Below are 56465 nucleotides of genomic sequence, written 5' to 3' on the forward strand. Positions count from 1 at the left end.
GAAACGGACGAGACCGTCCTGCCGACCGAACTCACCGCATAACCTCAAAACGAGATCACCGAATGGCCGTCGATACACCACTCCAGCGGACGTGACCATCGTTGCCGGCCTTGCAGATGCCGCGTCCGGCGGGGCGGATCCGCAGGGCGACGAACCGCGAGTACATGCGCTGAAGCCACTTTGGCTCTTGCCCGTCCGGGAGCCTTCCCGCCAGAACACCGGCCGTGTGGCCGGCCGGACGACTTCGATGACCAGGCCAGACGGAAGGCGGCGGCATCGCCGTGTCCGGCGTCCGCGACGACCAGGGGAACGTCGACGCCCCATGACCGGGCATCGTCGATCATGTCCAGGGCCAGCTGCCACTTCTCCACGTGCCCCGCCTGCGCCGGGATGCCGCAGCGGCCGCGGCGGGCAGTCTTGTCCGCATCGGCCTCCGGAGAGGCGGGATCCCAGGATGCGGGCAGGGACAGCCGCCAGTTGACAGCTGCGGAGGCGCGGTCATTGGCCAGGTGCAGTGAGACGCCCACCTGGCATTTGGTGACCTTGCCCGCGGTGCCGGTGTACTGCCGCGACACACACGCCGACGCATCCCCGTCCTTCAAAAAGCCGGTGTCATCCACGATCAATGCCTCCGGCCCGATCGCGTCCTGCATCCTCCAGGCGAGTCGGGCCCGCGCATGCGCGGGATCCGACGGGCTGGAGGTGATGAAGTGCGACTTGCGCCGCCCGTCCAGCAGCAGTCCGCGCACATTGCCCGTCCAGGGCAGCAGGCGCCCGGACGGCTGCCTGCGTCCCCCGCCGCTTATGCGCACCACCGCACGCTCGGTCAGCAGGGGGCTGAGGTCCGCGCCGGATGCCGCGACAGACATCGCGCGTCGAGGCGCCGAATGCCGCTCACGGCCCGTCAAGTAGAGCCGCCGTACCAGCGGGCTTTCCTGTCCTCTTGGGGGACGCGCACCCGTGTGGAGGACGGTCGGCGCCGAGGCGGCGGCGCCTGGGCGGGCACGCGGACGGAGCGGCCGGGCGAAGGAACCGCGGGATCGGCTCGAAGAGCCGGGCGATGAGGTGAGACGTCAGCCTACTTTCTCGCGACTGCGCTGTGTGGTGAGTCCTCGCAGAATGAGGTCGCCGCCGGCTGGGCTGCTAGGGAAACGACGGTTTTCCACCGGCCGGCCGGACCGACGCGCCGTCAGGCGGCCCCTGCGGCCTCCTCCAAAGCGTGCCCGGTGCGACACCACGCCTCTGAATGTGCTGCCATCAGGCATGGACAGCAGCCGACGCGTACTCATCGTCGCCTATGACAACGCCCAGATCCTCGACATCGCCTCGCCCAGCAGTGCGTTGGACATCGCCAACTGGTTCGGTGCGAGCCCGCCGTACTCCATCGAGCTGGGCACCCTCGGCGGTCGGGCCACCCGGAGTTCGGCGGGGATCTGGGTGGGCGGGGGGCAGGACCTGGAAACGGTCGGGGGATTCCTGGACACGCTGCTGGTCGTGGGCGGCCTCGGCTGCGAGGGCGCGGCGGCGGACGAGAGACTGCTGGCCCAGGTGCGGCGGCTGGCCGAAAACAGCCGGCGCGTGGCCTCCGTCTGCACCGGCGCCTATGTGCTGGCCGCCGCGGGGCTGTTGGACGACCGCAGAGCCACGACTCACTGGCGGTGGGGGGAACGGCTGGCCGAGCGGCACCCCTCGGTGGCCGTCGACGTGGACCCGATCCGCATACGCGACGGCAACGTCTACACCTCCGCCGGCGTCACCAGCGCCCTCGATCTGACGCTGGAGCTGATCGAGGACGACCACGGACCGACCCTGGCCCGGGCCGTCGCCCGAGAACTCGTCACCCAGGTGCACCGTCCCGCTGACCAGGCGCAGATCTCTCTGTATCTGTCCGCTCCGCCGCCGGAGGACCGGCTGGTGCGGGACCTGATGGGCTACGTCGTCGGCCATGTGGCCGAGGACCTCTCACCGTCGGCGCTTGCGGCCCGGGCGGGGGTCAGCGTCCGGCACCTGACCCGGCTCTTCGGCGCACACCTCGCGACCACTCCGGCACGGGCCGTGCGCGTGGCGCGCACCGAGGCGGCAGCGCAGCTGGTCAGGAACAGCGGACTGCCGATGGCGGCGATCGCCCGCCGCTGCGGTTTCGGATCGGCGGAGACAATGCGGCAGGCGTTTCTGGACCGCTACGGGGTAACGGGGGACACGCTTCGCAGGATGCCGGACATGCCGGCCCCGCGCGTCGCACCGAGGCACGAGACTCTCGTGCCATGACGCATTCGACGGCACGTAGAAACGTTCTCCGCGGCACGGTGGCTGCCGCCGCCCTCGCTGCAACGGCAGCGGCCCCGACCGGAGCAGCACAGGCGACCCCGGCCGGGACCGCGCCCGCCGACGCGAAGGGCCGCTCGGGACCGACCATCGGCATCCTGATATTCGACGGCTACAGCATGCTGGACCCCACCGGCCCGGCAGAGGTCCTCTCCCGGATACCGGACGCGACCGTGATGATGATCGCCGAGCAGCGCGGCCCGGTCCGTACGGACACTGGCGACGTGGCCCTGATAGCCGAGCGTTCCCTCGCCGAGGTCGGCCATCTCGACGTCCTGCTCGTGTCGGGCGGGGGCTACCGCGGTATGGACGAGGCGTTGGAGAACCGGACCATCCTGAACTTCATCCGCGAAACCCACCGGCACACCCGCTGGACCACCTCCGTGTGCAGCGGCGGCCTCCTTCTCGCCGCCGCCGGCTTGCTGAAGGGCCGCAAGGCCGCCGTCCACTGGCTCGCCGCCGAGCAACTCCAGAAGAGGTTCGGCGTGACCTACTCGCCGCAGCGCTACGTACACTCCGGCAAGATCATCACCTCCGCCGGAGTGTCGGCGGGCGTGGACATGTCCCTGTACCTCGCGTCCCTGATCGCGGGAGAGGACACGGCGAGGGCGATCCAGCTCGCCATCGAGTACGACCCGCAGCCGCCCTTCGACTCGGGCAACGCGGCGGAGGCGAGCGACGAACTGAAGCGACGGGCAGCGGAGTTGCTGTCGGCGTCCGAGGTGTAGGAGGGGGCGTGATTCCGAGTGAGATCCCGGTTGGCCCGCTCGCGTTAGCGAGCGGTGCCTTCCGTGACGGTCCTCTCACTGCTGATTCCGGGCAGACTCGTCTCCGGTGCCACCTTGGCGCTGGTGATGGCGATGGCGATGGCGAGGCAATCGACGTACCGCGACGACCTCGACGGCGACACTGCGCCGGCTGAGGCAGTGAACCGTACAGCCCGTACCTGCGAGGTGGACGAGGGGCACGCCCCCGAGGCGGACTGACACGGACAATCGCGCGGCCTCGCGCCGAAGGCCCGGGGTATGGCGTGACGCGCGCCACACGGGCGTACGGAACTCCACCTTCTCCGGGCCCGACCTCTGTAAAGGGTACGGGCACGGGATCCGGCGTGATCCCGTGCCCGGACCATCTGACAGATGTAAGGAGCCCCGATAATGGAAGAGCCCCAGCAGTCCTCCCCCGAGCACGTTTTCGCGCTGCGGAGACTGGTGCCGCCGCCCGCCCTCTGCGGTTTCCTTCTGCTGCTAGCCCTGGTCTTCACGGTGTCATACGCCGCCGGAGCCGCCGTCGGCCCCGTCGCGCCCGACATGCAGCGCTCCGGAACGAGCGGCGAGGGCACTGGTGGCACGGAGGGCGGCATGGACATGCAGCACGGGAGTGGCGGCTGATGACCACGGAGCCGACCACCTCTCTGGTGACCACCGACCTGACCGTCGGCGGGATGACCTGCGCGGCATGCGTGCGGCGGGTGGAGAAGAAGCTCGCGAAGCTGGAGGGCGTGAACGCGACGGTCAATCTGGCCACTGGGGGCGCCAGGGTGAGCCATCCGCCGCACATCAGCCCCGACGAACTCATGGCGACGGTCGAGCAGGCCGGATACACGGCCGTGCTGCCTGAGCCTCCAAAGCAGCAGCGCGAGGAGGGCCAGGGCGGGGAGTCCGACGGCATCCGGCAGGAGCTTGAACGGCTGGTGATCACGACGCTGCTCGCGGTGCCGGTGCTCGTGCTGTCCATGGTGCCCGACTTGCAGTTCCGTGCCTGGCAGTGGCTGTGTTTCGTGCTGGCCGCGCCGGTCGCGGTGTGGAGCGCGTGGCCGTTCCACGTGCGGGCGCTGCGCGGGCTGCGGCACTCGACGGCGACCATGGACACCCTGGTCTCGCTGGGCGTGGCGGCATCCTTCACCTGGTCGGTGTACGCGCTCTTCTTCGGCGGCGCGGGCGTGCTGGGTATGACGATGCCGTTCAGCCTGCTGCCTGAAGCCTCCGGCGGCATCGCTCACGTCTACCTCGAAGTGGCCGTCGTCGTACCGCTGTTCGTGCTCACCGGGCGGTTCCTGGAAGCGCGGGCCAGGAACGGCACCGGGGCGGCCCTGCGGTCGCTGGCCCAAATCGCCGCGAAAGAAGTGGCGGTACGCGAGGGCGGGGCCGAGCGGCTCATCCCCGTCGAGGAGTTGAGGGTCGGGCAGGTCTTCGTCGTCCGCCCCGGCGAGCGCGTCGCCACCGACGGCGTGGTGACGGAGGGCAACTCCGCCGTGGACCTTTCCCTGGTCACCGGGGAGAGCGAGCCGGTCGAGACCGGGCCGGGTTCGGCCGTGGTCGGCGGGGCGGTCAACGCCGGCGGACGCATGCTCGTACGGGCCACCGCGGTCGGTGCGGACACACAGCTTGCCCGCATCACCCGGCTGGTGACCGAGGCACAGGCGGGCAAGGCGCGGGCGCAGCGGCTGGCGGACGCGGTGGCCGGGGTGTTCGTGCCGGTGGTGCTGGCGCTCGCCGTGACCGTGCTCGGGTTCTGGCTGGGCGCCGGGGCCGATCCGCAGGCCGCCGTCACCGTATGCGTGGCCGTCCTGGTGGTGGCGTGCCCGTGTGCGCTGGGGCTGGCTACGCCGACCGCGCTGATGGCCGCCACCGGACGCGGTGCCCAGCTCGGTGTCCTGGTCCGGGGCCCGCAGGCCCTGGAAGGGTTGCAGCACATCGACACGGTCGTGCTCGACAAGACCGGCACTCTCACCTCCGGCCACATGACCGTCGCCCGGGTCACGGCCGTGCCGGACGGGCTCGGGCGCGAGACGGTGCTGCGGCTGGCCGGTGCGGTGGAGCAGGGCTCGGAGCACCCGCTGGGCCGGGCGATCGTCGCGTGTGCCACGGGGGTGTCCCCGCGCGAGCGTGTCCGAGCGTCGGGGAGTGCACCGCCCGGGCCGGGCACGCTGCCGGAGGTGAGTGACTTCGCCGCGACGGCGGGCGAGGGCGTGCGCGGCCGGGTCGAGGGGCGGCTGGTCGAAGTCCTCGCGCCGGACGACGAGTTGCCCGCCGCCCTCACCGACGCGCTGCGGGCGGCGGAGGCCGGCGTCAACACCCCCGTCCTGGTCCGGGTCGACGGGGTCGCCGAGGCGCTGATCGAGGTCGGAGACGTCGTACGTCCCGGCAGTTACCAGGCCGTGGACGGGCTGCGGCGACTCGGTGTGCGCCCGGTGCTCGCCACCGGCGACCGGGAGGCACCGGCGCAGGCGGTCGCCGCCGCGCTCGGCATCGAGGAGGTGCACGCCCGCTGCACCCCCGAGGACAAGGCCGGCCTCGTACGGGAGTTGAGGGAACAGGGCTGCCGGGTCGCGGTCGTCGGCGACGGCGTCAACGACGCCGCCGCACTCGCCGGTGCCGATCTCGGTATCGCCATGGGAGGCGGCACGGATGCGGCGATCGGGGCCGCCGATGTGACACTCGTACGCGGTGACATCGAGGCCCTCGGCGACGCGGTCCGGCTCGCCCGGCGCACTCTGGGCACGATCCGCGTCAACCTCCTGTGGGCGTTCGGCTACAACGTGGTGACCGTGCCGCTCGCCATGGTCGGACTGCTGAACCCGATGCTCGCCGCTGCGGCCATGTCGGTGAGCTCCCTGCTGGTGGTCGGAAACAGCCTGCGCCTGCGGGCCTGGCAGCCGTCGCGGGTTCGGGGCCGTACGCGATGACCGGACAACCTCTGTGGCGGCCGACCCGCCACCGAGTCACCGACACCCTGATCGCCGCGCTCGCGCCCGTCGCCGCGTGCAGCGTCGCCCTCGGGGGTCTGACCACCTGGGTCACCCAGGGCAACGCGGGCAGCCCCGCACGGATCGCGGTCACCGACGGGCGCGTCTACCTCCCGTTCGGCGACACCCGGGAGACCGCCGCGTTCTTCCGCATCACCAACTCCGGCGGCGCGGACGACCGGCTGCTGAAGGTCACGTCCTCCGTCGGCGGCGACCCCACGCTCAGCCGCCACCGCATGACCGGCGGGCGGGCGGCGTACGGGCAGACGGTGGACTCCGCCGCCGTCCCGGCCGGCGACAGCCTCGCCATGTCCCCGTACGGCACGGATGTGACGCTGCGGGCGCAGGAGACGTGGCGCGAGGGTGACGCCGTGCCGTTCACGCTGCACTTCGCGCGCAGCGGGTCGATCAGGGCCCTTGCGGTGGTCGTCCGCCCGGGCACGGACGGGGAGTGACCGGCGGCCTGCCCGGTGGACTCGGCGCGGATACGGCAGTGTTCGGGGTGCTGTGGCGGGCTGCCCGCACAGGTCGTGGCTGCGCCGGCCGGCGATGAGGCACGCTTCGACCTGCAGTGCCGGCCCGTGGCTGCTGCTGCGGGCCGGGACGCGGTGAGTCGCGGCTGTGATGCCTGCGATGTCGGGGCAGCCCAGGTCGGCGTCCTTTTCAGCGAGCATGCCGACCGTGTACAAGGTGACGGCGTCCTCGCAGAAAGAGCGAAGGGCGGGGCGGTGCCCTGCCGACACGGTGGCTCCGGCGGGAAGACGCGCGACCGAGTGGACGGCGAGGGCCGGGAGAAACCCCGCCTTCACCTGTCGGCCGAAGCGTGCGCCGAGTTCCGGCCCGTTGGCGTGTTCTGCATCACCGGCCCGGGATTGAGTGGAGCACGGGGGCCTGTTCCGTACCCCTCCTTGGCGACGGAATCCCGGATGCGAGGATGAGGGCCGTCATGACAGCTGGGCGGTGTGGGCGCACGATACGGGCCGCGGTGTTCGCGGCCGTCTGTGTGCTGCTCGCTGCTCTCGGGCACGTCCTGATGTCCGGCGCCGCCGTCTCATGGTGGGCACTGACGGCCGGACTTGCCGTCACGGGCGGTGCGGGCTGGTGCCTCGCGGGCCGTGAGCGCGGACTCCCGCTGGTCGTGTCCCTGGTCGTGGTCACCCAGGGCGTGCTCCACTCGGTCTTCGAACGAGCGCAGTCGACGGCCACGAGCGCAGCCGGACCGGACATCACGCCGCCCGGCTCCGGGGGCCAGGGACACGCCATGGAGTCCATGGGCCACGACATGAGCGCCATGCCCATGGACTCCATGGACATGGGGCACATGGCCATGGACCACGCGGCGCACATGGGGCACATGGGCTCCATGGGCCACGACATGGGCGGCATGTCGTCGTTCGGCATGCTGGCCGCCCACACGCTCGCCGCGCTGCTGTGCGGCCTGTGGCTGGCCCATGGGGAGCGTGCCGCATTCCGTGTCCTGCGGGCCGTCGCCGGCTGGCTGGCCGCACCCCTGCGGCTGCTGTTCGCTGTTGTCGCGCCACCACGCCGACTGCGCGTCCGGCGGCACCGCGCCCGCTCGGAACGAGTGCCACGGCGCCTTCTTCTCGTTCACTCGATCACTCCTCGGGGGCCTCCGGCCAGGACCGCTGTCGTCTGAGACAGCCGGTTCCCCGGGGCCCTAAGCGACCCCGGGGAAGTTCAGGCACGCCCCCACGCCGCCCGGCACGCACTCTCGCCGCACCGGCCAAAGGCCCAAGTAGCTCCGCTACAAGGACCTTCGTCCGGCACGCCGAGAGCACGCACCGAACGCCGCGGGAACGCACCCGCACTTCCCCGGACCCGCTTAGCCAGGTGTCGTGTCATCGACGCCCGCGCCTCGGGCAACGGCCGTACGCGTCGTACGGCCGTCTCCCCTTCACTCCCGGACCCATCCGCAAGCGGTGTCACGTGGCCGTCGTGCCTCAGCACGGTCGTGCGCGCCGCCGTGCCGGATGCCGGATGACCCGAGAAGGACATCAGGTGATCACTCCTGTTCTGCCCGCCTCCCGCGACAAACGCAGAGAGGCGGACAAAGACGGTGCACAGGCGTCGTTCGACGAGTCGACGACCGCCTGGGCGCTCGCCGCCCGCGCCGGCGACCCGGCCGCCGTCGACCGTTTCGTACGGGCCCTGCACCCCGACGTCGTCCGTTATGTCGCGCATCTGTCCTCCGATCCCCAGGCCGCCGATGACCTGGCCCAGGACACGTTCCTGAGGGCACTCGGCAGCCTGCACCGGTTCGAGGGGCGCTCCTCGGCGCGGGCGTGGCTGCTGTCCATCGCACGCCGCGCGGTGATCGACAGTTACCGGTACGCCGCCGCCCGGCCACGTCTGTGCGCCACGGACGACTGGAGAGCGACGGTCGAAAGCGCCCAGCCGAGCGGTCTGCCCGGCTTCGAAGACGGCATCGCCCTGCTCGACCTGCTGGACGCGCTGCCCGGCGAGCGCCGTGAGGCGTTCGTTCTCACCCAGTTGATCGGGCTGCCTTACGCGGAGGCGGCCCAGGCCAGTGGCTGCCCCATCGGAACGGTCCGCTCACGCGTGTCCCGTGCCCGGGCAACGCTCATCGAGCTGCTGGCCGAGGCCGAGGCGACGGCCGAGCCGGCCCCGCTGGCCGCGTGATCGAAGGGCGCCGGGCCGTCCGTTCGAAGCGCGGGCCAGGCGCCCTTCCTCTCGCCGAACAGTTCCGAGCACCCCCATGGATGACAGTCGCGCGCAGGATGATGCGCGTAAGAGCGAGGTCGTGATGAACCGCCGAAACCATACGAGCGAGCAGCAGCCCCACCTGGTGCTCATCCTGCTTTTCGACGGGGCCCAGAGCCTCGGCTTCTCAGGGCCCGCCGATGTCTTCGCCGCTGCGGGCGAGATGAGCTCAGGAGCCTGCCGGTACTAGGTGCGGACAGCCTCCTTGGACGGCGGTCCCGTCCGTGTGTCCGGCGGACTCACCGTCCGGCCGGACCACGGCACGATGGACGTGGCCGAGGCCGGCACGCTGATCGTGCCGGGCACGGACGGCATCCCTGCCCTCGATCGGGCGATCGTCGACGCGGTGGGTTCCCTGGCCCGGCGGGCCCGGCGCGTGGCCTCGGTGGACACTGGCGCCTTCCTCCTCGCCGATGCCGGGCTTCTCGACGGCCGCAGGGCAGCCACGCACTGGTAGTTCGCGGACGAACTCACCCGCCGGTACCCGGCGGTCGAGGCCGACGCACGGGACACGGTGGTGCGGGACGGCCGCGTCACGACCTCCGGGGGCGCCGCCTCCGGCCTCGACCTGGCTCTCGCCCTCGTGGAGGACGACCTGGGCGGCGAGGCAGCCCAGAAGGTCGCCCGGTCCCTGGTCACGTACCAACGCAGGCCGGGCGGTCAGCTCCAGTTCGCCGAGCCGCTCGGCCCCGGCGCGCGCAGCCCGGTGCTGCGCGCGGTGCAACGGCGGATCCTCGCCGACCCGGGCAGCGACCTGTCGATCCGCTCCCTGTCCCGTCAGGCCGGCATCTCCGAGCGCCACTTCACCCGCCTGTTCCGCGCCCAGGTCGGCATGTCGGCGCGGGAGTACGTCGAGCGGGCCCGGGTGGCAGCCGCCTCCCGCCTCCTCACCGAGACGCCCCGCAGCCCCGAGTCCATCGCCCGCGAGACGGGGTTCGGGACGCAGGCCACGATGCTCAGGTCGTTCCAACGGGTGCTGCGGATCTCGCCCCTCGACTACCGGGAACGCTTCTCCTGACACGGACGGACAGCCAATCCCGGCGTGGTGGGCACCGGTACAGCCGGGTCATCTCGCGCCGGTGGTCACGGGTACCCGGACACCGACCCTTCCGCTGTACCGGAACCACAGGTTGTAGAGCACTTCCCGGCCCGGCTTCAGCACAGGCGGATCCACGATCAGGACGCCCAGACCATCCGGGGCCATGCGCACGGTGCCGCCCGCCGGAACGTCGACGGACCACACCTGTTCCGTGAGCCCCGCCCGCTCCCGGCCTCCGGCGCGGCGGATGGCGCTGACTCCCAGCTCCGGCGAGTCCGCGTACAGGAGCGTGTCCCGCGAGACGCCGGTGTTGCGGATCTCGAAGTAGGCGGCGGTGGAACTCGCGCCCCTGGGCGGAGCGATGATCCGGGCGTCCACGACCGTGATCCGGGGCGGAGGATCGCCGGCCAGGCCGGTCATGGTGTAGGCGGTCAGCAGGATCAGAGCCGCGCAGCACGCGCCGAGGGGTGCCGCGGCGGACCGCAGCGTGCTCGTGAACAGACTTCTCGGCGTCGAACGCGTCCCACGTGTCCTACTCGTCCCAAGTGCCGGACGCATCGGGCTCTTCAGGCTCCTCCGCTTCACACCTCAGTAGTCGCGGCGCTCCCTCCCGGGGTTCCGGCAGCGGATGAACCGGCACCTCAAATGGCGGGAACCCACACGGAGTCCGCCCCGACTACTGGAACGGGTGGCAGAGGTCCGCCCGTGCCCGAGTGGATCCTGGAGAGTTTCGATGCGTTCTCGCGTGTGGTGGGGTACGACGGCCGTGGTAATCGGCGGCTTGCTGGCGGCGGGCTGCGGCGGCGGGGACGGCGGCGGGGCGAGCCCCGCTGCCGGAAAGGCTGCCTCTGACGACTACCCGGTGACCGTCACCGACTGCACGGGAGCCAAGACCACGTTCTCCGAGGCTCCGCAGAAGATCGTCACCAGCAATGCCTCCAGCCTGGAGTTGCTGCTCCGGCTGGGAGCCGGGGACCAGGTGATCGGCACCGGCTTCCCGCCCGGCAAGGGCACGCTGCCCGGCGAGCTGGACGCTCCGGCGCAGAAGGTCAACGTGCTCAGCCAGACCGTGATCCCCAAGGAGAAACTGCTCGGTTCCGGCGCCGACCTGTACATCGACACCTTCGCCAACATGAACATGGGCGGCGGGATGGGCGACGCGCCGACCGAGGCGGAGTTCAAGGCCGCCGGGATCAAGCACATCTACCTGAAGTCCACCGCCTGCGCGGCGCAGAGCAAGAGCCCCGTCACCGACCTGACGGCCGTCGAGGAGGACATCACCTCCCTCGGTGCCGTCACCGGCACTTCGGCGAAAGCGAAAGAACTCGTCACGAGCATGAAGGAGAAAGCGGACGCCGTACGGAAGGCCGTCGGCGGCACGGCCGAGGCCGAGCGGCCGACGTACTTCTTCTTCGACTACGACGCCGGCACCAAGCAGCCCATGGCCGTCTGCAACCGGCAGATCGCCAACGCGGTGATCACCCAGGCCGGGGCCCGCAACGTCTTCGCCGACTGCGACGGCGACTTCAAACCGGTCGGCTGGGAGGACGTGATCGCCAAGAACCCTGACTGGATCCAGCTGGGCGTGCGCAACCGGGGCGGCGAGGCCGCGAACAAGAAGGCGTTCGACGAGGCCCAGAAGTGGCTGGAGACGAACTCCGCCACCAAGGGGCTGGAGGCGGTCAAGGAGGGGCACTTCCTGCGGATCGGCTCCGAGCAGACCACCATCGCCGGGGTCGAGAACGCCGACACGGTCGAGGCGATCGCCAGCGCTCTGTACCCCGGCAAGGTCGGCTGACCGTGATCGACGCTCTGCTCAGCCGACAGCGCACGGACGCCCGCAGGCAGGCGCGTTCGGTGCCCGCCGGCCCCATGGCCGCGGTCCTCGCCGTGGCACTGCTCGTCGCTCTCACGGCGGCGGTCTCCTGGGGCTCGACGTCCATCGCGCCGGGTGAGGTGTGGGGCGTGGTGGGGCGGCGGCTCTCCGGAGAGGCCCCCCGGCCGGGCACGGACGACCTCATCGTGTGGCAACTGCGCGTCCCCCGAGCCCTGCTCGCCGCCCTCGTCGGTGCCGGGCTCGGTCTCGTCGGTACGGCGATGCAGGCTCTCGTACGCAACCCGCTGGCCGACCCCTACTTCCTGGGCATCTCCAACGGAGCCTCCCTCGGGGCGGTCGCCGCGATCGTGCTCGGCGTCGGGACGGGCGGGGCACTGGGCCTCGGCCTGTCGGGCGCGGCGTTCGCCGGGGCGCTGGCGACGTTCGCGCTGGTGTGGACGGTGGCCCGGCGCCGTGGGGGCTTCGCCCCACTGCGGCTGGTGCTGGCCGGGGTGGCGATCGGCCAGTTCCTGTCCGGCTTCACCAGTTATCTCGTTCTCCAGGCCGGCGACGAGCAGCAGACGCAGAGCGTGCTGTTCTGGCTCATGGGGAGTCTGAGCGGGGCGAGTTGGCAGCTGCTCGCCGTACCCGCCGTCGCCGTACCCGCCACCCTGGTGTGGCTCCAGGCGCGCGCCCGGGCGCTCAACGCCCTGCTCATGGGTGACGAGACGGCTGCTGGGCTCGGCGTCGACGCCGCCCGGCTGCGCCGTGAGCTGTTCACCGCGACCAGCCTGCTGACCGGCGTCCTGGTCGCGGTGTCCGGTGCCATCGCCTTCGTCGCGCTGATGGTGCCGCACGCCTGCCGCCTGGTCGTCGGCGGCGACCACCGCCGACTGCTTCCGGTCTCGGCGCTGTTCGGGGCGCTGCTGCTGGTGGTGGTCGACATCGTGTGCCGTACCGCCATGGACACGCAGGAGCTGCCGGTCGGGGTCGTCACCTCGCTGATCGGCGCACCGGCGCTGCTGTACCTGCTGGACCGGCGCCTGGGAAGCGGCAGTTGAGGATCCGGAGGAGTGGCAGTTGAGGAGCTGGGGGAGCAGAAGTTGAGGATCGACGTCGAGGACCTGCACATCGCCTACGACGGCCGTACGGTCGTGGCCGGGGCGCACCTCATTGCCGCCGAAGGCGAGATCACCGGCCTGGTCGGACCGAACGGCAGCGGAAAGTCCTCGCTCCTGCGGACCGTCTACCGCCACCTGAAACCCGTCGGCGGGCGCGTCCTGCTCGACGGCACCGACCTGCGAGAGCTGAGCCCTGTCCAGGCGGCCCGGCGGGTGGCCGCGCTCCCGCAGGAGCGGGGCGGCGACTTCGAGCTGACCGTGCGCGAGGTCGTCGCCATGGGCCGCACCCCGTACAAGCGGGCCTTCGCCGCGGAGGACGCCACCGACCGGGACGTCGTCTCGAAGGCGCTCGCCGACGTCGGCATGGCGGACCACACCGGGCGCCGCTTCACGGAGCTGTCCGGCGGCGAACGCCAACGCGTCCTGCTGGCCCGTGCCTTCGCCCAGCAGACGGACGTCCTGGTCCTGGACGAGCCCACCAACCACCTGGACATCCGCCACCAGGTGGAACTGCTCGCCCTGCTGCGCGCCCAGCGCCGTACGACGCTGGTGTCGCTGCACGACCTCAACGCCGCCGCGTCCGTGTGCGACCGGCTGCACGTCCTGCACGAGGGAAACGTGGTCGCGTCCGGACCGCCCCGCGAGGTGCTCATCCCTGCCCTGCTGGCCGAGGTGTTCGGCGTACACGCGGCCGTGGTGGAACATCCGCTGACCGGCGATCCCCTGATCGCCTTCGACCACCGGGCCCCGGCGGACGGACCGGTACTCCCGAGAAGCGGCCCCACTACTGCACGAGTCGGCTCGTGAGGCGGCTGAGTTCCCGGGATCCGGCGTGAGATGCCCCATCCGGGCCGTCCGGGGCATGACCGACGTCGATGGCCTGACCCCGATGGCTGCATTCTGCGGCAACTGCGACTGCGGATGCCCGCAGCTGTTCGTCGACCCGGCCGCGCCGACGGAGCGGCGCGTGGTGCTCACGGATGACTTCGGACAGCGGGTGCAGATGAGCGCCGACCAGTTCGCGTCGCTCGTCGCGGACGCCAAGTCCGGCACACTGGACGGCGTGGCCACTGCCTGACCTCCGGCCGCGGCTCTTGCGGCCTCTCCCTCCGGTTGGTGCGGACAGGGCGGGGCCGGTACAGGCGTACTGGCACGAGGGAAGGACTCCTCCCGAGCTCGGGCCGGCGAGGTGGGTCCGGGCCCTTGACCGCCGCCGGCCTGGGCTGCCGGCCGGCGGCTGCGGCCGGCTGGTCGTGGCCCCCCGGCGCCCTGGTCGGCTGTGCCGCCGGGGCGGCACTCGCTGCCGTGCTGTATCTGCTGGTGGAGACGGCGATACGAGGCCCGCGAGCAGTGCGCCGCCAGGGCCGAGGCGCGGCAGACCTGAGGCGCCGCGCCCCTTGAACTTCCTTCCTCCCCACGCCTTTTCGGCCAGATCCGGGAACTGACCCGAGCGCTTCCCCGACCTGTGGGACGAGGCTGCTGTCCGGCAGCCCACCCGCGAGGGAAGGGGCGGAGAGTGACGGACCACGCTTCCGGTTCGGAGCGGCCCGGTCACATACCCGCGGTCGAGGACCGCTGGCTCCTGGTGGCCGTGGCGGGCTTGCTGTCGTTCGTGGCGATGCTCGACATGAACATCGTCAACGTGGCGCTCGCCGACATCTCCGAGGGGCTGCACGTCTCGGCCGCGACGGCCCAATGGGCGGTGCTGGGCTACCAGCTTCCGGTCGTCGCTCTGCTGTTGCCCGTCGGCCGGTGGCTGGACGGTGTGGGCCTGCGTCCCGCGCTGCTGGCCGCGACCGGTGGCTTCACGCTGTGCAGTGCGCTGGCGGCCGCCTCCCCGTGGGCGGCCTGGCTGATCGCCGCCCGGATCGGGCAGGGCGCGTGTGGTGCGGTGCTGTTCGTGCTGATGCCGGTGCTGGCGATGCGCGCCGTACGCCCTCAGGTGCGCGGCCGGGCGATGAGCGTGCCCGCGACGCTCGGCCCGCTGGGCGCGGTGGCCGGTCCGGCGATGGGCGGGCTGCTGCTGGACCAGCTGGGCTGGCGCTCGGTCTTCCTGGTGAAGATCCCGCTCTGCCTGCTGGCGCTGGTCGTGGCCTGGAAGGCGATGCCTCGTGACGGCCGCCTGCGCCGGCCCGACCGGCGGTCTTCGGCCGACACGGCGCTGGCCGCCACCGGCATGACAGTTCTGCTGCTGTCTCTGACCCTGGCCTCCGACGCCTCCGCGTGGCTGTTGCTCACGCTCGCAGCCGTACCGCCGCTGTGGTGGTGGCTGCGCGGACCGGGTGGTCGTCCGGTGGCCGGCGTGCTGCGGGAGGCGCGGCTGCTGCGAGCGCACGGCGCGGTGCTGGCGCTGGCGGCCGGGTTCGCCGCGATGCACTACGTCGTCGCCCTGCACCTTCAGCGCGACGACGGCGTGAGCGCCACCACGACCGGGCTGACCGTGCTCGCCTTCCCGCTCGGTATGGCGCTGGCCGGACCACTCGGCGGACGACTGGCCGACCGGTACCGTCCGCAGCCCGTCGCCGTGGCAGGCGCCATGCTCACCTCCGTCGGACTGCTCCTGCTGATCCCCCTCGGCGACACCTGGTCGCCGCCCGATGTGGCCTGGCGCCTCGCACTGGCCGGGATCGGCATGGGCCTGGGCGGTGGCCCGACCCAGGCCCTGGTGATGGGCGCCGCCCCACCGGACCGGGCCGCCACCGTCGGTTCGGCCGTACAACTCGCCCGCAGCCTCGGCTTCACGCTCGGCCCGGCCCTGGCCACCGCCACGTGGGCGCTGGCCGGGGCGGACGGCGGCGTACGGGCCTCCCTGGTGCTCGCCGCGGTGGCCGCCTGTCTTGCCGTGCCCCTGCTGGCGCTGCCCGGCCGACGGCCGACCGCCATCCCCGAGAAGACGACCGACGCGGCGCCTGCCGCCCCTCACTGACCCAGGAGCCATGGCATGTGCGGAATCACCGGCTGGGCGTCCTTCCACAGCGACGCCCGCACCCAGGCCCCGGTCATCGAAGCGATGACCGCCACCCTCGCCCCGCGCGGCCCCGATGCCGAAGGCGTCTGGCTGGGCGAGCAGGCCGCGATCGGCCACCGCCGCCTGGCCGTCATCGACATCGAGGGCGGCGTCCAGCCGATGGCCGACCGGCCCGACCGGCCGACCCACGTGCTCAGTTACAGCGGCGAGGTCTACAACCACCACGCACTGCGGGCCGAGCTGCGCGCCCGCGGGCACGCATTCCATACGCGCAGCGACACCGAGGTGGTGCTGCGCGCCTACGCCGAGTGGGGCGAGGACGTCGCCGACCACCTGGAGGGCATGTTCGCCTTCGCCGTCTGGGACGAACGAGCCCGGCGGCTGCTGTTGGTCCGCGACCGGCTCGGCGTCAAACCGCTGTTCTGGGCGGCCATCGATGGCGGCCTGGCCTTCGCCTCCGAACCCAAGGCGCTGTTCGCCCACCCGGAGATACGGCCCCGGGTGGACGCGGACGGACTGCGGGAGGCGTACAGCCTGCTGTTCAACACCGGACCGACAGTGTGGTCCGGGATACGGGAGGTCGAGCCCGGCGGCCTGCTCGTCCTCGACCGCTCCGGCATCCGCGAACGCCGCTACTGGCAGCTGGAGGCCGGTGCCCACGCCGATGACCAGGAAGCGACCGTCGAGCGCGTCCGCAGGCTGGTCAGTACGGCCGCCCACAGCCAGCTGGAGGCCGACGTCCCGCTGTGCAGCCTGCTGTCCGGCGGCATCGACTCCACCGTCCTGACCGCCCTGCTGGCCGACGAACTCCGCCTGCGCCAGGGCCCGGACGCCCGCATCCGCTCCTACGCCGTGGACTACAGCGACCAGGCCGAGCAGTTCGCCGGCGACGTCCTGCGCACCGGCCACGACACCCCCTACGCCATTGAGGCCGGCGCCTTCATCGGCACCGACCACAGCACGGTCGTCCTCGACCCGCGTGCCCTGCTCGACCCCGAGCACCGCAAGGCGGTGGTCGCAGCGCGGGACTCGCCGATCGGCGTCGGCGACATGGACACCTCCCTCTACCTGCTGTTCGGGGAGATACGACGGCACTCCACCGTCGCCCTGTCCGGCGAGGCGGCCGACGAGGTGTTCGGCGGCTACCCCTGGTTCCACAACCCCAAGGCGCTGGCCGCGGCCACCTTTCCCTGGCTGCTGGTCACCGGTGACGAGGCCGCCATGCCGCTCAACCCCGAACTCGACCTGCGCATCGCCGAGTTCCGCGCCGACACCTACCACAGCGCCCTGGCCGCCGTACCCCACCTCGACGGCGAAACCCGCACCGAGCACCGGCAGCGCGAGATGCAGCACCTGTCCCTGACCCGCTGGCTCCGCCAGCTCCTCCATCGCAAGGACCGGTTGAGCATGGCCCAGGGCCTGGAGGTCCGCGTGCCCTACTGCGACCACCGCCTCGTCGAATACGCCTTCAACGCCCCCTGGTCCCTGAAGAGCTTCGACGGCCGCGAGAAGAGCCTGCTCCGGGCCGCGGGCGCCGGCCTCGCGCCCGACTCGGTGCTGCACCGGCCCAAGAACCACTACCCGGCCACCCACCACCCCGACTACAACCGCGGCCTGCAGGACATGGCCCGTGACGCGCTGGCCGACGACCGGGTCCGTTCCCTCGCGCAGGAGTCCCTCATCAAGCCCTGCCTCGACACCCCGCCCGACCGGCTGGAGTGGGGCCACCGCCTGCGCCTCGAACGCGTCGTCGACCTCGCCCTGTGGCTGGACCACTACCAGCCCGAACTCGCCCTGTAGACCTGTAGACCTGTAGAGGAGCCTCCCCATGACCATCCAGGAACCCCTGCCGACCGTGGAGCCGGAGACGGCCTTGCCCGACCCGGTCCCGCTGACGGGTTGCCCGTACAAGGCCGACCCCTACCCGTTGTACGAGCGGATGCGTCAGGCCGGCCCGGTCCACCGCGTGCTGTTCCCCAGCGGCGTACAGGCGTGGCTCGTCACTGGTTACGAGGCCGCCCACGCCGCCCTCAACGACGACCGCCTCGGCAAGAGCCACGACCGCGGCAACGACCGCTGGCGCGCCCGCGCCTCGATCATGCCCGAGCCGCAGCACTCGCAGCTCCAGGTCCACCTCCTCCACCAGGACCCGCCCCAGCACACCCACATGCGGCGCTTCGTCACCGACGCATTCACCCCGCGCCGCATCGAGCAACTCCGCCCCCGCTTCCAGGAACTGGCCGACACGCTCGTCGACGCCTTCCCCGAGACCGGCCCCGCCGATCTCGTCACCGGCTTCGCCGCCCACTTCCCCTTCCAGGTCCTCGCCGAGATCATCGGCCTCCCCGCCGAACTGGCGTCCCGTTTCAACCGCGACTGGGGCAAAGTGGTCCAGCCGGTCGGCCCCACCGACCCCGGACGCCCTGTGTACGAGGCCCGGCTGCACGGCCTGCAGAGCTACATCGCCGACATCGTCGCCCACAAGCGCGAGCACGGGGACGACGACCTGCTCAGCCGCCTCGTCGTGGCCCGCGACCATGACGAGCTCTCCCAGGAGGAACTGGACTCGATGATCTTCCAGCTCCTCGTAGCGGGCCAGGAGCCGGTCACCAACCAGATCACCACCGCCCTGATCGCGCTCTTCCGCCACCCCGGCCAACTGGCCCGGCTCCGCGACAACCCGGACCTGCTGCCGCGCGCGGTCGAGGAGTTGCTCCGCTATGACAGTGCCTTCGAGCTGACCACCTGGCGCTTCTTCGACCAGGACAGCGACCTGCACGGCACCGAGGTTCCGTCCGGAGACTCCGTGATCGTCTCCCTGTGCGCCGCCAACCGCGACCCGCGCCGCTTCCCCGACCCCGACACCCTGGACTTCGAGCGATCGCCCAACCCTCACCTGGCCTTCGGCCACGGCATCCACTTCTGCCCCGGCGCCGCCCTCGCCCGCGCCGAACTCCAGATCGCCCTGGGCACGCTGCTCACGCGTCTGCCCGGCCTGCACCTGGCGATCAGGGACGAGGACATCGAGTGGATCCCGGCCGTCCTCGGCCGCGGCACCAACCACCTGCCCGTCGGCTACGACCGACGCCGCTGACACCTGCCATTCGGCCGTCCGGGGCCGGTCCCGCAGCCCGAACCGGCCCCTGTCGCCCGGACTGACCACCCACCTGACCACCGTCGGCGCCCGGCGCCCCTCACTCAAGCTCTCGGCTTAGCTCGAGCAGGGGGACCCCCATCGGCGCCATACGGCCATGCCTGCATGCCCTCACGGAGGACCCACATGCCGCTGACGACCGCGCCGGACCCCCGCTCCACCGGCATCAGCGCCGCGATCCTGCGCCTGCTCCTGCCGTATCACCGCACCACCGACCACGCGCCCGCCACTGCGGAGGCGTTCCGGCACCAGCGGCGCCGTATCGACGGCTTCGTACACGACGGAGAACCCGTCGTGTTCACCCTGCCCGGCTTCCCCTGCAAGTCCCCGAACCCCGCCAAGGTGCTCGGGCACCTCCCCGACCAGGGTGAGCGACTCTCCCTCACCTTTCTCCAGAGCCTGTGCATGGACATCGAACGGATCTACGCACCAGGAGCCCGGGTCGTCATCTGCTCCGACGGCCACGTCTTCGGCGACCTCATAGGTGTCCCGGACGACCACATAGACGCCTATTCGGACGAACTCCGCGCGGTCATACGGGCCTTGGATCTGCACCACCTGTCTGTCTTCGACCTGCGCGACGTCCTCGGCGACCTTCCCCACGACACGCAACGCGCCCGCGTCCACGACCAGTACGCGCCCACGCTGGAGGCCCTGCGCGCCGAGGTCCGGGCCGACGCCCACATGCTCGCCCTGTACCGGGGCATCACCCGCTTCCTCGTCGAGGACACCGCCGACTTCACCGGCACCCGCTCCGCCCTCCAACGCGAGTGCCGCAAGCGCGCGTATGGCGTCATCCAGCGCAGCCGCGCCTGGGGCGCCCTCATCGCCGAGCACCACCCCCGCGCCGTACGCCTGTCCATCCACCCCCAGCCCGTCGGGGCGGCCAAGTTCGGCATCCGCCTCCTCGACGCACCCGATGCCTGGACCACTCCCTGGCACTCGGCGGCCTTGCGCGATCCCGACGGCAGGTGGACGCTCATGCCCCGGGCGAGGGCGGAGCGGCTCGGCCGTCTGGTCCACCGAAACGGCAGACCGAGCCATTTCGAGGGGGCTGAAACACGCGCCGCCGTCAACCGATGGCGTGCGTGAACGCCGCCGCCGGCAGAAAGCGCACGCCATTCCAGCCAGAGGGTGGGCACATCGGCATCCTCAGTGCCGCGACCGTCGGCATTTTCAGGGTCGCCCAACATACCGTGCCGGTTTCTCCAGCACCGCATCGATACGCTCGAAGGGGACGTGCTGCGTCAACTCGCCCAGATACCCCGGAGCGAAGACATATCCGGAGGCCGAGGTGGAGCGAGCGGGCTGGGCGATGGCAGACTGACAACGGCAACAGGACCTTTGGCAGTTGGAAGATCTTGGTCGATCCCAGCCTTACCAGAGGTCCCGTTGCCGCGTTCGACTCTTTCCAGCCCGTGACCTGCTCGAAGATCCGCTGACTTCGCGGCCTTGGGCCCTGGCCCAAGGCCGGTTGGCTAGCGTTTTCGCAGGTCACGCAAGTGAGTTGAAGGATTCTCGACGCAGAGCAACGGAGCTCGTCAGTACAGGCAGTCGACCAAGACAGCTTGTCCCGAAGGAGTTCCGTTGCCCCGTCACATGTGTTCTGCCGTCTCCGCTGACGGCCATCACCCAAACGGTCACCGTGGCCGGGCGCCGGTTCGCTCCTGGGCATCTGGGGGAACTGAGCGCGGTCGTGCCGTTCGAGTTCGTGGACGCGGTCCTTGCGGAGACGAGGGCGGTGCAGCGGCGGTTGAGTGATCTTCCGTCGCGGGTCGGGGGTCTACTTCTTGCTGGCGATGTGCCTGTTCCCTCAGGTCGGCTACCGGCTGGTCTGGGACAAGCTGACCGTGGGTCTGTCCGGGATGCCGGTGGTCTGTCTGTCGGAGAAGGCGTTGCGTGACCTGCGCCGACGGATCGGCAGCGCGCCGGTGCGGGCGTTGCAGCGTGAGGACGCGGGGCTCGGCGACGGCGGCCGTCATCTCGATGGTCATCGCGCCATCTCCCGGCGTCGGGCGTCCGCGCGCTCGACCGCGGTTCGCCGGGAGCCCTCGTCGACGTGGACGTACGGGGCCATGGACGCCTCGGACATGTGCCCGAGCGGTCGGAGACCACCGACCGGTCGGTGCCCTGGCGCATCCATTCGGTGGCGGCGCTGTGACGGATCATGTGAGGCCTGGCGATCAGGTCCGCCCGCCGGGCGAGCCGGTCGAACAGCCCCTTGACGCCGGAGTAAGCCATCGCCTGTTCGAGTGGCTCACGGAAGAGGTTGCCGAGCACCTGCTCGGTGAAGTCGGCCTGCGGGACCGCCGAGCGCTCGTAGAGGTAGTCGGCGTAGCAGACGCCCAGCTCGCTGGTGTCCGGGATGGCCCGCGGCCGCTGCGACTTCGCCCACGCGCCACTGCTGTTCAACCGGCGCCGCACATGCACATGCGGGCCCTTGACCTGGCAACCGAAAGCCTGCGAATCGGCCAGCAGGTGCATGTCCTCGCGGCGCAGCCCGAGAGCCTCGCCGATCCTCATACCGGTGCACCACAGCAGGAGCACCAAGAAGCGATCCCGCGCGTGCCGGGTGACGTCGATCAGCCGGGCGATCTGCTCGACCGTCAGCCGCTCGATCCCCGAGTCGACGCCCCAGAGCTTGAGGATTCGCGAACGGACCGTGCGGTGCTGGTCGTTCTCGCCCAGATTGAACCCCTTCGGTAGATAACGCAGGTAGCGGGGCTCGGTCAGCTGCCCGGCGAGTTCGGGATCGACCCACTTCATGCGTACGCCGAAGACGAGGAACTCGCAGACCGTACCCACGATCGCGTTCGCGGTGTTCTCGTCGCGGAATCGTTCCGGCCCGCCCTCACCACGGGCTCGTGACGGCAGCGGCTCCTCCACCAGCCAGTGCAGGAAGCGGGCGAGCTGCCACACGGTGATCTGCGCCCATTCCAGGCGGTGGAACGTGCAGTACGACAGGTACAGCGCCGATCGCCCGGCGTAGGTCCTCTCGGTGTTGTAGGCCCGGTCGGCGTCTCGCAGTCCTTGCGAGGAAGAGCGAGCCCTCGCGGTGAAGGGCGTAGTCGTCAGCTCCGACGATCACCCAGCCTGTCCTGTCTTGGGTCAACGTCGCCCGTTCTGCGCTGAATGACGTGACAAACGTGCCTGTGATGCCGAACACCCCTTGAATTCCGATGATTCAGCCAGGTCAGCATGCATGTGGCTGACGTGGCTGATGGAAAGATCATCATGAAGATAAAGACCGCGGCCAGGCGATTCTTCCGTCGTCTGGTGAAGAGGACCCGTACGGTGCCGCGAGTGGTCGTCACGGACAAGCTCCACTCCTACGGCACCGCTCACCGAGAGGTCATGCCCTCCGTCGAGCACCGCTCGCGCAAGAGCCTGAACAACCGGGCGGAGAACAGCCACCAGCCGACGAGGCAGCGTGAACGTGCGATGAAGGGCTTCCGCTCCGCTGGAGGGGCGCAGCGGTTCCTGTCCGCGTTCAGCGGCATCTCACCGAACTTCCGGCCTCGCCGCCATCTGATGACCGCCCCCGACTACCGAGCCGAAAATGACCATCCGCTTCGCCATCTGGGAGCAGGTCACAGACACCGCCGGTCTGTCCACCACGGACTGAGCGCAGGCCCACTCCCCGACACACCGTCAGACACCCACACAACCAACAACGCGACAGCGCCCCAGCGACGCATCCGCCACGCATCAGCCACCGCGCCAGTCCCCGACCCCACTCAACGCCCCTGCGAGTATGACAAGTCGAGCGCGACCGCCGGTGCCGCGTCCTCCTCAAACGGATGGTTCACGACCCTGTCACGGATGACGCGGGGCGCGACTCCGTACACCTTGCGGAACGCCTTGTTGAAGGTCTGCAGGTCGGTGAACCCCACCATGGGGGCGACGGACTTGACCGACAGCGCCGTACGCGTCAGCAGATGGTGGGCACGGTGCATGCGGCGGTTCCTGATGTGGGCGACGACGGTAGTGCCGAGTTGCGCGCGGAAGAGTCGCGTGAGGTGGTTGTGGGACAGGCCGACCCCCCGGGCGAGCGAAGCGACGCTCATGGGATCGCTGAGGTGCGCCTCGATGTGAGAGAGAACTGCGCGTACCGCGGGGTGAAGGCCGGAGACGTCGTCGTAGCGCGAGGACTGACGGGCCGCCAAGAGGGAGAGCAGGCTCCACACTTCGGCACGTGCAAGGTGAGGCAGACGGGGTCTGGTTTCCAGCGCGGTCTCGAACCGGTCGCGAATGCGGGGCAGGTCGGTGCCGCAGTCGAGCATTACCGGGAGCTCTGGACAGTCCTCGTCGGCTTGGGCAGGCAGCCGGATATGAGCGAAAAGGTGGCGGGACGTCCCCCTGTAGCGGTAGCGCGTGGAGACGCCCGGGGGTACGAGGCTGACGAGCCCCGGAGCGATCGGAATGACCGTGCCGCACACTTCCAGTTCGCCCGTGTATCCGTAGAGGTGGAGTGACCACAGGTCGGGCAGGCACCAGTCGTCGACCTGGCTGTCGACGCCGTGCAGACCGATACCCAGGTCCGCGATGAGCGGTGGCTCAGCGAGCGGCACCCTCCAGGTGATCTTCGAGTTCCGGTCGGGCATGTCCGGACCGTACATCGGGGTGCCGTCGCTCACCAGACCGCGGTCAGCGGCAGATCAAGTGGGTGAGAACGGACCAGCGATATCCACTCCTGACCATTGGTTCCTGTCTCCCGGGAGATCTACGTTCACCCGGAACCGACCAGGACTGCCCAGCCGAGGTGATGTCGCCGTGCCCCAACGACCGGAAACGACGGGCCCTTTCCTGCCCAGCGTGGAATCGCTGTCGACGTTCGAGTGCCCGGAGTGGTTCCGCGATGCCAAGCTCGGAATCTGGTCGCACTGGGGACCGCAGTCCGTGCCGCGCTACGGCGACTGGTACGCCCGCAACATGTACATCGAGGGGTCCGACCAATACCGGTACCACGTACGGACGTACGGCCATCCGTCGACGTTCGGATACAAGGACCTGGGCGCGCTGTGGAAGGCGGAGAGGTTCGATCCGGACGAGCTGATGGACCTGTACGTCCGGGCCGGCGCCCGCTACTTCGTCGCCCTTGCGTCCCACCACGACAACTTCCTCAACTATCCCTCCCAACTGCACCGTTGGAACTCGGCGGCGGTCGGGCCGGGCAAGGACGTCGTCGGACTGTGGCGCCAGGCGGCGCATGCGCGGGGGCTGCGCTTCGGGTTGTCCGAGCACCTCGGGGCCGCGTTCAGCTGGTGGTCGGTGAACAAGGGCGCGGACGCCACGGGACCCTACGCGGGTGTGCCCTACGACGGCACGGACCCGGCCTTCGAGGACCTCTACCTGGCCAACGACGAGCACTTCGTCCCTGGGCGACGTACTGATCTGGTGGCCCCCTGGTACACCGCCAACCCCGGCTGGCACCGGCGGTGGCTGGACCTGGTCACCGAGATGATCGACCTGTACGAGCCCGACCTGCTCTACTCCGACGGTGCACCACCCTTCGGCGTCCACGGCATGCAGGCCGGTCTGCGAGCGGCCGCGCACCTGTACAACACCAGCGCGGCCCGCAACGGTGGCCGCAACCAGGCCGTCTACACCCAGAAGGACCGGTCGTCGGAAGTTCGCCGAATCGGCGTGCTGGACGTGGAACGCAGCCAGGAACCGGCGCTCTCGCCCGTGCCGTGGCAGACCGACACCTGCCTGGGCGGCTGGTTCTACGACGTGCGCGCCGTCTACAAGAGCCCCGCTCACGTGGTCGAACTGCTCGTCGATGTCGTGGCGAAGAACGGCAGGCTCCTGCTGAACGTCCCCCAGCTGCCCGACGGGACCATCGACGAGGAGTGCCGTCACCTCCTGAAGGAGCTGGCCGGCTGGATGGAGGTGTGCGGGGAGGGGATTCACGGTTCCCGGCCTTTCGGACCGGGTGTCGAGGGGCCCAGTGGTGTCGTCGTGGACGGCTTCCGCGAGGACCGCGTCGCCTGGACCGACGCCGACTACCGTCACACCCGGCGTGAGAACACGGTCTACGCCTTCCAGATGGCCTGGCCCCAGGACCGGCGGTCGATCATCCGCAGTCTCGGTCCGCAGACCCGGATCAGCTCCGTCCGGCTCCTGGGTGCGGGACCCGTCGAGCACCACCAGATCTACCCGGGAGGCGAACTGGTGGTCGACCTTCCCGAGCACCCTCCGACGCCCTACGTCAACTGCCTGGCGATAGAGGTGCGATGACCATGCGCCCTCTCACGCGAAGAAGAGTGCTGCGCGCGGGTGCCGCGCTCGGGACGTCGGCGGCGATCGCCGGGAGCACTGCCGCCTGCGGTGCCTCCCGGCGCAAGGACGAGCTGGTCTTCGGCTTCCACGGCGACACCGTCTCCATCGGGATCTACCGGCGGATCGTCGAGCTCTACCGTCGCAGGAACCCGGGCGCACGGATCAGCTATACGTACGCCGATTCCCTCGGGTTCTTCCAGCGGCTGCCGTTGATGTTCCGGGCCGGCACCGCGCCCGACGTGATGATCGTGGCCGAGAGCTGGGTGTCCGGCCTGAGCCAGCTCGGCGGTTACGCCGACCTCTCGTCGTTCGTCCGACGTGACGGCGTCAGGGAGGACCAGTGGCTTCCGGGGTCTCTCAACCCGGCCCGAATCGAGGGCCGCGTGCTCTGCCTGCCCGTGATCGTCTATCCCAAGGGCGTCACCTATAACAAGACGCTGCTGGACAAGCTGGGCATCCCCTTGCCCAGGGGCGGCTGGAGCGAACGTGACTTCCTGGAGACGGCCGCGGCGGCGCCCTCGGGCTCGGGCGTCCGCCGGACGTGGGGCATGCGGAACGCGTTCGGCACCAACCAGCCGTACGACGTCGCCACCGTACATGGCGGTCTTCCTTTCGACCCGCTGACCAGGAGGATGACCGCCACGGACGGTCGCATGGTCTCGGCGCTCCAGCTCATGCACGACCTGGTCCACACGCGTCGCGCGATGCCGGCCGCGGGTCAGACGCAGTACGCGGTGGACTTCACCAGCGGGCTGTTCGCGATGGATCTCTTCTACGGGTACGCGCTCAGCTACCTCAGGCAGCAGATCGCGGAGAGGTTCGAGTGGGGGGTCGTGCCCTACCCCAAGGAATGGATCGGCACTTATCAGAACAACAACGTGGCGGTCTTCGAGGGGTCGAAGCGCAAGGAAGAGGCCTGGCACTTCGCCACCTTCATCGCCACCGACCCCGATGCCCAGCGGCTCCTCGAGCCGGTCGGCACGCCCGCCCTGCGGACGGCTCTGAAGGGCGGGCAGCAGGGCCTGTCGGCCGAGGACCGCGTGCTGCCCTGGGCGCGGATGATCGCGGGCATGGAGCACCAGCTCGTGGCCTACCAGGGCGGCATCTTCAACAAGGTCTGGGACGTGCTGGGGCAACAGGTGCAGGCGGTCGAGAACCGGGGCGCCCCGGTCCGCCAGGCACTGGACGTTGTCCAGGAACGCGGCACACAGATCCTGCGTGCCTGAGACGGCGAAGGGACCGGAGAACATGAACGTGACGATGTACTGGCGCCGACTGAGGCGCTCGGAGTCCGCGGCATTCTGGCTCTTCCTCGCGCCCTGGCTGGCGGGCTTCCTCGGCCTCACGCTCGGGCCGATGCTGTTCTCGCTGTTCGCGGCCTTCACACGGTGGAACGGAGTCGGTACGCCACACTGGATCGGACTGCAGAACTTCCGGGTGATGTTCACCTCGGACCTGGACTTCTGGCCCTCGCTCGGGCATACCTTCCTGTACGCCGGAGCACGGGTGGCATTGGGAACAGTCCTGGCCCTCGCGCTCGCCGCCATGGTCAACACACGCATCGTCGGCCGCACGTTCTTCCGAACCGTGTTCTTCCTGCCCGCCATCGTCACGGGCGTGCCGCTGTTCGTCGTCTGGTCGTGGATGCTCGACCCCAGCGGTGGAGTCCTCAACTACCTCCTGGGCAAAGTGGGCATCCAGGGCCCTGAGTGGCTGGCCAGCAGCACCTGGGCGATTCCGGCGCTGGTCCTGATGAGCCTCACCGCGACCGGCGGCGCGATGATTGTCTTTCTCTCCGGGCTCCAGGACATCCCCCTCGAACTGCGCGACGCGGCCCTCGTGGACGGGGCCGGCTGGTGGCAGAGGTTCCGCAGGATCACGGTGCCCTTGCTGTCGCCGGTCATCCTGTTCAACGTGATCATGGGCCTCATCGGCTCCCTCCAGGTGTTCGCGGAACCGTATGTGATGACCGGCGGCGGCCCCGAGCACACGACGTACTTCCTCGGCCTCTACCTGTACAACGAGGCGTTCTGGTACTCCAACGTCGGCTACGCCTCCGCGCTCGCCTGGGTGCAGTTCCTCGTCGTCGTGGTGCTCACCGTGGTGGTTCTGCGGTTCTCCCGGCGCCACGTCCACCACCTCGGCTCATGAAAGGCGACCGGCCCGTGCCCGACACACACGCATCCTCCACCACCCTCCGGCTGACCGTCACCCGGTCGCGTGGCGCTCATCCCGCTCTACGTCCCCCTGTGCATTGCCGCCTTCTTCTTCGTCCTGCCCTTCCTCTGGATGCTTTCCGGCGCCTTCAAGGGTCCTGGTGGGGTCACCGCGTTCCCGCCCCGGTTCTGGCCGAGCCACATCGACGGCCGCAACTTCTCCACCGCGGCTGCGGGGGTGTCGATGTGGCGCTACTTCGGCAATTCGCTGTTCATCGCCGTCGTCTCCACCGTGGGCACCCTGCTGAGCTCCTCGCTGACCGCCTTCGCCTTCGCTCACCTGCGCTCGCGCGCTCGCGGCCCGCTCTTCGCCGTCCTGCTCGCGACGCTGATGCTGCCCCCGTTCATCACCCTGATCCCGTCCTACGCGATCTACCAGCAGCTCGGCTGGCTCGACACCTACCTGCCCCTCACCGTGCCGAGCTTCCTGGGCGTGGGGTGTGCCTTTTACATCTTCCTGCTGCGCCAGTTCTTCCTCGGGATCCCCAAGGAGCTCTTCGAAGCGGCCCGCATCGACGGCGCGGGTCGTCTGCGTCAGTACGCCTCCATCGCGCTGCCGTTGGCGAAGCCGGCTCTGATCACGGTCGGTCTCTTCCAGTTCGTCGCGTCCTGGAACGACTTTTTCGGCCCGCTGATCTTCCTCACGGACTCCTCGAAGTTCACGCTCCCCGTGGGTATCCGCTTCTTCCAGAGCCTGTACCAGACCGACTACGGCACCCTCATGGCGGCCAGCTGCGTCACCGTGGCCCCGGTGATCCTGCTCTTCCTGGTCGCCCAGAAGTTCTTCGTCCAGGGCATCGCCACGACGGGTGGCAAGACGTGAAGCAGACGCTGGCCGAACGGGATGGTTCGCCGTCAGATCTCGCCCGCTCGGGCCCCGTGGTCACCGGCGCGATGCCGGGCCGGTTGACCGCCCGAGCGGCTGCCGCCCCGTGGCCGCCCGGTCCGCTTGGACTTGTCGCGCGGTGACCTACCGCTGCCCACTGGGCGTCGTGTCATCCGATCACTGACACAACGTCCTTTACTCAACGGCCCATTGACAGCGCATTGCGGCCCACCGGACCATCAGACATCCGATGAATAGGAGCCGCTCGTGAGTACGTATGCAAGACGTCAGGTTCTGGGTGCCGCGGCGGGTGTGACAGCCGTGGCCGCTCTTCCCATCGCCCTGGGTACCCAGGCACAGGCCGCGGAGCCGACCGCCGGGCAGGCGGGGCAGTGGGTTCCCGTCCCCGACCCGATACCCGTCCCGCTCGACGCCCTCTTCGACAATGACGGCATCGACACCGCCACCGCACGCGGCGGCGACTTCGACGGCGCGGGCTACACGTTCCCGGGTGAGGAACTCCCCGCCGGCCGGGTCGAGGTCGACGGCGTCCCCTTCCTCTTCCCGTCGTCCGCCGCGGGCGCCAAGAACAACGTGGTCGCGCTCGGCCAGCGCATCGAGCTGCCCAAGGGCCGCTACCTGTCGGCCCTGTTCCTCACGGCGGGCAGCTACGGCAACGCCTCCGGTACGGCCACCGTGCACTATGCGGACGGTTCGAGCACGACCGCCGGACTCGGCGGTTCCGACTGGTACTCGAAGGGCGGCTCACTGTCGGCCGCGTACCGCTACAAGCCGGACGGCACCAAGGACGAGCACCGCGTCGGGATCGGCACGTCGGAGTTGTGGATGGATCCTCGACGGGAGGCGATCGCGCTCACGCTGCCGAAGACCAACCCGGCGGAGGCCGGCAAGTCGTCCCTGCACGTCTTCGCCCTCTCCCTCCAGCCGGTCGCCCAGGGACGGGCGCTGGCCCTGCGGGACGCACACTCTACGAACTCGCTGCTGGAGTCCACGGGCGCCCAGAGCGTCGAGGCCACCGTCGTCAACGCGGGCACGGTCGCAGTCCTGGCGGCCGACGGTGTGTCCGTGGGCGTCGACGTGCCCGGCGCCCGCACTGTCGAGCCCGCCCGCGTCCGCCGCCTCGACCCCGGTGAGCAGGCCCGCGTCCGCGTCGGCATCCGCAACCGCACCGGCACCGCGCCCGGCACCACGCGGGAGGGCACGGTGACCGTCAGCGCACGGGGCGGACAAGTCACCTCCAGGGAAGGCAAGTTGACCCTCGGCGTCGCCGACTACCAGCCCACCGACGCTTCGCTCACCGGCCATCAGGCGCCGTACTGGTTCCAGGGCGCCAAGTTCGGCATCTTCATCCACTGGGGTGTCTATTCGGTGCCCGCCTGGTCGCCCGTCGGCAAGCAGTACGCCGAGTGGTACTGGAACCACATGCAGGACCCGGCGAACGCCGTCTACGTCTACCACCGGGAGAAGTACGGCGAGGACTTCGCGTACGACGACTTCATTCCGATGTTCAGGGCGGAGAAGTTCGATCCGCGGGCGTGGGTCGAGCTGTTCCGGGACGCGGGCGCGCAGTACCACGTGCTGACATCGAAACACCATGAGGGCTTCGCCCTGTGGAACACGAAGGTCTCCGACCGCAACTCCGTGAAAATGGGGCCGCGGCGGGACCTGATCAAGGAACTCTTCGACGCCTCCAAGCGCTACACACCCGAACTCCACCGCGGCCTGTACTTCTCCATGCCCGAGTGGTTCAACCCCGACAACCCGTGGATGGGACACGCCCCGCGCAACCCGTACACCCTTCAGCCGGAGCCGTACACCGGCTACAGCGCGGGCAAGGATTTTGTGCGAGATTATCAGGCCCCGCAGATGCTGGAACTGATCCACGGCTACGACCCGCAGCTCATCTGGTGCGACATCGGCGGTGCCAACGACAGCCTCCATGTGCTCGCGGAGTACTTCAACCACGCCAAGAACCGCCGCCGGCCCATCGAGGTGACCGTCAACGACCGCTCGGGCATCGGCTTCCACGACTTCACGACCCCCGAATACACGACGTACGAGAACACGGTCGTCGCGAAGTGGGAGTCCAGCCGCGGCCTCGACCCCTTCAGCTACGGCTACAACCAGGCGACGCCCGACGACGCCTACATGACGACCGAAGAGGTCGTGCACGACCTGGTCGACATCGTCTCCAAGAACGGCAACTTTCTCCTCGATATCGGGCCGCGCGCCGACGGCACCATCCCGGAGATCATGCAGACACGGCTGCGCGAGACGGGCCGCTGGCTGCGCGTCAACGGCGAGGCGATATACGACACGACCTACTGGTCGCGCATGGCACAGCTGGGCGAGGACCTGCGGTTCACGGTCCGGCAGAACGAGGCGTTCTACATCCACTCGCTGGCCCGGCCGGGCGCGAAGCTCACCGTCGAGGCTCCGGTGCCGATCCGCAACGGCGACAAGGTGACGATGCTCGGCCACGATCGCCCGCTGACCTGGACCGTCAGCAACGGCTCGCTCGTGATCGACGTACCCGAAGCGGCCCGCAGGGCGGGGCAGTACGTGTGGGTGTTCAAGGTGGAGTGGCAGGGCTGAAGTTCCCCGTGATCGTGGACAGCGGGTGGTTACGCTGCGGGGGCGAGGTCCTGCGTCGGTCAGTGCCCTGGTTTCAAGCGGGGTGACGCACCCCTAGCGGTGGTTTGTTAGACCGGGATGTAGAGGTTCAGGGGTCTGCCCGTGCCGACGGTGTTGATCAGTTCCTGTAGTGCTGTGGGCAGGGGCTTCGTTGTCCAGGCCCCGCCAGCAGCGGTGCAGCGTGGCCCAGGGCATCAGCCAGCCACGGACGTCGCGGATGGCGCGGGGCCAGCAGGCCGGGCGGGGCTGCTGGGGCCCGGGTTCTCCCCCTCTCTGCCGGTCCTGACGGTGCGCCTTGCTCGGGTGGCGGGCTGACCGGGGCGGGCGGGGGTGGGTCCGGGGTGAACCAGGTGTTCCAGCAGAAGCTGAACGCACAGTTCACGAGGGTCTGGTGGCGGCGGATCGCGGTATCGGAGCGGACCTGGAAGTCGGCCCAGCCGAGTTCGTCCTTGACCTGTTTGTAGCTCTGCTCGGCCCAGTGCCGCAGCCCGTAGAGCCGTACCACTTCGGTGAGATCGGCTTCACGCCCGTGCAGGTCGAGCGCATCATGGCCCGCTACATGGAACTCCTCCACCCCGGCGGCACGCTGACCTACTTCGCCTACCTCCGCACCCGCAAGGCCCGCGCCCTGACGGCATCGCGAGCAGAAGCCCGCCGCCACGCCGGGTGGACGAGATCACGGCCACCTACCAGCGCACCTACGCCACGGGCCGCTGGACAGTATGGGCCAACGTACCCCCCGCCTACGTCTGGCATCTGCAACGCCCCCTCGTCTCCGCGGACCAGCCCATGCCGCAGTTCGACGGGACGAGGCGGTGAACGCGCTCTCCGACATCCTCGGCCACCTCCCCCCGGCCGCGGCGTACGCGGTGGTGGCCGCTGCGGTCCGGGGCCGACACGCTGATGAGACGCCACGGCGGCCGAGCGGTCTTTCTGGCCCGCTTCCTGCCGGTGGTGCGCACCTCGCCCCGCACCTCGCGGGCGCCGCCCGCCTGCCCTACCGGCGCATCGCTCCGTACAGTGTCATCGCCGCTTGTGTGGGCCACAGCGGAAGCGGGTGTCGGATACGCCGCCGCGACCTCTCTCTGATGGCGATCGGGGGCTCGCTGCTGTGGCGAAGAAGGCGCCGCCCGTCTCCTCCGACCCAGGTCCGAGATCGGATCGTCGTCGGGACGGTACAGGTGGAGGAGCATCTGCATCCCCCGGCTCCGCAGCTCGTCCTCCACCCCCGACACGACTTCCGCCATGAACCCGTCCTGCGCGGCGGCGGGCGAGAGGGCCTCCATCACCAGGCCCACCACCCGGCCCGGCTCCTTGCCGGCGACGCGGCTACCAGGCGGCGCTGCTGGAGGCGGGTATCACGCCTTCAGCCGAGCTGATGCCCCCTCAGGATCGGGGGGAGCGAGGTGAAGGGCTATCAGCAGATGTGCCGGCTCCTGGAGTTGCCCGAACCGCCCACCGCCGTCTACGCCGTCAGCGACAAGAGCATCTCCGTCGTCGGCACCGACGACGTGCTGCAGAGCGCGCTGCCGCCGCCGCTCACCACGTTCGTCGTACGAAGTTCGAACTCGGGAGAGTTGCCGCCCAGGCCCTGCACGACCTGCTCGACAACCCCTCCGCGGCCGCCTCACGCACCGTGCTTCACGGACGCATCGCTCACCGTGACTCGACCGCCCCGTCGGCGACACCGGAACGCACTTGATAATTCAGTGACGCATGCCCGCGTCGCCCGTCAGAAAGTGAACGTCATTTCCGATCATAGGCCGGAAACGCTGTGATCCGTGAGGTCGGCGTCTCACCGGTGAACGTGTTGGATATCCGGGAGTGAGGCAGCGGAGAATCCCGGATCAAGCGACTCCGCCGAACTGTCGACGCGATGCGAACTGCCCGGCGGAGTCGGTTGAACGGACATTATCTGGTCAGGCGGAAGGCGCTCCGGTGAGCACTTCCACCCGGCCGGTGTCGAGCGAGTAATAGGCGCTGACCACCGCCAGAGATCCCTTCTTCACGAGCGGGCCGAGATCCTTGTTGGACCGCAGCGCGGCAGAGGTCTGCTTCACGTGGATGCGGGTCATCGCGTCCACCGGGTCGCCGTGCTTTTCCTTCACGGTCTCCTCGTACGCCGGCCGCAGCGCGTCGGCGATCGACTGGAGGTTGCCAGGGAGCTTCTTCCCGTCACGCATGGCCTCGTACGACGCCTTGACGGCGCCGCAGCGCTGGTGCCCGAGGACGACGATCAGGGGAGTTCCCGAGGTCATGGGCCCGTACTCGACGGAACCGATGACCACCGGGTCGACCACCTGCCCACCGGTGCGCATCACGAACAGGTCGCCGAGACCGGTGTCGAAGAGCAACTCCGGCGGCACCCGGGAGTCGATGCACGAAAGGATCACGCCGAAGGGGTCCTGTTCCTCGGCCACGAATTCCCGCCGCTCGGGGTCTCGGTCAGGGTGCTGGAGGCTGCCACCCTGCCAGCGCTTGTTGCCGTCCATCAGCCTTGAGAACGCCCCCCACGGCGAGGAAGGGCGGGCATTGGGGGCCGGTGAGGCGGTTGCCGCGGCCGCTGCGTTTGCCGCTTTCCTGGTTTCCTTTCCCTCTGAATTCGAGGAACAGCCGGAGAGCACGGCAGCAGTGGCCGCCAATCCTCCGGTGATAAATGTTCTGCGGAGCGGATTTCCAGCTACAGACATTGCTCGGTCTTTCCTTGGGTTTACGCCGGATTCCCCCCGAGCGCTTTGAGTGCGTGACTGTATCAGGGGTAGGTGATGCGTGGCGAAGGACCGATGGCGGGCTCAATGATGAATTGATGGAGAATGTGTGCGTCATGCGGGCGGCGCTCTGAAAAGGGTTGATTCCCGGTCGCGACGCCGAAGGGCTGGAAGTGTGACGTGCGCCATACCGCCCCATTGGTTACGTTGAGGTGACTGGTTACGGATCACAAGTATGGGTGGCGCCAGAAAGGACTCGACAGAGCAAGGGGATCGGCCATGCGGTCCGCTGAAACGCTCACCGTCGCCCACCGCGGTGCGGTCGCCGTCAATGAGGTGATGGGCAGGACGATGGTCATCAGCGAGGGGACGTTCGAGCTCCGGTGACCGGCGCACGATGGTCAACGGTGCGATGTTCGCGGTGCCGGTGCACTTCGCGGCCAAGCGCCAGGGTGCCGAGCTGTCGATGGACGGCGTAGACGTGCTGAGGGTCGAGGGCGGCAAGATCGCGAAAGTGTGGCTCTTCCCCGGCGTCCAGGAGGACGAGGACGCCTCCTGGAACGGCAGCTGAGCCCAGAGAACTCCGGAGTCCTTGTCCCCGGCGGTCACACCCGGCCGTCGCCCCCCGAACGTCGCCCGGAGTCCTATTCCCCCGAGTGCCCGGGCGACACCAAGGCCCCGGCGGTCATCTGCACCGGCCGCCGGGGCCGTTTCCTGGGCGCGGCGGCGTCGCCCGCGTCGGGTGGCGTCGCCCATCGGTCACCGACCGTGACCAGCCCCTTCTTTTTTGACTTGACCATGTGGAGAGGCGTGAGGCATGACGCAGCAGGCGGACTTCAACGTGCTCACGGAGACCTGCCCCTCCCGGACGTCCCTGTCCCGCATCGCCAACAAGTGGACCGCGATGGTGGTGATCGTGCTCGGCGCCGGCCGGATGCGCTTCGGTGACCTGCGTGCCGCGGTCCAGGGCATCAGCCCAAAGGTCCTCACTGGCACGTTACGGGATCTGGAACGCGACGGCCTCGTAGCGCGGTATGCCTACGCCGAGATACCGCCCAGGGTCGAGTACGAACTGACCGCGCTGGGACACACCCTGCACACGCCGCTGCACGCACTGGGCCGCTGGGCCGAGGAGAACATTCCCGAGGTACTCGCCGCCCGCGAGGCTTACGACACCCTGCGCTGACTTCCTTCCCTGGTATCCCGTCTCACGACGCCGCGTCAGGAACCGGATCCGGGATCGACAGGGCCCAGGTGGCCATGGCTTCGAGAACCTCGCGCAGTCCCTCGCCGAGAGGGGTGAGGCGGTATTCGACGCGCGGCGGGATCTCGGCGTACGCGGTGCGGGTGACGATGCCGTTCTCCTCGAACTGGCGCAGCCGGCTGGTGAGAGTGTGCGGGCTGATGCCGGGCAGGGCGCCGCGCAACTCGGTGAACCGCCTGGGGCCCAGGAGGAGTTCCCGCACGATCAGCGTGGCCCACGGACCGTTGAGCAGGGTGAGGAACCGGGCGACCCCGCACTTGTGATCGCAGAGCTTGTCCATTTTTTGAGCGTATCCCATTAGTGCAGTTGATGTAACCGATGTATTCCGTGCACTAATGGGACTCATGACCTACGTGATTCATGGCGCCACCGGCGCCCAGGGTGCTCCTGTCGTCGCCGCCCTCGCCGCTGCGGACAAGTCCGTCGTGGCCCTGACCCGCAATGTGGAGGCCACCGTCACCGGCGCGCGCGTGGTGGCCGCCGACGCCTCCTCAACCGCGGACCTGACCCGGGCCTACCGTGACGCCGAGGGGGTGTTCGTCCACCTCCCCATAGTCTCGGAGGAGGACCGCCGGGCCTTCGCACGCAACGTCGTCACTGCCGTCCGCGCGGCCCGCCCGGCCCGTGTGGTGTTCTCCACCAGCGGCTTCGTCGTCGATGACCCTGGTAACGGCTATCAGGACGGCACGGCCGAGAGCGCGGTCGCGACGCTGGTCGGCGGGCTGGCGGACAGCGGCGTGTCCTACGCGGTGATCGAGCCCCGGCTGTTCTTCGAGAACCTGCTCATGCCGCACGTGGTCGGCGCGGTCCGCGAGCAGGGCGTGCTGCGCTATCCGCTCCCCGCCGGCTTCCGTGTCTCGTGGGCCTCGCACCTGGACATCGCCGACGTCGCTGCCGCGCTGTTCGAACGCGCGGATGTCACCGGTGTGGTCTCCGTCGGGCAGTACCCGGCCATCACCGGACAGGACCTGGCCGAGGCGTTCAGTGCCCGGCTCGGGCGGGACGTGGTCTACGAGGCGATCACCCCCAACGCCTTCCGCGCATCCGCCGCGCCCCTGATCGGGGAGGGCCCCGCCGCGGACGTCGCGGACAGCTACCAGGCCATGCGAGCGCTGCCGGACCGCTCGATCACGCCCGAGCGATCCGCCCAGAAACTGCTGGGCCTCGCCCCCCGGACCGCGATCCAGTGGCTGACCGACATCGGTGTGGCATAGCACGTGCCCACGGCATCGGGGCCGGGCAGGTGCACACAGGATCGCCCGGCCCCGATGCCGCACCTGACGGTCACGCTGAGGCAGGTGCTCACGGAGGGCAACCTGGTGGCCGTGCGCGCCCACTTCGTGAACGCGCCGGGCGAGCGGGGCCAGGCGATCGTCGACCTCTTCCGCGTGCTGGACGGGAAGATCGTCGAGCACTGGGATGTCATCCAGGACGTGCCGGAGACCTCCGCGAACAGCAACACGATGTTCTGGACACCCAAGGACTGCGGGTCGTCGCCGGCGGCTGCTCCGCCGGTGCGCGATCGCACGGACAGAAAGCGGTATTTCAGGCGGCCGCCACGCGAACGAGCACGAAGCCCGCGACCGCCAGTACGAAGACCGAGAAGGCGCGGCGCAGCGCCTTGGCCGGGAGCCGGCAGCCCACCGGCGCGGCCGCGGCGGCGCCGAGGAGGGCGCACGCCGTGAAACTGCCCGCCAGCAGCGGGTCGAGATCCACGTGGCCGAGCCAGGACATCAGCCCGCTGAACGAGTTCAGCACGATGATCACCAGCGCCGTGCCCGCCGCCGTCGCGATCGGCAGCCCCAGCACCACCGTGAGCGCGGGAACGATGAGGAACCCGCCGCCCACGCCGAACAACCCGGTCAGAAAACCGACCAACGCGCCGACGGCCACCGCGCGCGGCAGACACCGGCGCAGCTCCGTCCCACCGTCCGGCGCGGCGCAACCGTTACGGCGCGCCGGACGGTCGAGGAACATCCGCGCCCCGGTGACGACGAGCAGGATGCCGAATCCGGCGAGCACCAGGCGCGGTTCGAGCCGGCGGTTCACCAGGGCGCCGCCGTACGTCGCTGCTGCACCGGTCACCGCGAAGACGCCCGCGATCCGCCAGTGGACGTGTCCGGCGCGGATCCGGCTCACGGACGCGACGGCCGCTGAACAGCCCACCACCAGCAGCGACATCGGCACCGCCGACGTCGTCGGCAGCCCCGCCACGAAAACCAGGACCGGCAGAGCCAGAATCGAGCCGCCGCCTCCCAGCAGTCCGAGCGCGCCGCCGACGAGCAGCGCGAGCACGAGCGTGGCCATCAGCGTCATGGCGCTGCTTCACCACCCGGTGATCCGGACTCCAGCCAGGCGCGCAGACAGCCGTCGACGAGAACGACGTCGTACCCGTGTGCTGCGAGCAGGGACGCCGCCACCGTCGCCCGGTAACCCGAGGCGCAGTGCACCCAGATCTGCCGATCCGGCGGCAGTTCGCAGCGGCGCGCCAGGAGTTCGTGCAGCGGGATGGGGACCGAGCCGTGGACAACACCGTCGGCGTGTTCCGCGGTCCGGCGTACGTCGAGCACGAGCACGTCGGTCCGCTCTCGGGCCCGCGCCAGTTCCTCGTACGACGCGCGCGGCAGCGACGCCAGTGTCGCTTTCCCGGCGAGCGCCTCGATGGGGCCGCCGGCCGCACCGGCCAGATCGTCGACGCCGATCCGTACCAACTCGCGCTGTGCCTCGGCCACCTGCTCGGGCGTCTCACCGACGAGCGTGAGCGGCATGCCCTCCGGCAGCAGCCAGCCCAGGTGAGTGAGGAAGCTCGCGGACAGCTCGAAGCTGAGGGAGCCGGGCAGATGCCGGCGTGCGTACGCCGCACGGTCCCGCAGGTCGACCACCCACTCTCCGGCGTCGATCCGGGCGCGCAACTCCTGCGGCGCGGCCGTTTCGGGCGGGGTCAGGTCCACGGGCGAGGGGCCCGCCCGGTTGACCGGGGCCATGCGGGCGTACCAGGCCGGGACATCGGACAGCCCGGCGAGCAACTGCGAGACGTAGGCGTCCTCGTCGAGCAGCAGCGCGGGGTTGCGCTCGCGTTCCCGCCCGATGGTCGAATCATCGCCGTCGGCCGGGGTGGCCGCGCAGAAGGAGCCGAACCCGTGCGTCGGCAGCACCCGGGTCGTGGCCGCCGCCTCCGTGGCGAGCCGACGGACCGACGCGTGCTGGGACCGGGCGAGCGGCTCGGTGTGCTCCGAACCCAGCAGGTCGGTGCGCCCGGTGGTGCCGTACAGCATCGAACCGCCGGTGAACACCGCCATCTCGTCAGCGGCGGCGTCGGTCAGCAGGTAGCTCACGTGGTGGTGGGTGTGCCCCGGCGTCGCCACGACCCGCATCCGCATGCTGCCGACGTCGAGCACCTCGCCGTCGACCACACCGAGCCGCCCGAAGCTCACCTTCTCGGCCGCCGGCAGGACGTACGTCGCCTCCAGCGACCGCGCGAGCTCCAGCCCCCCGGTCACATAGTCGTTGTGGACATGGGTCTCGAACACATGGCTGAGGCGGACGCCCGCACGGTCGAGCAGCGTCCGTATCCGGTCGGTGTCGCGCTGCGGGTCCACGACCAGTGCCATGTGGCCGTCGTGGGCGAGGTAGCTCCGGTTGCCCAGTCCTGGCGTCTCGATGATCTCGACGGTCAGGGGACATACGGCCTTGGACCGCTCCAGCAGGCCGCCGTCGCGCTGCCACCGCACGATGCCGCCGGTGAGGGTGCGGGCGTCGTACCCTCTGCCGCCGAGCCAGGAGCTGATGCGGTCGGCGCGGCGACCGGACCGGCAGATCACCAGGACCGGGCGGCCGGGGTCGAGTTCACCGAGCCGGTCCGGGATCTCGTCCATGGGGATGTGCCGTGATCCGGGGATGCGTCCGGTGTTCCACTCGTGGATCTCGCGGATGTCGAGGAGCTGGAGGTCGGTGCGGGCGGTGACCTGGTCCGGGGTCACCGGGCTGCTGCCTTGCGCTCACGGCGGGGCTGCAGCAGCCATCGTGCCTGGGCGTCGATGGCGTATCCGATGAGGCCGATGATGAGGATGAGCGCTGTGATGTCGCTGTAGGCGAGCTGGTCCTTCGCGTTGAGGATCGCGTACCCGAGTCCGGAGGTGACGCCGAGCATCTCGGCGGGCACGAGCACGACCCAGCTGATGCCGATCGCCATCCGGATGCCCGACAACAGGTAGGGCTGTGCGGAGGGCCATGCCACCGAGCGGACGACCTCCCACCGGCCGGCGCCCAGGCCACGAGCCACGCGCAGGTGGTCGGGGTCGATCCGTCGTACGCCGTCGGCTGTGCTCATCAGGATCGGCCAGACCGCGGTCGCCGCGACCAGCGCGATCACCGGGTTGTCGCCGACGCCGAAGAGGCTGATCGCCACCGGTGCCCAGGACAGTGGCGAGATCATGCGCAGGAACATCAGTACCGGCCGGGTGCCGCGCTCCACGATCCGGCGCGATCCGATCGCGGCGCCGGAGAGGATGCCGGCGACCGCGGCCAGGGCGAGGCCGGCCGTCAGCCGCCACATGCTGCTGGTCGCGTCGTCGAACACGGACCCGTTGCGCAGCAGCGCGACCAGGGCGTCCCAGGTCGGCTCGGGCGCGAAGTCGCGCAGCATGGAGCCGGCTGCGGCGAGCACCTCGGTGATGAACCACCACAGCAGCAGCGCCGCGGCGACTCCGATCACCGGCGCCAGGGTGTCCGCGGCGGTGCCCGTACGGGCAGGGGTACGACGGTCACGGCCGCTGCGCGGGCTCCGGGGTGCGGTACCGGCGCTGACGTCTTCCTCGGTTTCCTCAGTGACGAGCGAGGTCATGGTTCGATCAGCTCCTTGCGGTTACGAACCAGCGGGATACCGGCGGCGCTCAGGGCCCGGGTGACGAAACGGTCGTCGACGAGCTCCCGGTGCGCGGCGGCACCGGTCAGGCCGGACAGGAACGAGGTGTCGCCGTCGACCGTCGTCCTGCCCATCAGCTCCACGAGCGAGGCGGTGTAACTGGCCGCCGGGAAAGCGGAGAAGCCGAGCCGCTGACCCTGCCATGCCGGGTGCCGCAGCACATCGCGGTACGCGGCGGCGGTGCGGTTGAAGACCTTGTCGATCGCCTTCACCGGCTGCGGGAGGTAGCCGGTCGGCCCCAGCTCGCGCGCGCCGCCTGTGCGGTGCGCGGAGAGCCACTGCTGGGCCCGGAGGACGGAGGCGACCAGCGCGGTCGCGGCCTCGGGGTGCGCGGTGGCCAGGTCTTCGCGGACCGTGACCGCGCAGCAGGCGTGGTCCTTCCACACGTCGCCGAGGAAGCGGAGCACGTGGCCGGCCCCGCTCGCCTCGGCCAGCGCGGAGAACGGGTCGGCGACGACGAAGCCCGCGATCGAACCGGCCCGCAGCGCGGGCACCATGTCGGCCGGCGACATCACCAGCAACTCGACGGTTCCGGCCGCGGCGGATGCCGTCCCGGTGACCGCCTTCAGACCGGCGGCGTCGAGCATCCGCTGGAGCAGGACGTTGTGCACCGACCACCAGAACGGGATCGCCACTCTCGCGCCGGCCAGCTGAGCGACGTCGGTGATCCGTGGCGCGACGGTGAGCGCGGATCCGTTGGTGTGCCCCCAGGCGACCACCTTGATCGGCGCCTTCTTCGCGATCCGCAGCTGCAGCGCCATCGGCATCAGCATGTGGACGACATCCACCTGACCGGTCGTCAGCGCCTGGGCCAGGCTGTCCCAGGAGCGGAACAGCACGGGGCGTTCGGCGTCGACGCCGGCGTCGGCCAGCAGGCCGCGCTCGTAGGCGACGAGGAGAGCACTGGCGTCGGTGATGGGCAGGTACCCGATGCGCAGCGGCCGGTCCAGGAGGCCGCCGCGGGTCGAGGCGGAGGGGGCGACGGAGCGGACCGCGCCCGTACCGGCCAGTCCGGCCAGCGTGGCCCCGGTCAGCACCCGGCCGCCGAGCCGCAGTGCGCCCCGGCGCGAGTACGGGCGGGAGGGCCGCGGTGTCTCAGACATGGTCCGGCTCTTTCGCCGCGGTGTGGTAGGCCGCCTGGATCTCTGCGCGCAGCTCCGCCCGGCCGGCGGAGCTGCCCGACGGGCCGTCCTGCGACTCGGGCCGGTGGGTCCAGCGGTGCGCGATACGGCCGCCTGCGCCCAGCAGCACGATCTCGTCGGCGAGCACGAGCGCCTCGTCGATGTCGTGGGTGACCATGACCGTGGTCCAGCCCCGCTCCGTCACCTGCCGGCGCAGCCAGGTCTGCAGCTCGGCGCGGGTGAGCGGATCGAGCGCGGAGAACGGCTCGTCGAGCAGCAGTACGTCCGGCGCGATGGCCAACGCCCTGGCGAGCGCGACCCGTTGGGCCTGGCCGCCGGAGATCTCCTCGGCGTAGCTGTTCTCCACGGCCGTCAGTCCCAGGAGCTCCAGCAACTCGTCGACGAGTTCCGGGGGGACGTCCTTGTTGGCGGCGTACGTCTGGCCGAGTCCGGCGTTCTCACGCACCGTCAGCCAGGGGAACAGCAGCGGCGCCTGGTGGACGGTGCCCTTCTTGAGGTCGTGCCCGCCGGAGTCGATCTCGCCTCCGCTCGGCGCCAGTTCGCCCGTGAGGACGTGAAGCAGCGTGGATTTGCCGGCACCCGACTGGCCGAGCAGGGCCAGCACCCGGCCGCAGTTGATGGACAGGGAGATGCCGTCGAGCACCCGCTTGTCGCCGCGGCGTACGGACACGTCGATCAGTTGCGCCACCAGTTGGCCGGTGCGGAGTCTCGGCGTCATGGCGTGCCGTCCTTCCGGCCCGCCCGCCGGTCACCGGTCACCGGCGGTACCACGGTCGGCGTCCAGTCGTGCAGGGCGCCTGCCTGGTAGAGCAGCGGGGTGTGGGCCGACCGGTGCAGGGCGTGTACTCGGGCGAGGAGGATGACGTGGTCACCGCCGTCGTAGATCCGCACGATGTGGGTGGACAGCCAGGCGGCGGTCTCCTCGATGAGGGGGACGCCGTGGGGCCCGGTCCGGTGCTCCACGACGGCGAAGCGGTCTTCCACGGGAGAGGCGAACGTCTTCGCCACGTGCGCCTGGCCGCGGGACAGCACGTTCACGCCCATCGGCGAACCGACGCGGAAGGCCGGCAGGCAGCTCGCCGTCCGCGCGACACACACCAGGATCAACGGCGGGTCGAGGGAGACGCTGGTGAACGAGCTCACCGTCATCCCGACCGGCTTACCGGCCGGAGCCGTGGTGATCACGGTGACTCCGCTGGGGAAGGCGCCGGCCACGGCCTTGAGCGCCTGCGGCTCGATGACTTCCTCGGGCTGCCAGTGCCCCACCGCGTCCTCGTCGACGAGTGTGAAGCGCGGCCGGGAGTCGATTCTGTCGAGCAGCTCCCTGACCCGCGGGTCATCGTTCGGCAGCGTTTCGGTGTCCATGCCGCGCAGGAGGCGGCGTACGTCCTGGAGTTGTTCCAGGTAGACCTCGCAGGGCGGGCAGTCCTTCAGGTGCTGCACCACCTCGGCCTGCCAGGTCTCCTCGTCGGCGTCGAGCAGGTCGTCGACCATGCCGATGAACTCGCGGCAGTCGAGTACGGTCGTCACGGCCGGATTCCCTTCTTGTCCTGGTAGCCCTCCAGTGCGCCGCGGAGCTTCACGCGGCCGCGGTGGAGGAGCGCACGCTGGTTGGTGTCGTCGAGGTCGAGCAGTTCGCGGGTCTCGGCCGCCGACAGCCCCTCGACGTCGCGCAGCAGCACGACCAGGCGCTGGCTGCGCGGCAGTTGGGCCAGTGCGCCGGAGACCACGCCCATCAGCTCGGCGAACATCGCCGACTCCTCGGGCAGGAAGCGGCTGGTCGGCGGTACGGACCAGTGGTGGGCCTTCGGATGGCCTTCCGGGTGCATGCGCTCCGCGAACAGGTCCGTCTCCTCGAATCCGGAGCTCTCCCGCTGGGCACGGCGCAGCTCGCGCTCGGCGAGCTTGAGCGCCTTGTTGCGCAGCACTCCGAACAGCCAGGTGCGGAACCGTGACCGCCCCTCGAAGGTGTCGACCCGGTTGAGAACGGCGATCCAGGTTTCCTGGACGACGTCCTCGGCCAGGGTCCGGTCACCGGGTATCAGCGAGTCGGCGAAGCGCAGCATCGCCGGGTAGTGCGCGGAGATGAGCGCCGCGACTGCGTCGCGGTCCCCGCCCTTGAGCACCGCCGCTTCCGGACAGTACGACCGTGCGTCCTCCTGGGGCACTTGGCCCCGTTCCGCCTCGGTGCTCATGGCCGGCACTGGGCGAGCTCCCACTTCAGCTGGGCCTCGGAGGGGGACTGCACCGGGATGAAGAACGACTCCCTGAAGCGCCGCGAGGCGCCGGAGGTGCGGGCATAGCCGCGCCCACCGGCGGTCTTCGCCTCCAGGGTCGCCGCCTCCGTGGCGACCTCGGCCGCCGCGAGCCGCATGGACAGCATCTCCATGCGGGTGGCCGGGTTGCCGGATCCGACGCGACGCGCGACGTCACGCATCGCGGTACGCGCGACGGACAGGCGCCCGGTGGCCCGGTCCACATCCCCGGCGAACACCGTGTTCACCCCGGTCAAGCTGGCCCTGGCGTTGTCGAGGCAGGTGCCCGCCAGGCCGACGCACAGTGCTGTCTGCAGGGTGAGGAAGGTGCCCCGCACGGAGGTGAGGAAGCCTTCGAAGTCCCGGGTCAGCACCTGCTCGTGCGGCACCTTCACGTCCTTCAGGTTGAGGTAGGACGACGCGGTGCTGCCCAGCGCGAGCAGCGGGAAGGGACGGCCGACGCTGATGCCCTCGCTGTCGAGCGGCAGGACGACGACGATCCGGTCGCCGGTGTCGGTGCGGGCCGCGGTGACCAGCACCGCGTCGTCGTACAGGTTGGACGCCCAGCGGATCGGCCCCGACAGCTCGTACCCGTCCCCGGTGGCGGTCGCCGTGATCTCCAGCGAGCCGCAGCCCGCCAGCTCCCGGAAGGCCGAAGCCATCCCGGTCACGCCGGGCACCGTGCCGGCGCGGAGCCGTTCGGCCTGGGCGAGGGCGTACGGCGTACCGGACATGAGCAGGTACTCCAGGCACATCCGGTGCGCCCATGTAGTGAACGCGGAGCTCACGCAGCGGGCGGCCAGGGCGCTGATCACCTCGGCCATGCCCGGGAGCCCGCCGCCGGCGTTGCCGGGAGCACCCAGGTCGGTGGCATCGGCCTCAGCCAGCCAGGTCAGCACCTGCCGGGCCTGGCCTGCCTCGTCGGCGTCAAGCCGGTCGGCTCCCTCACAGACGCGGGCCAGGAGGGCTTCGAAGGCCGTTCGGTCGAGGTCGGCGACGCTGCCGACGGGGGATGCGTGCACGGTGGTCATCAGTCCTCCAGATGGTCGGGGAGTGGTCCAGTACGCGGCTGTGCCTCGGCGCTACCAGCGGTAGTCGAGGAACTTGCCGTCGAACGTCACCACCACCCGGTCGCCGTCGGGGTGGGCGCGACGCCGGATGTCGACCTTGAAGTTGATCGCCGACATGATTCCGTCGCCGAACTCCTCGTGGATGAGCTCCTTCAGCGCCGGGCCGTAGACCGACAGCGCCTCGAAGAAGCGGTAGACCGTCGGGTCCTTCATCAGCTCCGGGGCGATGTCGCGCGCGGGCTGCAGCTGCAGCGACTCGACGACCTCGTCCCCGAGCCCGAGCAGCGCGGCGACGGCCGCCGCGTCCTCGGCGGTCATGGGGTGCTGTCCCAGCAGCGCCGCCGTCGTCCACACGACGGGCTTGTCGATCTTGGCGGCGATCGCCGACCAGGTCAGGCCCCGGCGGATCCGGGCGGCAGCAACCAGGGCCGCGGCCTCGGACTTGGGCAGGATCGGAGTGCTCATGGCGGGCCTCAGCCGATGGTCAGGGTCGAGGAGATCTCGACGTTGTTCGCGAACGTGTTGACCACCGGCGACCACGTCATCGCGCTGTCCTTGATCTCGCCGAGGACCTCGTCGTCGGCGTCGCCGGCCAGCGTGACGGAGCAGCGCACGGCGGTGAAGCCCAGGACCTTGCCCTCCGGGGTGTCGCCGACGCCCCAGACGGCGGAGATGTCGATGTCGCCCTCCATGGCGACCTCGATCTTGCTCAGGGTCACGCCGCGCTGGGTGGCGTTGGCGAGCAGGCCGACGGAGACGCAGGAGCCGAGGGCCGCGAGCGCCATCTCCGAGGGGTTGGGCGCGGCGTCGTCACCGAGCAGGTGGCAGGGCTCCGAGACCAGCACCGGCTCCAGGGTGCGGATCTGCGTGAGGTTGCGGAAGCCGCCCTCACAGGTGGTCACGGCCTTGAGCGTCTTCCGGCCGGTGCTCGGGTCCGCCTTGGCGCTGCTGGCGAGTGCTTCCAGGCCGTCGGCGTCGATGCTCTCAAGGCCACTGGCCGACACGGTCTGAGTCATGGCTTCGGATCCCTCTCTTCGCGTTCCGCTACCTGCCGGCGGCTGCCGGCAGCGGCTTTCACGAGGTGAGTTCCGGTGGAGGCGCCAACCGTGACACCCGGCGGCCGGAAAACGCCGTCCGAGAGGGGGTATTTACATCCCGCTAACAGCAGGGCCGTGAACGCCGGGGCCGCGTAACCCCCGGGCAACACCGAGGCGGCATGTGACGTGTGTCACGTAATCCCGTTGGTTACGTTGAGGTGACTGGTTGCCGATCGTGAGTATGGCGGTGCAGCAGGACGAACTCACCGAAGGAGAGGGGTCGGCCATGGGGTCCACCACCGCGCTCAGGATCGCCCGGCAGTACGCCGACGGGGTCTCCGCCAAGGACTTCGCCACCGTCACGGGCTTGTTCGCCGACGACATCGTGTGGCACCAGCCGGGTGACAACCGCTTCTCCGGTTCACATCGCGGCACGGCCGCGGTCGGCGAGATGTTCGGCGGCATGATGACGGTCACCGAAGGGACGTTCGCACTGGAGCCGACCATGGAGCCCATGGTGAACGGCTCGCTGGTCGCGGTACCCGTCCACTTCTCGGCCGAGCGGGACGGCGTGGAGATGGGCATGAACGGCGTCGACCTGCTGCGGATCGAGGGCGAGCGCATCGCGGAGGTCTGGCTCTTCGCGGCGGGCCAGCAGAGCGAGGACGCGTTCTGGGGCAGTGCCTGAGGAGCAGGCCCGCCGAAACCTGACCGGGCGTCGTTGATCCATCCCGAGTCGCGCACGTCGCGCCTCGCATCCAACCTGTAACAGTAAGTCGTACTGCCTCTATGCCAGGGGCGTAAGGAGTGTTGTCTTGACCAGCAAGAACGTCGACATCGCGCGTGAGTACTTCCAGGCCGTACAGAAGGGCGACCTGGCCAAGGTCGGGGAGCTTCTGGACGAGGAGATCGTCTGGCATCAGCCGGGCGCCAACCAGTTCTCCGGTGAGCGCAAGGGGCGCGACGCCGTCTTCGCGATGCTCGGCGGGATGATGGAGGCCAGCCAGGGCTCCTTCGCCATCGACGAGATCGACGCTCTCATGGGCAATGGCGACATGGTGGCCGCCTCGATCCACTTCGTCGGGCGGCGCGAGGACGCGTCCATGAGCATGGACGGCGTGGATGTCCTGCGCCTCAAGGACGGCAAGATCGTCGAGATGTGGCTGTTCTCCGGCGACCAGACGGCCGAGGACGCCTTCTGGGGGCAGTAGGCCGCGCGCATCCTTCCCAGACGGAAGCCGTTCGGCACTGCGGTGCAGTGCCGAACGGCTTGTGGCGTGGGTTGCCGGGCGACCGGCGGCAGGATCCCCCGACTCCGGGCGCGCGGGCCGTGGCGGCCGCCACGGCGCCCACCTTCACGACGTTTCGCCAAATACTTGCCTGTGATGGCCGGCCACGGTCACTGGCGGGCGTCGTAGCTCTCGCGCGCCGCGAGTACGTCGGCGAAGTGTTCCTCGGCCCAGAGGCCCAGTGCCTGAAGCGGGGCATGCAGAGTGCGTCCCAGTGCGGTCAACTCGTATTCGACCCTGGGCGGGATCTCGGCGTACACGTGCCGGATGACGATTCCGTCGCGTTCCAGGTCACGGAGCGTCTCGGTGAGGACCTTGGCGCTGATGCCGTCGACGGTGGTGCGCAGGTCGCGGAAGCGCATTCGGTCGGCGCTGAGCGCGATGACCACCATGGCCGTCCATTTGTTGGCGATGCGGGCGAGCGAGGTACGGGACGGGCAGGTCGCTGTCATGACATCAAAGGCCGGAAGCTGTGGCATGCGTCAGACGCCCTCATTGGTTGCGTTGAGATGGCTTGTTACCGATGGTAAGTGTAAGGACTCGGCAGGCAGCATGTTCGCCGACGCCATCGTCTGGCACCAGCCCGGTGCCCACCGCTTCTCCGGCAGCCATCGCGGCGGGGCGGCGGTGGGCGAGTTCCTCGGCGCTCGGATGGCCGTCCTGTGAGGCAGCGAGAGTAGCCCTTGTCTTCGCGACGATGATGTCACGGGTGGCGGCCGGGCGTCGGCTGCCGTCGTGACAGGTCATGCGGGCAATGCGCGGGCCTGCCGTTTTGACGCCGGGGTGTGGGAGCGGCGGTGGAAGGAAGCGGACGCGGCGGTTGTGGAGGCGCTGCGTGCGGAGCGGGCGGGTACGTTACCTCCGAGCGGCTGGTGCGTGCCACCGGGGCGCGGTGCCGTACGAGCCGTCCGGCAGCGGCAAGTCCTCCCTGCCGTGGGCCCGGTTCATCGACCTGCTGCCGGCCGCCCATGACCCCGACTGCCGTCTGCGGGTGCTGGTCAGTCGTACGTGCGGACTTCTGCCACCGTCTCGCCGAACACCGGGACCTGGCGGAGGTGTTGTACGGCGCGGGCCTGCCGCTCGGCCTGATGACGGCGGACGAGCTGCGTGAAGCGGTCGTCAAGCCGCTGCCGTGGCCGGGCCTCTGGTGGAAGCGGGAGCTCACCGCCCGTCTGGTCGACGATGTTCTGGACGAACCCGGCGGGCTGCCGATGCTGTCGCACATCCTGCTGGACGCGGTCACGTGCGAACACATGCGGAGCTGCCAACTGGCAGAGGCGTCACGATGGCGTGCGGCTGATTTGTGAATACCTGACGTGATGTGGCAGATCAGATGGAGTCTCCACGCCGATGAGCGCAGGCAGGCGCGGTTATCAGGGTGTGGCCGTTCCAGGATCGTCCGCAATGCCGTCGCGGTCGCGGCGTCGGCGGACCCTCCACAACAGTGCCGGGAACTACCGGTGGGTCCGGGCCGACCTCTTCTGGAGAGGGCTCTCACTGGGAGGTAATCCTTGGAACGCCGTACTTTCCTGCGCGCGTCTGCGTTGTCGACCGGGCTGGCGGCGACGGGCGTGCCCCTCGCCTCGGCGGCGTCGCCGTTGCGTGTCCAGATTCTGCTCTACGAGGGTGTGGAGGAGTTGGATTCCGTCGCGCCTTTCGACGTGCTGTCCCTTGCTGCCGACATGGGTGGCGCCATCCGAACGGCACTGGTCTCGACCAACAAGCCGACCATGGTCACTGCGTCGAAGGGCCTGCGGATCGAAGTACCGCGCGGCTGGTCACCGCAGGACGCCGACGTGCTGATCGTGCCCGGCGGCGGCCGGCACGACCTGCCAGGGTCGGGCATACACCGGCTGCTCGCGGACAAGGCGTTCATCCAGCGCCTCGCCGGCGTCGAAGCGATCATGGCCGGGGTCTGCACGGGCGTGATGGCCTTGTCGGCGGCCGGATTCACGCGCGGCAGGCCGGCTACCACCCACTCGGGCAGCAAGGCTGCCCTCGCGGCACAGGGCGCGAAGGTGGTCAACGCGCGCGTGGTCGATGACGGCGACCTCGTCACGTGCGGTGGCATCACCTCCGGCCTGGATGCCGCGGTCTGGCTGGTCGAGCGGTTCTTCGGCGCGCAGTTCGCCAACCAGGTCGAGACAGTATTGGAGTACGAGCGCCGCGGCACGGTCTGGCGTAACTCGTAGCGCGGCTTGAAGGGTGGATCACTCCCGGCGACGAACGCGTTCCGGGGGTGGTCCACCGACGTCAACGAGACGATGCCGCCGCGGCCGTAGACACTGCGTCCGGCGTGACGGCGTCGACCACGGTCTCCAGCTCCCGGTGGTCGTTGCGGTTGGCTGCGGAGACGACCACGGTCAGTGGGATACCGCGCCGCTCGCTCATCGCATGGCGGTGCGATGGCGTCCGCGGCGAGCACGGCGTACTCGGCATGGGGGTGCCCAGGGGTGTGCGATGGCCCGTGGCCAGGCCGGTCCGCTCGCCCTCGCCGCGGAAGACGCCGGAACGCATGGCCGCGTCCATCGGATTCAACGCGGTGGCCGCCACCTTGATCCGCGCCTGCCCGGGATCTGGCACGGCACTGGAGGCTCGGTGATTTCGACTGCCCCGGGCCCACCGAATCGGGACACCGTTGCGGCACGCATGAGCGTGTTCTTCTTCCTTCCGAAGGGCTGAGTGCGACGGGTCGTTGGATGGACGGAATCCATCCACTCCGGTCAACCCAGGTGGCCCCAGTCCAGGTGGTCGGCCAGCCCCGCGGCGGTGAAGGCGGCCTGCAGGGCGTCGCGGCCCTCGGTGAAGTGGGCCCAGCTGTCGTAGTGGACGGGAACGACGCGACGCGCCCCAAGTATCTGTGTGGCTTCGGCGGCATGAGCGCTGTCGAGGACGATGGCCGCTCCGTCGAAGAGGCCCGCGAAGCGGGGCGCGCCGGCGAAGAGGATGGCGGTGTCCACCGGCCCGAACCGCTCGGCCGTCTCCCCGACGGCGTCGAGGGAGGCGTTGTCGCCGCTGACGTACACGGTGGGCAGCCCGTCCCCGGTCAGGACGAATCCGACGACCTGTCCGGTGATCGCCTCGGCCTCCTCGCGCGGGCCGGGGCCATGGACGGCGGGGACGCCGGTCACGGTGACCGTGCCGCCGCCGGGGCGGTCCAGCTCGGCGGACTCCCAGTCGGCCAGCCCCGTGGCCTTGTCACCGAGGCGCTGGCCGCCACCTGGGGTGGTAAGGACGAGCGGCACGTCGGCGAGCAGGGCGCGGCCGGAACGGTCGAGGTTGTCGGGGTGCTCGTCGTGCGACAGCAGAACCACGTCTACGGGGCCGAGTTCGGCGGATGCTCGGGCCCGCCGGAGGTCAGCGTGGCCCCCAGATCGCGCCGGCACCGCGCGGCGGGGCCTGGACGGGTGCGGTGAGGGCGAGCGGCACGGGGAAGTCCACCCGCCAAGGGTGACCCGGCACCGTGAGTTGATTGGGGAGGCGCAATGCTCATGCGCGCACGCTGCGAATCGCCGAGGAAGCATGGAAAAGCGGGACGGCACGCTGCGGGCTGATCGTCTTCATGGGAGCGGCCACCTGCGCCGTACTCACCCTCGGTGGTGGCGCCTGGCTCGTGGGTCTGCTGTAGCGGTGCTGAGGCGCGATCCAGATTTTCTCCAGTTCGGCGGTCTGCGGATGTCGAGAATGTGCCACCGGCTCCGTCCCAGGGACAACAGCGGCCACCACCGGCCGCACGAGGAAGAAGGAGAAGCCGGCATGGCGATTCAGCGGATGGACAACGTCGGCATCGTCGTCGAGGACATGGATGCCGCCATCGCGTTCTTCGTGGAACTCGGTATGGAGCTGGAGGGCAGGGCGGAAGTCGAGGGCTTCTTCGCCGACCAGTGCACCGGACTCGACGGCGTCCGCTGTGACATCGCGATGGTCCGGACCCCGGACGGTCACAGCCGGCTCGAGCTGGCGAAGTACCGCAGCCCCGCGGTGATCAGCGCCGGGCCGCGCAACCGGCCGCACAACGTTCTGGGCACGCACCGCGTCATGTTCGCCGTCGACGACATCGAGGACACGGTTGCCCGCCTGCGCCCTCACGGCGCCGAACTCGTCGGCGAGATCGCCCGGTTCGAGGACAGCTATCTGCTCTGCTACGTCCGCGGCCCGGAGGGCATCATCGTCGGACTGGCCGAGCATCTGCGCTGAGAAGGCGAAACCGAACCATGCAGCCGACGAGATCATCGAGGTTGTGAACCGCCCGATCAGCCAGGAGCTGCCGGCCGGTGACGTGACCCGCCTGGCCTACGTCGCCAAGGACGGAACCCCGCGCAACGTACCGATCGCCTTCACCCGGAACGGGTCGCACATCGGCATGTGCACGACGTGGAACGCGCCCCGTGGCCACCCTCGCGCACAGGCTCCTGAAACGACGGCACCAGTAGGTGAGACACATCTGGGTGTCTGGAGAACCATCCCACTGCGGGGTCCACGACACGGGCGTGGCCCAATTCCTCCCCCCCCCCGGCGGACGCCCTGCACCATCAGGCGAGCCGATCCTTGCGGACCGCGGAGGAGGCAGCCGGGACTGGCAGGCCCTGACCGCGGCCCCCGGCATCACACTTTGGGGGCTCGGCAGGCCGGCCCGGACATGACGGTGCTCCGCGTGCCGGTGCGGAGGTCGCACCGGCACGCGGAGCTCGTTTCGGAGATCGTGACCCGAACCGCTTCGTCAGCTGACGGAGAACTGACTGAAGCTCGCGGTGCCGATACTTCCGGCGTGGGCCGTGGAGAACATGCCCGCGTCCTCGGTGCTGTTCGCCCCGGTCAGCGTTGCGGTTCCGACAGTGGTCCAGGTGGTGCCGTCGGCCGAGTAGGAGCCGGTGACCGACGTGCCGCTCCTGACCAGGCGGAGCCAGACCGGGGCGACGGTGGCGCTTCCGGTCTTGATGGTGTTGGTGTCGAGGTAGCCGTCACCGTTGGAGTCCGACGACAGGGCGATTCCGTTGCCGGGGGTGGTGGCGAGGACGAGGTACCCGGTGGACGAGCCGGCGGAGGCGATGTTGTTTCGCAGCATCAGGCCGGCTTTGGCCCAGCTGTTGGTCTTGTCCTGACTGGTGACGCGGACGGTGACGGTCGAGGACGTTCCAGCGACCTCCGTCCGGTAGGCGGCGGAATACTCGTCGTCGTATGCCGTGCCGGAGCGCCATACGTCGATGCCCGCACTGGTCAGGGAGGTCACTTGGCCACTTTGGCTGACGGCGGCCGGAATCGAACTGTATGCCTTGTAGGGAGAGGTGACGATTCGCAGGTTGCTGAATGTCGCGCTGCCGGCGGTGGTGCTGTGGGCTGTGTGGATGACACCGGCATCCTGAGTGGTCGCCATGGACGGCAGGGTCACCGCCGATCCGACCTGAGTGAAGGTGGATCCGTCGGTGGAGTAGTAGGCGGACACCCGGGTGGCAGTGCGGGTGAGCCGCAACCAGACCGGTGCCTTGACGGTGGCAGCGGTGGACGTGAGCCGGTCGAGGTAGCCGTCGGCGTTGGAGTCCCGCTGGAAGCTGACGCCGTTCTTCGGGGTCACCACCACAGCCGCGTATCCAGCGGAGGAGCCGTCGTCCGTGAGGTCGTTGCGCAGGACGACGCCGGCCTTGGCCCAGCCGCTGGTGTTGTCCAGGTTGTCGACCCGGGCGGTCACCGACGTGCCGTCGACAGCTGACCCGTTTCGGAAGACGGTGCCGTACTCGTCTTCGTGCTGTCCGCCGGCACCCCAGATGTCCTCGCCCGCGTCGGTGATCGTGAAGTGGCCGCCGCTCTGGCCGGTGTTGGCGGGGGTGGAGGAGTAGGTGCTGTAGGGGGAGCTGACGGGGTCGGTGGTCAGCGGACGGTACAGGGGCCGGATACCGGCGTTGTTCATGACCGTCTTGGCGGCTGACGGCCAGTTGCCGTCGCTGACGACGACGGTGCCGCTGACCACGTCACCGCGGCCGTTGGTGTTGGTGATGTTCGCGGAACTGTTGCTCGTCCAGTTGTCGGTCAGGGTCAGGGCGCCGGTGTTGTTGGTCGCATTGCTGTTCTCATGGCCCCATTCGCCGGTGTTCCGGAAGACGTTGTTGGTGTCCGTGAAGTTCCGGGAGCCCTCGTCGTGGTAGAAGCCGAACCAACCGCCGTTGCTGTGACAGTAGTTGCGTTCGAAGGTGCTGCCCGGTGACGCCGACAGGGTGTACATGCAGCCGCCGTCAGTCATCTGCTGCATGAGGTCGTGGATGTAGTTGTCGGTGACGTGGTTGTTCGCGGCGGTGGTCGCGGTCGTGTAGGTGGGCTGGTAGTTGTACAGGCCCCGGTTGACGTAGTCCTGGCTGCCGCCGATGTCGTTGGTGCCCCAGCCGTAGCCGATGGTGAGGCCGGAGTAGGGCAGGTTGTAGACCTCGTTGTGCGAGACGGTCGCGCCGTTCACGTAGGTGACGAGGATGGCCGACATGTCGCGGTATTCCAGCGCCACGTCGTGGATGAGGTTGTTGCTCAGCGTGATGTTCCGGTTGGTCATCCGGCTGTCACTGGGGTGATGCGCGTCCGCCTGAATGCCGCCGACGACGATGCCGCCGCCCGCGTCCTGGGTGAAGACGTTGCCCGTCGCGGTGATGGTGTCGGCACCGAGTCCCACGCCGGTGGTGTGGGCGTTGGCGTCGTTGCCGATGCCGAGGCCGCCCTGCCCGAGCTGGGTGAACCGGTTACCGGTGAACGTGATGTGGTCGGCGGCCGAGACCTGGACAGCGGCGGGCATCTGCTCCCAGTGAGGGCGTGCCGCCTCGAAGAGCCGGCAGCCGCTCTGGCACGAGGTCAGCGCGTCCGACGGGCGGTCCCAGGTACCGGAGATGTACGCGCCGGTCTGCTGACTGGCGTAGCCGTGGGCGGTGGGGTCCAGCCAACTGGTGCCCGAGAACTGCAGCCCCGAGAAGGCGATGTGGGTGGCGGGGGAGGAGTACGTCCCTCCGACGCCGATGAGCGACTCCAGCTTCGGCACCTCGACGTCGGCCTCACTCATGTCCTGCCCGGCGAGCGGCTTGTAGTACAAGGTGCCGGTAGCGGTGTCGAGGTACCACTCGCCGGCCGTGTCGAGGAACTCGTAGGCGTTCTCGATGTAGAGGGGGCCGGCCCGGAAGGGGCTCGTCAGGGTGTCGTAGCCGAACGTGTTGTTGTTCCACGAGGGCTGGGCCATGGTGATGGTGCCGCTGTTGATGTTGGTCACCGGGGCATAGCGGTCGGTGAAGGATCCGATGCCGTGAATTTCAGTCCGGCCGGGCTGCGCGAGGCTGTTGAGGTAGCTCAGCGAGCTGTTGGTGAACGTGTAGCCGCTGGTGGTCGCGGTCAGGTCCGAGCGGGGGACGGCGGTGCGGGCCCTGGTGGCCAGGACGCCGTCGACGGCCAGATGGCGCGTGTCGAAGCCGGTGCCGACGTTGCTCTTCCAGATGTTCTTGGCCGAGTCCTGCACGGTCCAGCCGGTGGCCTTCTGCGCTCCGGTGATGACGGGATGGGCGCCCAGCGCGGCCTTCCAGGTCACCGTGTAGCCGCCTGTGCCGGAGTCCGCCGAGGTGAAGGCGAGCGGCGCGGAGAGCCGGTAGGTGCCGTCGGCGAGCTCGACGGTGATGTTGCCTTTCATGGAGCTGTTGGTCGCCCGCACCTTGGTCTTGGCCTGGGTGACGGAGCACGGCCGGCTCACGGAGCAGGCGGTCCCGGAGCCGTTCGGTGCGGCGTGGAGCGTCGTGCCGGCCGCGAAGGCGGGGCCGGCCTGGGTGAGGACTGCCGCGGTCGAGGCAGTGAGGACGGCGGCTGTGGCCAGCCATGACCTGAGACGGTCAGGAACCGCGGGACGTATGCGGGTTGTTCGCATGTGACACCTTCCGGGAGGTTCAGGGGCCCGTGGTGTGCTTGCGGGCAGGGGAGAGCCCAGCGGGAAGAGGGGGAAGGGGTAATAGCGGTGTAACATTAGACGTCATACGAATTTCGTCAATAGGTCGCGCGCTGCCGACTCGGCCGGACCTGGACATGCGAACGCCCCCGGCCTGTTTGGCTCGAGGGCGAGTCGGTGGGAGACCTCTCAGGAGGCGGGCGAGTCGACGTTCGGCACGCGGCGGCGGCTCCAAGCGGTCTGGATGTGTGCCGCCATGGCTTGCGCGGCCCCCTCGGAGTCCCGGGCAAGCAGCCGCTCGGCGACTGCGCGGTGCTCCGCGTTGGCCCGCTCGCACGCGGTCGCGTCCGGTGTGCCGTTGTACAGATATGTCGTGCGCGCCTGGGCGTGGAGGATCCGGATGATGGAACGGCCGAGCCTGTTGTGGGATGCCTGCATGATCCGGTCGTGGAAGGCCACATCGGTCTCGATGAAGCGTGCCGGGTCGGCGGTCTCCTCGTCGAGCCGGGCGAGCAGTCGCTCGATGGCTCGCAGGTCGTCGTCAGTGGCCAGCTCCGCGGCCTGGGCTGTCATCTGGGCTTCCAGCGTCGACCGGATGTCGACCAACTGGTCGAGGACGACGAGTTGGTCGTCATGCTGGACGGTAGCGGCGAGCACGACGGGGTCGAGGAGGTTCCATTCCTCGGGCGGGGTGACGGTGGTGCCGTAGCCCTGCCGGGCGAGGACCAGCCCCTTGGCCTCCAGGGACTTGACCGCCTCGCGGATAGTGATGCGGCTGACGCCGAATGTCTCGCAGAGCTCGGGTTCGACCGGCAGGGTCGATCCTGGAGGAATGGCGCCCGACACGATTGTGTCGGTGAGGCTCTCTATGACGGCCTGCGCCAGTCGGGCCGGACGCTTGGGCCAGGGCTTGAGCACGGGCGGCTCTCCCGTTCTGCCGGTGTGGTCCTTGGCCATGCGGGTCCCCTTTGCTGATGCGGATGGCGGCGAGTCTACTGTGCGGGACTTCTTGACAGCATTCGTATGACGACTTATGTTACACGAAAATTTCGCAGCAGTACTTCCGCTCCAAGGGGTGCAAGCCGTGCGCATAACCGAAGTCGAGTGCCATCCGGTCCGGGTGCCCCAAGTCAGTCCGCCCTTCGTCTGGCGCGACGGACTCCTGGGCAGCCCGTCCGAGGGTGAGGCCGCGGTGCTGCGCATCTGCACGGACGAAGGGGTCGAGGGGGTGGCGATGTCCCCTCGGCGGGGCAGCGGGGTCATCCTGGCGGACCTGCTGGACCGCGTGCTGCGCAAGGAGTTGGTGGGGCAGGATCCCCTGCAGCGGGAATGGCTCTGGCATCGCATGTGGGAGCTGGACCGCACGGAGGAGCTACCGCTCTATCTGCTGGGGCTGGTCGACACCGCGCTGTGGGACCTGGCCGGACGACTCGCCGACCGGCCCACCTGGCAGATGCTCGGCGGTTACCGCACCTCTATACCGGCGTACGCCTCCACTGTCACCTACTCCTCGGTCGAGGAGTACCTGGACATCGCCGACCAGGCCCTGGAACTCGGCTACCCCGCCATCAAGCTCCACGCCTGGGGTGACGCCCGCCGCGACGCCCGCCTGTCGGTGGCATTGCGCGAGCACGTGGGGGACGACGTGCCACTGATGTTCGACGGGTCGGCGGGCTTCGACCTCCCCGACGCGATCCATCTCGGGCACGCTCTCTCGGACGCCGACTACCTCTGGTATGAGGAGCCGATGAGGGAGTTCAGTGTCACCGCGTACAAGCGCCTCGCCGACGCGGTGGCCGTTCCCCTCCTCGTGGCCGAGACCTCCGACGGGGCGCACATGAACTCGGCCGATTTCATCCAGGCCGGCGCCGCCACCTTCGGAGTCCGCGCCTCCACGCAACTGCGCGGCGGCTTCACCGGCGCGATGCGCACCGCCCACCTCGCCGACGCCTACCGGCTGCGCGCCGAGGTGCACGGGCCGGAGATC

At 69.7% G+C, this 56465-nt stretch carries 52 protein-coding genes and 8 pseudogenes (1 of these 60 running past the window's edge); 38 read left to right on the forward strand and 22 right to left on the reverse strand.

The window, feature by feature from the left end:
- Positions 1-106 precede the first annotated feature (106 nt).
- A pseudogene (locus ADL12_RS49255) lies at positions 107-749 on the reverse strand (IS701 family transposase); the annotation flags it as partial.
- A 514-nt stretch (positions 750-1263) separates the two neighbouring features.
- On the opposite strand from ADL12_RS49255, the gene ADL12_RS23065 reads away from it, so the two are divergent.
- From ADL12_RS23065 to ADL12_RS56675, 10 genes are all read left to right on the forward strand, one after another.
- On the forward strand, positions 1264-2268 hold the full coding sequence (locus ADL12_RS23065; protein WP_062704672.1) for a GlxA family transcriptional regulator: 1005 nt from the start codon (positions 1264-1266) through the stop codon (positions 2266-2268).
- A complete protein-coding gene (locus tag ADL12_RS23070) occupies positions 2265-3053 on the forward strand; it encodes a DJ-1/PfpI family protein (RefSeq protein WP_062704674.1) in 789 nt (262 codons plus the stop codon). Before ADL12_RS23065 ends, ADL12_RS23070 begins: the two co-directional genes overlap by 4 nt.
- Positions 3054-3116: 63 nt before the next feature.
- A complete protein-coding gene (locus ADL12_RS23075; RefSeq protein WP_159053249.1) occupies positions 3117-3311 on the forward strand; it encodes a hypothetical protein in 195 nt (64 codons plus the stop codon).
- 171 nt (positions 3312-3482) lie between these two features.
- Positions 3483-3716 carry a hypothetical protein gene (locus tag ADL12_RS23080; RefSeq protein ID WP_062704678.1) on the forward strand — a complete coding sequence of 78 codons (234 nt, stop codon included), beginning with the start codon at positions 3483-3485 and terminating at the stop codon, positions 3714-3716.
- Entirely contained in the window at positions 3716-6013 is a 2298-nt protein-coding gene (locus tag ADL12_RS23085; RefSeq protein WP_062704681.1) for a heavy metal translocating P-type ATPase, read from the forward strand. The genes ADL12_RS23080 and ADL12_RS23085 overlap by 1 nt, the downstream gene beginning before the upstream one ends.
- Positions 6010-6528: a copper chaperone PCu(A)C gene (locus ADL12_RS23090; RefSeq protein WP_062704683.1), complete on the forward strand. Its 519-nt coding sequence runs from the start codon at positions 6010-6012 to the stop codon at positions 6526-6528. Before ADL12_RS23085 ends, ADL12_RS23090 begins: the two co-directional genes overlap by 4 nt.
- Positions 6529-7019: 491 nt before the next feature.
- A complete protein-coding gene (locus ADL12_RS23095) occupies positions 7020-7730 on the forward strand; it encodes a hypothetical protein (protein ID WP_062704685.1) in 711 nt (236 codons plus the stop codon).
- A 362-nt stretch (positions 7731-8092) separates the two neighbouring features.
- Entirely contained in the window at positions 8093-8734 is a 642-nt protein-coding gene (locus tag ADL12_RS23100) for a sigma-70 family RNA polymerase sigma factor (protein ID WP_062704687.1), read from the forward strand.
- A gap of 271 nt (positions 8735-9005) precedes the next feature.
- Complete coding sequence (locus ADL12_RS56670; protein ID WP_244188017.1) at positions 9006-9272, forward strand: DJ-1/PfpI family protein; 267 nt, start codon at positions 9006-9008, stop codon at positions 9270-9272.
- Between the two features lie 60 nt (positions 9273-9332).
- Positions 9333-9833: a GlxA family transcriptional regulator gene (locus tag ADL12_RS56675; RefSeq protein ID WP_244188018.1), complete on the forward strand. Its 501-nt coding sequence runs from the start codon at positions 9333-9335 to the stop codon at positions 9831-9833.
- Between the two features lie 48 nt (positions 9834-9881).
- On the opposite strand, the gene ADL12_RS23110 is transcribed toward ADL12_RS56675, so the two are convergent.
- Entirely contained in the window at positions 9882-10274 is a 393-nt protein-coding gene (locus ADL12_RS23110; protein ID WP_244188019.1) for a copper chaperone PCu(A)C, read from the reverse strand.
- 313 nt (positions 10275-10587) lie between these two features.
- Here ADL12_RS23110 and ADL12_RS23115 point away from each other — a divergent pair, with 313 nt between their 5' ends.
- The 10 genes and pseudogenes from ADL12_RS23115 to ADL12_RS57765 form a co-directional block, all read left to right on the forward strand.
- The gene (locus ADL12_RS23115) at positions 10588-11652 is read left to right on the forward strand and encodes an ABC transporter substrate-binding protein (protein WP_107119999.1); all 1065 of its coding nucleotides are present in this window, start codon (positions 10588-10590) and stop codon (positions 11650-11652) included.
- Between the two features lie 74 nt (positions 11653-11726).
- Positions 11727-12731, forward strand: a complete 1005-nt coding sequence (locus ADL12_RS23120) for a FecCD family ABC transporter permease (RefSeq protein WP_244188029.1) — start codon at positions 11727-11729, stop codon at positions 12729-12731.
- 42 nt (positions 12732-12773) lie between these two features.
- A complete protein-coding gene (locus ADL12_RS23125; RefSeq protein ID WP_062704953.1) occupies positions 12774-13598 on the forward strand; it encodes an ABC transporter ATP-binding protein in 825 nt (274 codons plus the stop codon).
- Positions 13599-13653: 55 nt separating this feature from the next.
- Positions 13654-13869, forward strand: coding sequence for a hypothetical protein (locus ADL12_RS23130; protein ID WP_062704693.1), 216 nt, complete (start codon positions 13654-13656; stop codon positions 13867-13869).
- 125 nt (positions 13870-13994) lie between these two features.
- Positions 13995-14192, forward strand: a complete 198-nt coding sequence (locus ADL12_RS54155) for a hypothetical protein (protein WP_159053250.1) — start codon at positions 13995-13997, stop codon at positions 14190-14192.
- A 115-nt stretch (positions 14193-14307) separates the two neighbouring features.
- Positions 14308-15717 carry an MFS transporter gene (locus ADL12_RS23135; RefSeq protein ID WP_062704695.1) on the forward strand — a complete coding sequence of 470 codons (1410 nt, stop codon included), beginning with the start codon at positions 14308-14310 and terminating at the stop codon, positions 15715-15717.
- Between the two features lie 15 nt (positions 15718-15732).
- Complete coding sequence (gene asnB, locus ADL12_RS23140; RefSeq protein ID WP_062704697.1) at positions 15733-17559, forward strand: asparagine synthase (glutamine-hydrolyzing); 1827 nt, start codon at positions 15733-15735, stop codon at positions 17557-17559.
- A gap of 28 nt (positions 17560-17587) precedes the next feature.
- The gene (locus tag ADL12_RS23145; protein WP_062704699.1) at positions 17588-18853 is read left to right on the forward strand and encodes a cytochrome P450 family protein; all 1266 of its coding nucleotides are present in this window, start codon (positions 17588-17590) and stop codon (positions 18851-18853) included.
- A gap of 186 nt (positions 18854-19039) precedes the next feature.
- Complete coding sequence (locus ADL12_RS23150; RefSeq protein ID WP_062704701.1) at positions 19040-20005, forward strand: L-tyrosine/L-tryptophan isonitrile synthase family protein; 966 nt, start codon at positions 19040-19042, stop codon at positions 20003-20005.
- A 707-nt stretch (positions 20006-20712) separates the two neighbouring features.
- A pseudogene (locus ADL12_RS57765) lies at positions 20713-20796 on the forward strand (hypothetical protein); the annotation flags it as partial.
- 274 nt (positions 20797-21070) lie between these two features.
- Here the strand turns inward: ADL12_RS57765 and ADL12_RS56680 are convergent.
- Positions 21071-21679, reverse strand: a pseudogene (locus tag ADL12_RS56680) (tyrosine-type recombinase/integrase); the annotation flags it as partial.
- A 483-nt stretch (positions 21680-22162) separates the two neighbouring features.
- Here ADL12_RS56680 and ADL12_RS50820 point away from each other — a divergent pair.
- Positions 22163-22538, forward strand: a pseudogene (locus ADL12_RS50820) (DDE-type integrase/transposase/recombinase); the annotation flags it as partial.
- A 112-nt stretch (positions 22539-22650) separates the two neighbouring features.
- Here ADL12_RS50820 and ADL12_RS23160 read toward each other — a convergent pair.
- A complete protein-coding gene (locus tag ADL12_RS23160) occupies positions 22651-23517 on the reverse strand; it encodes an AraC family transcriptional regulator (protein ID WP_063806721.1) in 867 nt (288 codons plus the stop codon).
- Here ADL12_RS23160 and ADL12_RS23165 point away from each other — a divergent pair.
- The 5 genes from ADL12_RS23165 to ADL12_RS23185 all read left to right on the forward strand — a co-directional run bounded on the left by ADL12_RS23165 (position 23516) and on the right by ADL12_RS23185 (position 30853).
- Positions 23516-25153 carry an alpha-L-fucosidase gene (locus ADL12_RS23165; protein WP_079052221.1) on the forward strand — a complete coding sequence of 546 codons (1638 nt, stop codon included), beginning with the start codon at positions 23516-23518 and terminating at the stop codon, positions 25151-25153. The two genes, ADL12_RS23160 and ADL12_RS23165, sit on opposite strands and share 2 nt — an antisense overlap.
- A 2-nt stretch (positions 25154-25155) precedes the next feature.
- Positions 25156-26421 (forward strand): ABC transporter substrate-binding protein, encoded by a 1266-nt coding sequence (locus ADL12_RS23170; RefSeq protein WP_159053252.1) that lies wholly within the window; start codon positions 25156-25158, stop codon positions 26419-26421.
- On the forward strand, positions 26414-27346 hold the full coding sequence (locus ADL12_RS23175; RefSeq protein ID WP_062704711.1) for a carbohydrate ABC transporter permease: 933 nt from the start codon (positions 26414-26416) through the stop codon (positions 27344-27346). Before ADL12_RS23170 ends, ADL12_RS23175 begins: the two co-directional genes overlap by 8 nt.
- A 69-nt stretch (positions 27347-27415) precedes the next feature.
- On the forward strand, positions 27416-28234 hold the full coding sequence (locus tag ADL12_RS23180) for a carbohydrate ABC transporter permease (RefSeq protein ID WP_062704713.1): 819 nt from the start codon (positions 27416-27418) through the stop codon (positions 28232-28234).
- Positions 28235-28504: 270 nt separating this feature from the next.
- Positions 28505-30853: an alpha-L-fucosidase gene (locus ADL12_RS23185; protein ID WP_062704715.1), complete on the forward strand. Its 2349-nt coding sequence runs from the start codon at positions 28505-28507 to the stop codon at positions 30851-30853.
- Positions 30854-30946: 93 nt separating this feature from the next.
- Here the strand turns inward: ADL12_RS23185 and ADL12_RS58550 are convergent.
- Positions 30947-31412, reverse strand: a pseudogene (locus tag ADL12_RS58550) (IS701 family transposase); the annotation flags it as partial.
- On the opposite strand from ADL12_RS58550, the pseudogene ADL12_RS50830 reads away from it, so the two are divergent.
- Positions 31413-31711, forward strand: a pseudogene (locus ADL12_RS50830) (translation initiation factor IF-2); the annotation flags it as partial.
- A gap of 1100 nt (positions 31712-32811) precedes the next feature.
- Here the strand turns inward: ADL12_RS50830 and ADL12_RS23195 are convergent.
- Positions 32812-33384 (reverse strand): carbonic anhydrase, encoded by a 573-nt coding sequence (locus ADL12_RS23195; protein WP_062704719.1) that lies wholly within the window; start codon positions 33382-33384, stop codon positions 32812-32814.
- Between the two features lie 613 nt (positions 33385-33997).
- Here ADL12_RS23195 and ADL12_RS54165 point away from each other — a divergent pair.
- A complete protein-coding gene (locus ADL12_RS54165; protein ID WP_159053253.1) occupies positions 33998-34171 on the forward strand; it encodes a nuclear transport factor 2-like protein in 174 nt (57 codons plus the stop codon).
- 246 nt (positions 34172-34417) lie between these two features.
- On the forward strand, positions 34418-34786 hold the full coding sequence (locus tag ADL12_RS23200) for a winged helix-turn-helix transcriptional regulator (protein WP_062704721.1): 369 nt from the start codon (positions 34418-34420) through the stop codon (positions 34784-34786).
- A gap of 22 nt (positions 34787-34808) precedes the next feature.
- On the opposite strand, the gene ADL12_RS23205 is transcribed toward ADL12_RS23200, so the two are convergent.
- Positions 34809-35144, reverse strand: a complete 336-nt coding sequence (locus ADL12_RS23205; RefSeq protein ID WP_062704722.1) for a winged helix-turn-helix transcriptional regulator — start codon at positions 35142-35144, stop codon at positions 34809-34811.
- A 64-nt stretch (positions 35145-35208) separates the two neighbouring features.
- Between ADL12_RS23205 and ADL12_RS23210 the strand changes: the two genes are divergently transcribed.
- Positions 35209-36078 (forward strand): NmrA family NAD(P)-binding protein, encoded by an 870-nt coding sequence (locus ADL12_RS23210; RefSeq protein ID WP_062704955.1) that lies wholly within the window; start codon positions 35209-35211, stop codon positions 36076-36078.
- A 54-nt stretch (positions 36079-36132) separates the two neighbouring features.
- Positions 36133-36267: pseudogene (locus ADL12_RS56685) on the forward strand (SnoaL-like polyketide cyclase); the annotation flags it as partial.
- Positions 36268-36409: 142 nt separating this feature from the next.
- Here ADL12_RS56685 and ADL12_RS56690 read toward each other — a convergent pair.
- Genes ADL12_RS56690 through ADL12_RS23260 form a run of 10 tightly spaced genes read right to left on the reverse strand, consistent with a single transcriptional unit; the run spans position 36410 to position 45271 of the window.
- Positions 36410-37180, reverse strand: a complete 771-nt coding sequence (locus tag ADL12_RS56690; protein WP_063806715.1) for a sulfite exporter TauE/SafE family protein — start codon at positions 37178-37180, stop codon at positions 36410-36412.
- On the reverse strand, positions 37177-38844 hold the full coding sequence (locus ADL12_RS23220) for a rhodanese-like domain-containing protein (protein ID WP_079052223.1): 1668 nt from the start codon (positions 38842-38844) through the stop codon (positions 37177-37179). The genes ADL12_RS56690 and ADL12_RS23220 overlap by 4 nt, the downstream gene beginning before the upstream one ends.
- Complete coding sequence (locus ADL12_RS23225; protein WP_079052224.1) at positions 38841-39707, reverse strand: ABC transporter permease; 867 nt, start codon at positions 39705-39707, stop codon at positions 38841-38843. The genes ADL12_RS23220 and ADL12_RS23225 overlap by 4 nt, the downstream gene beginning before the upstream one ends.
- Complete coding sequence (locus ADL12_RS23230) at positions 39704-40891, reverse strand: ABC transporter substrate-binding protein (protein ID WP_062704724.1); 1188 nt, start codon at positions 40889-40891, stop codon at positions 39704-39706. Before ADL12_RS23230 ends, ADL12_RS23225 begins: the two co-directional genes overlap by 4 nt.
- Positions 40884-41648: an ABC transporter ATP-binding protein gene (locus tag ADL12_RS23235; RefSeq protein WP_062704726.1), complete on the reverse strand. Its 765-nt coding sequence runs from the start codon at positions 41646-41648 to the stop codon at positions 40884-40886. The genes ADL12_RS23230 and ADL12_RS23235 overlap by 8 nt, the downstream gene beginning before the upstream one ends.
- Positions 41645-42460: a flavin reductase gene (locus tag ADL12_RS23240; RefSeq protein ID WP_062704728.1), complete on the reverse strand. Its 816-nt coding sequence runs from the start codon at positions 42458-42460 to the stop codon at positions 41645-41647. The genes ADL12_RS23235 and ADL12_RS23240 overlap by 4 nt, the downstream gene beginning before the upstream one ends.
- On the reverse strand, positions 42457-43125 hold the full coding sequence (locus tag ADL12_RS23245; RefSeq protein ID WP_159053254.1) for an RNA polymerase sigma factor: 669 nt from the start codon (positions 43123-43125) through the stop codon (positions 42457-42459). The genes ADL12_RS23240 and ADL12_RS23245 overlap by 4 nt, the downstream gene beginning before the upstream one ends.
- Positions 43122-44216: an acyl-CoA dehydrogenase family protein gene (locus ADL12_RS23250; protein WP_107120000.1), complete on the reverse strand. Its 1095-nt coding sequence runs from the start codon at positions 44214-44216 to the stop codon at positions 43122-43124. The genes ADL12_RS23245 and ADL12_RS23250 overlap by 4 nt, the downstream gene beginning before the upstream one ends.
- A gap of 51 nt (positions 44217-44267) precedes the next feature.
- On the reverse strand, positions 44268-44720 hold the full coding sequence (gene cynS / locus ADL12_RS23255; protein WP_062704732.1) for a cyanase: 453 nt from the start codon (positions 44718-44720) through the stop codon (positions 44268-44270).
- Positions 44721-44728: 8 nt separating this feature from the next.
- The gene (locus ADL12_RS23260) at positions 44729-45271 is read right to left on the reverse strand and encodes an OsmC family protein (protein WP_062704734.1); all 543 of its coding nucleotides are present in this window, start codon (positions 45269-45271) and stop codon (positions 44729-44731) included.
- A 256-nt stretch (positions 45272-45527) separates the two neighbouring features.
- Between ADL12_RS23260 and ADL12_RS23265 the strand changes: the two genes are divergently transcribed.
- Complete coding sequence (locus ADL12_RS23265; protein ID WP_244188030.1) at positions 45528-45980, forward strand: nuclear transport factor 2 family protein; 453 nt, start codon at positions 45528-45530, stop codon at positions 45978-45980.
- Positions 45981-46107: 127 nt separating this feature from the next.
- Complete coding sequence (locus ADL12_RS23270; RefSeq protein ID WP_062704736.1) at positions 46108-46503, forward strand: nuclear transport factor 2 family protein; 396 nt, start codon at positions 46108-46110, stop codon at positions 46501-46503.
- A 188-nt stretch (positions 46504-46691) separates the two neighbouring features.
- On the opposite strand, the gene ADL12_RS23275 is transcribed toward ADL12_RS23270, so the two are convergent.
- Positions 46692-47060 carry a winged helix-turn-helix transcriptional regulator gene (locus tag ADL12_RS23275; protein ID WP_062704738.1) on the reverse strand — a complete coding sequence of 123 codons (369 nt, stop codon included), beginning with the start codon at positions 47058-47060 and terminating at the stop codon, positions 46692-46694.
- A gap of 489 nt (positions 47061-47549) precedes the next feature.
- Here ADL12_RS23275 and ADL12_RS23280 point away from each other — a divergent pair, with 489 nt between their 5' ends.
- Both ADL12_RS23280 and ADL12_RS23285 read left to right on the forward strand, forming a co-directional pair.
- Positions 47550-47888, forward strand: coding sequence for an nSTAND1 domain-containing NTPase (locus ADL12_RS23280; protein ID WP_062704740.1), 339 nt, complete (start codon positions 47550-47552; stop codon positions 47886-47888).
- 204 nt (positions 47889-48092) lie between these two features.
- Positions 48093-48773 carry a DJ-1/PfpI family protein gene (locus ADL12_RS23285; protein ID WP_063806716.1) on the forward strand — a complete coding sequence of 227 codons (681 nt, stop codon included), beginning with the start codon at positions 48093-48095 and terminating at the stop codon, positions 48771-48773.
- Between the two features lie 61 nt (positions 48774-48834).
- Here ADL12_RS23285 and ADL12_RS50845 read toward each other — a convergent pair whose 3' ends face one another.
- Together ADL12_RS50845 and ADL12_RS23295 are read right to left on the reverse strand one after the other, a co-directional pair.
- A complete protein-coding gene (locus tag ADL12_RS50845) occupies positions 48835-49164 on the reverse strand; it encodes a hypothetical protein (RefSeq protein ID WP_079052225.1) in 330 nt (109 codons plus the stop codon).
- A gap of 140 nt (positions 49165-49304) precedes the next feature.
- Positions 49305-49922: pseudogene (locus ADL12_RS23295) on the reverse strand (MBL fold metallo-hydrolase); the annotation flags it as partial.
- A gap of 131 nt (positions 49923-50053) precedes the next feature.
- Here ADL12_RS23295 and ADL12_RS55050 point away from each other — a divergent pair.
- Both ADL12_RS55050 and ADL12_RS23300 read left to right on the forward strand, forming a co-directional pair.
- Positions 50054-50209: a hypothetical protein gene (locus ADL12_RS55050; RefSeq protein WP_167364427.1), complete on the forward strand. Its 156-nt coding sequence runs from the start codon at positions 50054-50056 to the stop codon at positions 50207-50209.
- A gap of 128 nt (positions 50210-50337) precedes the next feature.
- Positions 50338-50778: a VOC family protein gene (locus ADL12_RS23300; RefSeq protein WP_062704743.1), complete on the forward strand. Its 441-nt coding sequence runs from the start codon at positions 50338-50340 to the stop codon at positions 50776-50778.
- 523 nt (positions 50779-51301) lie between these two features.
- Here the strand turns inward: ADL12_RS23300 and ADL12_RS23305 are convergent.
- On the reverse strand, positions 51302-54460 hold the full coding sequence (locus ADL12_RS23305; protein ID WP_062704745.1) for a DUF1349 domain-containing protein: 3159 nt from the start codon (positions 54458-54460) through the stop codon (positions 51302-51304).
- A gap of 207 nt (positions 54461-54667) precedes the next feature.
- Complete coding sequence (locus ADL12_RS23310) at positions 54668-55435, reverse strand: FadR/GntR family transcriptional regulator (RefSeq protein WP_063806717.1); 768 nt, start codon at positions 55433-55435, stop codon at positions 54668-54670.
- A 127-nt stretch (positions 55436-55562) separates the two neighbouring features.
- Here ADL12_RS23310 and ADL12_RS23315 point away from each other — a divergent pair, with 127 nt between their 5' ends.
- A protein-coding gene (locus tag ADL12_RS23315) for an enolase C-terminal domain-like protein (protein WP_062704966.1) crosses the window boundary here: on the forward strand, positions 55563-56465 show its 5' portion. 213 nt of this gene lie beyond the right edge of the window; only the first 903 of its 1116 coding nucleotides appear in the window; its start codon is at positions 55563-55565; its stop codon lies off the right edge, out of view.

The sequence above is a fragment of the Streptomyces regalis genome, assembly GCF_001509475.1.
GTDB lineage: Bacteria > Actinomycetota > Actinomycetes > Streptomycetales > Streptomycetaceae > Streptomyces > Streptomyces regalis.

Bases quoted from the DNA above. Each gene is read 5' to 3' on its own strand.
- ADL12_RS23170 (WP_159053252.1), top strand. From the start codon at position 25,156: ATGCGCCCTCTCACGCGAAGAAGAGTGCTGCGCGCGGGTGCCGCGCTC.
- ADL12_RS23065 (WP_062704672.1), top strand. From the start codon at position 1,264: ATGGACAGCAGCCGACGCGTACTCATCGTCGCCTATGACAACGCCCAG.
- ADL12_RS23300 (WP_062704743.1), top strand. From the start codon at position 50,338: ATGGCGATTCAGCGGATGGACAACGTCGGCATCGTCGTCGAGGACATG.
- ADL12_RS23195 (WP_062704719.1), bottom strand. From the start codon at position 33,384: ATGGACGGCAACAAGCGCTGGCAGGGTGGCAGCCTCCAGCACCCTGAC.
- ADL12_RS23085 (WP_062704681.1), top strand. From the start codon at position 3,716: ATGACCACGGAGCCGACCACCTCTCTGGTGACCACCGACCTGACCGTC.
- ADL12_RS23305 (WP_062704745.1), bottom strand. From the start codon at position 54,460: ATGCGAACAACCCGCATACGTCCCGCGGTTCCTGACCGTCTCAGGTCA.
- ADL12_RS23235 (WP_062704726.1), bottom strand. From the start codon at position 41,648: ATGACGCCGAGACTCCGCACCGGCCAACTGGTGGCGCAACTGATCGAC.
- ADL12_RS23095 (WP_062704685.1), top strand. From the start codon at position 7,020: ATGACAGCTGGGCGGTGTGGGCGCACGATACGGGCCGCGGTGTTCGCG.
- ADL12_RS23090 (WP_062704683.1), top strand. From the start codon at position 6,010: ATGACCGGACAACCTCTGTGGCGGCCGACCCGCCACCGAGTCACCGAC.
- ADL12_RS23250 (WP_107120000.1), bottom strand. From the start codon at position 44,216: ATGACCACCGTGCACGCATCCCCCGTCGGCAGCGTCGCCGACCTCGAC.
- ADL12_RS23200 (WP_062704721.1), top strand. From the start codon at position 34,418: ATGACGCAGCAGGCGGACTTCAACGTGCTCACGGAGACCTGCCCCTCC.
- ADL12_RS23070 (WP_062704674.1), top strand. From the start codon at position 2,265: ATGACGCATTCGACGGCACGTAGAAACGTTCTCCGCGGCACGGTGGCT.
- ADL12_RS23110 (WP_244188019.1), bottom strand. From the start codon at position 10,274: ATGACCGGCCTGGCCGGCGATCCTCCGCCCCGGATCACGGTCGTGGAC.
- ADL12_RS23280 (WP_062704740.1), top strand. From the start codon at position 47,550: ATGACCCCGACTGCCGTCTGCGGGTGCTGGTCAGTCGTACGTGCGGAC.
- ADL12_RS23115 (WP_107119999.1), top strand. From the start codon at position 10,588: ATGCGTTCTCGCGTGTGGTGGGGTACGACGGCCGTGGTAATCGGCGGC.
- ADL12_RS23130 (WP_062704693.1), top strand. From the start codon at position 13,654: ATGACCGACGTCGATGGCCTGACCCCGATGGCTGCATTCTGCGGCAAC.
- ADL12_RS23160 (WP_063806721.1), bottom strand. From the start codon at position 23,517: ATGCCCGACCGGAACTCGAAGATCACCTGGAGGGTGCCGCTCGCTGAG.
- ADL12_RS23210 (WP_062704955.1), top strand. From the start codon at position 35,209: ATGACCTACGTGATTCATGGCGCCACCGGCGCCCAGGGTGCTCCTGTC.
- ADL12_RS23080 (WP_062704678.1), top strand. From the start codon at position 3,483: ATGGAAGAGCCCCAGCAGTCCTCCCCCGAGCACGTTTTCGCGCTGCGG.
- ADL12_RS23205 (WP_062704722.1), bottom strand. From the start codon at position 35,144: ATGGACAAGCTCTGCGATCACAAGTGCGGGGTCGCCCGGTTCCTCACC.
- ADL12_RS23245 (WP_159053254.1), bottom strand. From the start codon at position 43,125: ATGAGCACCGAGGCGGAACGGGGCCAAGTGCCCCAGGAGGACGCACGG.
- ADL12_RS23120 (WP_244188029.1), top strand. From the start codon at position 11,727: ATGGCCGCGGTCCTCGCCGTGGCACTGCTCGTCGCTCTCACGGCGGCG.
- ADL12_RS23225 (WP_079052224.1), bottom strand. From the start codon at position 39,707: ATGACCTCGCTCGTCACTGAGGAAACCGAGGAAGACGTCAGCGCCGGT.
- ADL12_RS54165 (WP_159053253.1), top strand. From the start codon at position 33,998: ATGGTCAACGGTGCGATGTTCGCGGTGCCGGTGCACTTCGCGGCCAAG.
- ADL12_RS23230 (WP_062704724.1), bottom strand. From the start codon at position 40,891: ATGTCTGAGACACCGCGGCCCTCCCGCCCGTACTCGCGCCGGGGCGCA.
- ADL12_RS23165 (WP_079052221.1), top strand. From the start codon at position 23,516: ATGTCCGGACCGTACATCGGGGTGCCGTCGCTCACCAGACCGCGGTCA.
- ADL12_RS23310 (WP_063806717.1), bottom strand. From the start codon at position 55,435: ATGGCCAAGGACCACACCGGCAGAACGGGAGAGCCGCCCGTGCTCAAG.
- ADL12_RS23145 (WP_062704699.1), top strand. From the start codon at position 17,588: ATGACCATCCAGGAACCCCTGCCGACCGTGGAGCCGGAGACGGCCTTG.
- asnB (WP_062704697.1), top strand. From the start codon at position 15,733: ATGTGCGGAATCACCGGCTGGGCGTCCTTCCACAGCGACGCCCGCACC.
- ADL12_RS56690 (WP_063806715.1), bottom strand. From the start codon at position 37,180: ATGACGCTGATGGCCACGCTCGTGCTCGCGCTGCTCGTCGGCGGCGCG.
- ADL12_RS23260 (WP_062704734.1), bottom strand. From the start codon at position 45,271: ATGACTCAGACCGTGTCGGCCAGTGGCCTTGAGAGCATCGACGCCGAC.
- ADL12_RS23275 (WP_062704738.1), bottom strand. From the start codon at position 47,060: ATGCCACAGCTTCCGGCCTTTGATGTCATGACAGCGACCTGCCCGTCC.
- ADL12_RS23150 (WP_062704701.1), top strand. From the start codon at position 19,040: ATGCCGCTGACGACCGCGCCGGACCCCCGCTCCACCGGCATCAGCGCC.
- cynS (WP_062704732.1), bottom strand. From the start codon at position 44,720: ATGAGCACTCCGATCCTGCCCAAGTCCGAGGCCGCGGCCCTGGTTGCT.